Source organism: Salmonella sp. SAL04214, assembly GCF_046550615.1.
GTDB lineage: Bacteria > Pseudomonadota > Gammaproteobacteria > Enterobacterales > Enterobacteriaceae > Salmonella > Salmonella enterica.
In genome coordinates this window covers 1-57671 of sequence record NZ_JBGDXT010000015.1, presented here as the reverse complement: position 1 = coordinate 57671, position 57671 = coordinate 1, and the positions used below count along the sequence as shown (strand labels likewise).

Sequence of the window (57671 nt, the reverse complement as noted above, 5' to 3'; positions counted from 1 at the left end):
CTATCACCGCCGCTATCGATGATGCCGCTCCCCTCACCGGCACGCTGAGCAATAATCAGTTTACGAACGACAATACCCCCACGCTGGAGGGAACCGGCAGCGCAGGCACAGTCATCCATATTTACGCCAATGGTCAGGAAATAGGCTCCACAACGGTTGATAGCAGCGGAAGCTGGCGTTTTGCCATTACCAGCGCGCTAGCGGATGGGGAAAATCATTTCACCGCCATTGCGACTAACGTTAAAGGCGAAAGTAGCGAATCAGCCCGCTTTACGCTGACTATCGACACACTCAGCCCCGATGCCCCACGCGTTGAACTGATTGCCGATAACACCGGTTTGCTCACCGGGCCGCTACAGAATAATGACCGGACTGACGAGGCAAAACCGCTCTTTTCCGGGCAGGGAGAGGCAGGCAATACCATCACGATTAAAGAGGGATCAACCGTTATCGGCAGCGCTACCGTAGACGAAAATGGACGCTGGACCTTTACGCCAACTACGCCGTTAAGCGATGGCGAACATACCTTTACCGTCGAACAAAGCGACAAAGCCGGAAACACGAGCCGCGTGACGACAACGCCTACTATCATTGTGGACACCACGCCACCGGACGCCGCTATCATTGATAATGTTGCGAAAGACGGCACAACCGTTAGCGGCACCGCTGAAACTGGTAGTACCGTGTCGATCTATGACCCGGCGGGAAATTACCTGGGCTCCACGATTACCGGAGAAAATAACCACTTCAGCATCACGCTGAATCCGGCCCAGACCCACGGCGAGCGTCTGGAAGCGCGTATTCAGGACGCCGTCGGTAACATCGGCCCCGCCACGGAGTTTACCGCTTCTGACTCACAGTATCCTGCCCAGCCGACTATCCTTACCGTGACGGATGACGCTGGCGCCGTTACCGGGCTACTGAAAAATGGCGATGCCACAGATGATAACCGCCCAACCCTCAGCGGTATTGCTGAACCAGGCAGTACGATATCGATTAACGATAATGGCTTTCCTGTACCGACCTTTCCGCCCATTGTCGCTGACGCTGACGGCAAATGGAGCTTTACCCCCTCGCTGGCACTTGCCGATGGCGACCATGTTTTTACCGCTACCGCGACCAACGATCGCGGCACCAGCGGGCAGTCCGTCTCCTTTACCATTGATATCGACACGCAGCCGCCGGTGCTGGAAGGCCTGGCGGTTAGCGACGTCGGCGACAGACTCACCGGCACTACGGAAGCTGGCAGTACTGTGGTTATCAAAGACAGCCAGGGAAATACGCTTGGTAGTGGAACGGCAGGCGACGACGGTACCTTCTCAATAGGTATTAGCCCGGCGAAAATTAACGGCGAAACATTAAGCATTAGCGTTACCGATAAAGCCACGAATAGCGGTCCGGTAGAAACGCTGAACGCGCCGGATAAAACTGCGCCAGCGGCACCGGACGGCCTTATCGTGGCGACCGACGGTCTGTCCGTAAGCGGTCAGGCGGAAGCCGGGGCAACGGTCACTTTCCGCGACAGTAGCAACACCGTACTTGGCAGCGCCGTCGCTAACGGCAACGGACAATTTATCGTTCCGCTGAATACGGCGCAGACTAACGGCCAGGCGCTTATCGCTACCGCCACCGATGTCGCGAAAAACGAAAGCGCCGCCGCGACGGTTATCGCGCCGGACAGTACTGCGCCGGAAATGCCGAAAAACGTGGTAATTAGTGAGGATGGCGCCAGTATCAGCGGCACCGCCGAACCGGGTAGCGCCATCACGATCGCCACGCCGGACGGCACGCCGCTTGGCAGCGGCAAAGCAGATGGCGAAGGTCATTTTACCCTTCCCCTCGTCCCCGCACAGACCAACGGCGAACAGGTTACCGTCACCGCCACCGACAGCGCCAACAACGTCAGCCCGCCAACTACAGCGCAAGCGCCCGATATCACCGCCCCGGATAAGCCCATTATCACTCAGGTGCTGGACGATGTTGAAAGCTTCACCGGGCCACTGGTTAACGGACAAACCACCAATGACAACCGCCCCACCCTTAGCGGTACGGCGGAGGCTGGCGCGCGTGTCGAAATTTTTGATAACGGCGTTTCGCTGGGACTCGCCACGCTACAGCCCAACGGCGGCTGGACGTTTACGCCGTCGCAAAATTTAGGTGAAGGCGCGCATCGACTGACCGTAATCGCAACCGACGCTAAAGGCAATGCCAGTCCGGCCGCGTCATTCGACCTGGTGGTCGATACGCAATCGCCGCAGCAACCGGTAATCACCTTCATTACAGATGATGCGCCGGGTATTCTCGGTAGCGTCGCGCATCTGGGGCTCACTAACGACAGCACGCCAACGATTAATGGTACAGGTGAACCGGGTTCCACAGTACACCTGTATCAGAATGGCGCCCGGATAGCAGATATTATCGTCGGTAATTCCGGCGTCTGGAGCTACGCCTACACCACGACCTCGCCACTGGCGGACGATACCTACACCTTTACCGTGACGGCCAGCGACAGTAACGGCAACACCACGCCTTTTTCGACCGATTTTACGATTACCATTGATACCCAGGCCCCTGCCGCTCCCGGCGTTATCGGCGTAGCTGACGGCGACGGAAATACGATTGATACCAATCAGATTACCCAGGAATCCCAGCCCCGGTTGAGCGGTAGCGGCACCGCAGGCGACACAATCATCCTTTACGATAATGGCAATGCCATAGGTCAGGCGCTGGTCGGCACGGACGGGCGCTGGCAGTTTACGCCGCCTGCCGCGCTGGGCGACGGCGACCACCTTCTGACCGCTCGCGCCAACGATCCGGCGGGGAACGAAAGTCCCGAATCCATCAGCTTTACCCTACGCATCGATACCCAGGCGCCGGATGCGCCGCAGATCGTGTCAGCCGCCATCACAGGCGGAGAAGGCGAGGTGCTACTGGCAAACGGCAGTATTACCAATCAGCGTATGCCGACCCTCAGCGGCACCGGCGAACCCGGCGCCATCATCACCCTGTACAATAACGGCGTAGAACTGACTACCGTCCAGGTCAATCCACAGGGTAGCTGGACCTATCCGCTAACCCGTAATCTGAGCGAAGGGTTAAACATCCTGACGGCCACCGCCACGGATGCCGCAGGCAATAGTAGCCCCACCTCCGGCGTTTTCTCCGTTACCCTTGATACCCAGCCTCCAGCGCAGCCTGACGCGCCGCTAATCAGCGATAACGTCGCGCCGGTTATCGGCAACATCGGCAATAATGGCGCAACGAACGATACCACGCCGACCTTCAGCGGCACGGGAGAGATCGGCAGCACGATTATTCTCTACAATAATGGCAGTGAAATTGGTCGCACAACGGTAGGCGATAACGGTAGCTGGAACTTTACGCCTGCGGCACTGACGCCAGAAACCTATACCATTACCGTCACGGAAACCGATATAGCGGGCAATATCAGTCCACCTTCCGCCTCAGTCACTTTTACGCTAGACACCACTGCGCCCGCCAATCCGGTTATCACTTTTGCCGAAGATAACGTCGGCGAAGTCCAGGATACTATTGTCAGCGGCGCAACCACTGACGACAATACGCCGGTCATTCACGGCACTGGCGACATCGGTAGCGTGATCACGCTCTATAACGGCAGTAGTATCGTGGGCGTAGTCACCGTCGATGAGACCGGCACATGGACGCTAGCGGTGACCAGCGCGTTGCCGGATGGCGTCTACACCCTGACCGCCATTGCCGCCGATGCCGCCGGAAACAGCAGCGGCGTATCGAACAGCTTTACCTTCACCGTCGATACCGTTCCGTTGCAACCGCCCGTCGTCAATGAGATCCTTGACGATATTGCGCCAGTGACCGGGCCATTAACCGATGGCGCCTTTACTAACGATCGGACGCTGACTATTAACGGCAGCGGCGAAAACGGCAGCACCGTCACGATTTACGACAATGGCGTGGCAATCGGGACGGCGCTCGTCACCGACGGGACCTGGACATTCAATACGCCCGAATTATCAGAAGCCAGCCATGCGCTAACCTTCAGCGCGACTGACGATGCTGGAAATACCACGGCGCAAACCCAACCGATCACCATTACTGTGGATATCACCGCCCCGCCCGCGCCAACGATCCAGACGGTGGACGACGATGGCACGCGCGTCGCCGGACTTGCCGATCCTTACGCTACCGTTGAAATTCATCATGCCGATGGCACCCTGGTCGGCAGCGCTGTCGCTAATGGCACCGGTGAATTCGTCGTTACGCTCAGTCCGGCGCAAACCGATGGCGGTACGCTGACGGCAATTGCTATCGATCGCGCGGGGAATAACGGCCCGGCTACGAATTTTCCTGCTTCCGACAGCGGTCTGCCCGCCGTCCCGGCCATCACGGCGATTGAAGATGATGTCGGGAGCGTACAGGGGAATATTGCGGCGGGCGGCGCCACGGACGACACCACGCCGACGCTGCGCGGCACCACGGATATCGGCTCTACCGTTGAAGTTTTCATTGATGGCGATTCGGCAGGCTTTGCCACCGTTGACGCCAGCGGGAACTGGATCTTTGAGATCGCGACGCCATTAAGCGAAAGCACACATTACTTCACCGTCCAGGCAACCAATGCGAATGGCCCGGGCGGCCTGTCCGCACCGGTCGGGATCACTGTCGATCTTAGCGCGCCGGCGCAACCGGTTATTACCAGCGCAACGGATGATGTCCCCGGCATGACCGGTACGCTGGATAACGGCGCGCTCACCAATGATTCACGCCCGACGCTCAACGGAACGGGAGAAGCAGGCGCCACCATCCGCATTCTGGATAACGGCGTAGAAATCGGTTCCGCCACGGTAGATCAAAGCGGCAACTGGCGCTTCACCCCGAACGCGCCGCTGGAGAGCATCGCACACATCTTTACCGCCGTGGCGACCGATCCCGCCGGCAATAGCGGCCAGCCTTCGGACGGCTTTACGCTGAACATTGACGCGCAGGCGCCAGATGTGCCGGTTATCACGTCCGTGATTGACGATAACAATCAACCGACCGTTCCGGTGTTACCGGGGCAATCCACCGACGATCGGCAGCCAATACTGAACGGAACTGGCGAACCTGGCGCGACAATCACCATTTTTGATAACGGTACGCCGCTTGGCACGGCTCAGGTAGGCGAAAACGGTAGCTGGACCTTCCCGGTGCCCCGCAATTTGTCAGAGGGAAGCCATAATCTGACGGTTAGCGCTACCGATCCGGCGGGCAATACCAGCGCGGTCTCCGCGCCGTGGACGATCGTGGTCGATATTACGCCTCCTGCGATCCCGGTTCTCACCTCCGTTGTGGATGACCAGCCCGGTATTACCGGCAACCTGGTTAGCGGGCAGCTAACGAACGATGCGACGCCCACCCTGAACGGGCGCGGAGAGGCAGGCGCGACGATTAATGTCTATCTTGACGGTAATCCCGCGTCCATCGGTACCACGACGGTGAATAGCGACGGCACGTGGAGTTTCACGCCGCAGACGCCGCTTGCAAACGGTAGCCACACGTTCACCCTTAGCGCCACCGATCCGGCGGGTAATAGCAGCGCGGTGTCCAGCGGATTTGTGCTGACGATTGACGCCACACCGCCCGCCGCGCCGGTTATCGCCAGCGTGGCAGACAATACGGCGCCGGTGACGGGCATCGTCCCCAACGGCGGCTCGACGAACGAAACCCAACCAACACTTTCGGGTACCGGTGAGGCGGGTGCAACTATCTCGATTTATAATGGCAGCGCGCTGGTCGGCACGGCGCAAGTTCAGGCCAACGGTAGCTGGAGCTTTACGCCGTCTACCTCGCTGGGCGCGGGCGTCTGGAACCTGACGGCGACAGCAACCGATGCGGCAGGCAATACCAGCGCCGCGTCCGAAATACGCTCGTTTACTATTGATACCACGGCTCCCGCCGCGCCTGTTATTGATACGGTCTACGACGGTACGGGCCCCATTACCGGCAATCTGAGTTCAGGGCAGATCACAGACGAGGCGCGCCCTGTCATTAGCGGCACCCGTGAAGCCAACACAGCTATTCGTCTCTACGATAACGGCACGCTGCTGGCTGAAATTCCCGCCGACAATAGCAATAGCTGGCGCTACACGCCCGATGCCTCTCTGGCGACGGGCAACCATGTAATTACCGTCATTGCCGTTGATGCCGCAGGCAACGCCAGTCCCGTTTCAGACAGCGTTAATTTCGTCGTCGATACCACGCCGCCGCTGACGCCGGTAATCACATCAGTCAGTGACGATCAGGCGCCAGGCCTCGGCACGATTGCGAACGGCCAAAATACCAACGATCCTACGCCAACCTTCAGCGGCACCGCAGAAGCCGGCGCCACGATCACGCTCTATGAAAATGGTACGGTCATTGGCACGACAACGGCTCAGCCTGACGGCGCGTGGAGCGTCTCCACCTCAACGCTGGCAAGCGGAACGCACGTCATCACCGCCGTCGCCACCGATGCCGCAGGAAACAGCAGCCCGAACAGTACGGCTTTCACCCTGACGGTCGATACCACCGCGCCGCAAACGCCAATCCTGACGTCCGTGGTGGATGACGTCGCGGGCGGGGTCACAGGAAATCTCGCTAATGGTCAGATAACCAATGATAACCGCCCCACGCTGAACGGCACTGCCGAAGCGGGCAGCGTGGTCAGTATCTATGATGGCGACACTCTGCTTGGCGTCACCTCGGCTAACGCGAGCGGCGCGTGGAGCTTCACGCCGACGACAGGGTTAAACGACGGCACGCGCACATTAACAGTGACCGCCACCGACCCGGCAGGCAACGTTAGCCCGGCCACCAGCGGGTTTACTATCGTGGTCGATACCCTTGCGCCAACGGTTCCGCTTATAACCAGCATCGTTGATGATGTCCCGAACAATACCGGCGCCATTGGCAATGGACAATCGACCAACGACACACAGCCGACGCTCAACGGTACCGCGGAAGCCAACAGCGCGGTAAGCATCTTCGATAATGGCGTGCTGGTCGCGACCGTGAACGCCAATACCAGCGGCAACTGGAGCTGGACGCCAACCGCCGCGCTCGGCCAGGGAAGTCACGCCTATAGCGTTAGCGCCGCCGATGCGGCTGGCAACGTTAGCGCCGCTTCGCCATCGATAACGATTATCGTGGATACCATTGCGCCCGGCGCGCCCGGCAACCTGGTCATCAATGCTACCGGTAATCGCGTGACGGGCACCGCGGAAGCAGGCAGTACAGTGACGATTACCTCTGAGACTGGTGTGGTACTGGGAACCGCCACCGCCGACGGTACAGGCAGCTTCACCGCCACACTCACGCCCGCGCAGACCAATGGTCAGCCGCTACTGGCATTTGCCCAGGATAAAGCAGGCAACACAGGCATTGCCGCCGGATTTACCGCGCCCGATACGCGTGTGCCGGAAGCACCGATCATCACCAACGTAGTGGATGATGTGGGTATTTATACCGGCGCTATCGCCAACGGTCAGGTCACTAATGACGCACAACCCACATTGAATGGTACCGCTCAGGCGGGCGCCACGGTGAGCATTTATAACAACGGGGCGCTGCTCGGCACCACCACGGCGAACGCCAGCGGAAACTGGAGCTTTACCCCGACAGGCAATTTGACCGAAGGCAGCCACGCCTTCACCGCCACCGCGACTAACGCCAACGGTACAGGCAGCGTCTCCACCGCCGCGACGGTGATTGTCGATACGCTGGCGCCCGGTACGCCGTCAGGTACGCTCAGCGCCGATGGCGGTTCACTTTCCGGACAGGCAGAGGCAAACAGCACCGTAACCGTCACGCTGGCGGGCGGCGTGACGCTCACCACCACCGCCGGCAGCAACGGCGCATGGTCTCTCACCTTGCCGACCAAACAAATTGAAGGTCAGCTCATTAACGTGACGGCCACTGACGCTGCGGGTAATGCCTCCGGCGCGTTAGGCATTACCGCGCCGGTTCTGCCGCTGGCGGCAAGGGATAACATCACCAGTCTTGATCTGACCTCGACCGCCGTCACCAGCACGCAAAACTATTCGGATTACGGCCTGCTGCTGGTTGGCGCGCTTGGCAATGTCGCCTCGGTTTTGGGTAACGATACCGCTCAGGTTGAGTTCACCATTGCTGAAGGTGGTACGGGCGACGTCACCATCGATGCCGCCGCAACGGGAATCGTGCTTTCGCTGCTCAGTACTCAGGAGATTGTGGTACAGCGTTATGACACCAGCCTCGGCGCCTGGACGACGATCGTCAACACCGCCGTTGGCGACTTCGCGAATTTGCTTACCCTGACCGGGAGCGGCGTTACCCTGAACCTGAGCGGCCTGGGCGAAGGCCAGTACCGGGTACTCACTTATAACACCAGTCTGCTCGCCACCGGGTCATATACCAGCCTGGATGTCGATGTACACCAGACCAGCGCAGGTATTATTAGCGGGCCAACCATCAGTACCGGCAACGTCATGGCTGATGATACCGCGCCGACGGGCACCACGGTCACCGCCATCACCAACGCCAACGGCGTCAGTACGCCGGTCGGCGCGGGCGGCGTGGATATCCAGGGACAATACGGCACGCTGCACATTAATCAGGATGGCAGTTACACCTACACGCTGACTAAGCCCACGGCAGGATACGGACATAAAGAGAGCTTCACCTACACCATCACCCAGAATGGCGTCAGTAGCAGCGCCGCGCAACTGGTTATTAATTTGGGTCCCGCGCCGGTACCGGGCAGCGTGATAGCGACAGACAATAACGCCTCGCTGGTCTTTGATACTCACGTTAGCTACGTCAACAACGGTCCCTCGACACAAAGCGGCGTCACGGTATTAAGCGTCGGACTTGGTAATGTACTGAACGCGAATCTGCTTGATGATATGACTAATCCGATCATCTTTAACGTTGAAGAAGGCGCTACGCGAACCATGACGTTACAGGGAACCGTCGGCGGCGTCTCACTGGTTTCCACGTTCGATCTGTACGTTTATCGCTTCAACGATGCCATTCAGCAATATGAGCAGTTCCGGGTGCAAAAGGGCTGGATTAACACCCTGCTGTTAGCCGGACAGTCTCAGCCGCTGACCCTGACGTTGCCTGGCGGCGAATACCTGTTCGTGCTGAATACCGCCAGCGGCATTAGCGTCCTCACTGGCTATACGCTGGCGATTTCCCAGGACCACACCTATGCCGTTGACAGTATCACCGCCAACACCACCGGCAACGTACTGACCAATGATGTCGCCCCTACGGACGCCCTCCTCACTGAAGTAAACGGCGTGGCGATTGCGACGACCGGCACGACGGAGGTAAACGGGCTGTATGGCTCGCTCATCATTGACGCAAGAGGCAACTATACCTACACGCTGAAGAACGGCGTCGGCGCCGACAGCATTAAAACGCCGGACAGCTTTATCTATACGGTCAAAGCGCCAAACGGCGATACCGATACGGCCTCGCTCAATATCACGCCAACCGCCAGGGCGCTGGATGCGATTAATGATGTCAGCGATACCCTTAGCGTCGCCACGCTTCAGGATACCGCTGCCTGGCTGGACTCCAGCGTCGGCAGCGCCAGTTGGGGGCTACTCGGCAAATCGGGCAGCGGGAGCGGCACCTTTGACGTTGCAACGGGCACCGTACTTAAAGGCGCGTCACTGGTCTTTGATGTCTCCACGCTCATTACGTTGGGCAATCTGAATATTAGCTGGGCCATTCAGGAGAACGGGACCGTCATACGCAACGGAACCGTTCCGGTGGCGAATATCACGCTGGGCAGCGCGACGGTGACCGTCAACCTGAGCGGCCTGGAGCTGGATGCCGGAACGTACACGCTTAACTTTACCGGCACCAATACCCTGGCCGGGGCGGCGACGATCACGCCACGCGTCATCGGCACCACTGTCGATCTGGATAATTTTGAAACGTCCGGAACGCATACCGTTCTCGGCAATATTTTTGACGGCAGCGACGCGGCGGGGGCGATGGATCAGCTTAATACGGTGAATACCCGCCTGAGCATTAGCGGGTATAACGGCAGCGCCGCCACGCTGGACGCCGCGGCGAATACCACCAGCGCCACGATTCAGGGACATTACGGCACATTGCAAATTAACCTCGATGGCGCTTACACCTACACCCTGAATAATGGCGTCGCGATGTCGTCCATCACCAGTAAAGAGGTCTTTACCTATCAACTGGATGACAAGATGGGTCATACGGATAGCGCCACATTGACCATTGATATGGCGCCGCAAATCGTCAGTACCAACCAAAACGATGTTCTCATCGGCTCCGCCTATGGCGATACGCTGATTTACCACCTGTTAAACGGCGCGGACGCGACCGGCGGCAACGGCGCCGATCGCTGGCAAAACTTCTCTACCGCGCAGGGCGACAAGATCGATATCCACGAACTGCTGACGGGATGGGATCACCAGGCGGCGACGCTGGGTAACTTTGTTCAGGTTCATACCAGCGGCGCCAATACGGTGATATCCGTCGATCGCGACGGCGCCGGCAGCGCGTTTAAATCAACCGACCTTGTCACTCTGGAGAATGTGCAGCTCACGCTAAATGATCTGTTGCAGAACAACCACCTGATAACCGGTGGTTGATAAAAAAGCCCCGAACGCCACGACGTTCGGGGCAACAAGCGGTGATATTTAAAAGGGATAAACTATGGGAAGAGTCGCGCCTGTCGCCATCGTACTGGCATTTGCTTTGTTTCATCACCAGCCCCGGGGCGCAGAAGCGCCGCCAATGATTACATCCGAAGGATTAGCAACGGACCAGATGCTTCCTTCGCTGGATGGCTCCGCCGCTGAGTTGCCGCTCAGCGCCGCCGCGCCGGGCAACCTGACGCTCAATGACGCGGTCAATCGCGCCGTTAGCTGGCATCCTTCTATTCGCGAAGCCGTCGGCAAACTGCTCGCACAGAATGAACAAATAGAGGTCGCCAAATCGAAATATTATCCGCAAATCAGCGCTGGCGTGAACAATGGGTACAGCAATACCTACACCGATCACGGGTATAGCCCCTCGCTGGTGCTGTCGGTATCGCAAATGCTTTATGACTTCGGCAAAGTGGCAAGCCAGGTTCGCGCCGAAACCGCAGGCGCAGCGCAGCAACAGGCCAATGTGTTGCTCAGTATTGATACCGTCGCGCACGAAACCGCCAACGCTATTGTACAAACGCAGAGCTGGCAGCAAATGGTAGAAGCGGCGGAAGAACAGCTCGTCGCGCTGGACGGCATCGGTAAACTTATCCGGCAGCGCAGCGATGAAGGCGCTACGTCGCTCTCTGACGTGGTGCAAACCGAAGCCAGAATCGAATCCGCCCGCTCGCAACTGGCGCAGTATCAGGCCAATCTCGACAGTGCGAAAGCCTCACTGATGAGCTGGCTGGGCTGGAATTCGCTTAACGGCATCAATAATGACTTCCCGGCGAAACTTGCTCGCAGCTGTGAGACGGCGACTCCCGACGATCGACTGGTGCCCGCAGTACTGGCCGCCTGGGCGCAGGCCAACGTTGCGCGGGCGAATCTGGACTATGCCAGCGCGCAAATGACGCCGACGATTTCGCTCGAACCTTCTGTACAACATTATCTTAATGATAAATATCCCAGTCATGAAGTGCTGGATAAAACCCAGTATTCCACCTGGGTAAAAGTTGAGATGCCGCTTTATCAGGGCGGAGGGCTGACTGCCCGACGCAACGCCGCCAGCCATGCGGTAGACGCGGCTCAGTCGACCATTCAGCGCACCCGGCTTGATGTCCGCCAGAAACTGATGGAGGCGCGCAGCCAGGCAATGAGTCTTGCCAGCGCGTTACAAATCCTTCGTCGGCAACAGCAGCTTAGCGAACGCACGCGCGAACTGTATCAGCAGCAATACCTTGACCTCGGTTCCCGCCCGCTGCTCGACGTGCTTAATGCGGAGCAGGAAGTTTACCAGGCGCGTTTTGCCGAACTGCAAACGGAAAGCCAGTTGCATCAGTTGCAACTGAACTGTCTGTATAACACCGGCGCGCTTCGTCAGGCGTTCGCGTTAAATCATCGCAGCATTCAATCCGTGGAGATCCAGCCATGACCCGCGCCGCCCCCGATGTAGAAGAGGTACTCAGTGAGCGCGCGCTGAGCCAATGGGCGCAGGCCATCAGCCATGTCGCCGGTCATTATCGCGTTGCCTGTTCTCCCGGTTCAATTCAGGCCAACGCCCCGTGGTTTAGGGGTAAAAGCAGAACGACCGCCTTAACGCAGCTCGCGCGGCAGGCGGGTTTATCCTTTCATGCGCCGGACATAGACAAAACGGCATTTAGTCAGTGGCGATTGCCGTTGGTTGTCGAGCTCCGGGACGGGCAGTTATTGGTCATCGAACATGTTAATGGCGAAGATGCGGCAGACGTTTTTGTGATTGAAGAAGAGAGTCAGCGTAACCGCCTGACGCTCAGCGAGTTATTGCCGGAGATCCTCTATGTTGCCGCGCTACGCCCGCTATCGGCGCTCAAGGATAGCCGCGTCGATCGCTATATCTCCCGCTTTAAACCCGACTGGATGCGCGAGCTGGTTCTGCAGGATATTCGCCCTTATTTACCGGTAATGGTCGCCGCCTTTCTGATTAACGTGCTGTCGCTGGCCGGGATTGTGTTCTCTATGCAGGTTTACGATCGGGTGATCCCCGCTCAGTCATATCCTACCCTGTACGTGCTCTCCTTCGGCGTGCTGGTAGCGGTGCTGTTCGGTTTTCTGCTGCGTGAAGCGCGTACGCACATTATGGACGTGCTCGGTAAACGCGCCGATATGCGCATTTCCGATCGGGTATTCGGTCATGCGTTAAGGCTGCGCAACAGCGCTATCCCCCGTTCCACCGGCAGTTTTATCTCGCAGTTACGCGAACTGGAGCAGATCCGCGAGATGATTACCTCTTCAACGCTGGCGACCATTGTCGATCTGCCTTTCTTTTTCCTGTTTATGGTAGTCCTGGCGATTATTGCCCCACCGCTGGCATGGATAGCGCCCGTGGCGGCTCTGCTGATGATCCTGCCGGGCGTCGCACTGCAAAAAAAACTGGCTGTCCTCGCCAACCAGGCCGCCCACGAAGCGACGCTACGCAATGCAGTCTTGGTCGAAAGCGTTCAGGGGCTGGAAGATATTAAACTGATGCAGGCGGAGAACCGCTTTCTTCAGCAGTGGAATAGCTATATCCGTATTACCGGCGAGTCGGGTCTACGCACCCGCAAACTCACGCAAGGGCTTATCAGTTGGGGGATGTCGGTACAAAGTCTGGTGTATGCCGCGGTGATTATGTTCGGCGCGCCGATGGTCATTGAAGGCAGTATGACTACCGGCGCCGTGGTCGCCGCGTCGATGCTCGGCTCGCGGATGATCGCGCCAATGGCTAACCTGTGCGGCGTGCTGGCGCGCTGGCAGCAGGTGAAAGCGGCGAAGATGGGTCTCGACAACATTATGCAACTGCCCACCGAGACACAGCATGACGATAGTCTGATACACCGCGACATCCTCCACGGGCATTACCTCTTTGAAAACGCTCAGTTTCGTTACCATAACGACGATCAACGCATACCGCTGCGCCTCGTGCGTCTGGAGATCATGCCAGGCGAGCGGATTGCGATACTGGGGCGTAACGGCGCGGGTAAATCCACACTTTTACAGGCGATGGCGGGCGGCCTGGAGATGATTCAGGGAGATGCCCGGCTTGATAATCTCAGCTTGTCGCACATCGATATGGCGGATTTACGCCGCAACATCGGCTTTCTTAGCCAGAACGCGCGGCTTTTCTTCGGCACCCTACGAGAGAACCTGACGCTCGGCGCGCCGCACGCCAACGATGAACAGATTTTTGACGCGCTCGAAGTCAGCGGCGGCGCCGTCTTCGTCAGGCGGCTGGCAAAAGGGTTGGATCATCCCATTATGGAGGGTGGTAACGGCCTGTCCGGCGGGCAGCGCCAGTCCCTGTTGCTGGCGAGAATGCTGCTGCGCTCCCCCAATATTGTGCTACTTGACGAACCCAGCGCCTCGCTGGACGAGCACACGGAGCGAGAGTTTATTCAGCGGTTACATCAGTGGCTTGGCAATCGTACCCTGGTCGTCGCGACGCACCGGGTACCAATACTGGAGCTGGTTGAGCGTGTCGTTGTCCTGAAAGAAGGACAACTGGTGATGGATGCGCCAAAAGCGCAGGCGCTTAACGCGGATCGGATGCAAAGTCACCGTCGGGAGTGGAAAAATGAAAATCAATCAGCATGATGCCGCGATGGACGATTTCGATATTCAGCGTGAACGGGCGTTTTCCGGCGCGGGTCGTATTGTTCTGATCTGCTCACTGTTATTTCTCATTCTCGGCATCTGGGCGTGGTTTGGCCGACTGGATGAGGTTTCCACCGGCAACGGGAAAGTGATCCCCAGTTCACGCGAACAGGTTCTGCAGTCGCTGGATGGCGGCATTCTGGCGCAGTTGACGGTGCGGGAAGGCGACAGAGTTCAGGCTAACCAGATTGTCGCCCGGCTTGATCCGACGCGTCTGGCGTCCAATGTGGGTGAAAGTGCGGCAAAATATCGCGCTTCACTCGCCTCCAGCGCACGGTTAACTGCGGAAGTCAGCGACTTACCTCTCGCCTTCCCCGCTGAGCTGAACGGCTGGCCGGATCTGATTGCCGCAGAGACGCGTCTCTATAAAAGCCGCCGCGCGCAGCTGGCCGATACCGAAGCCGAGCTACGGGATGCGCTGGCGTCGGTTAATAAAGAGCTGACCATTACCCAGCGGCTGGAGAAAAGCGGCGCGGCCAGTCATGTTGAAGTGCTACGCCTGCAACGACAAAAAAGCGATTTAGGCTTAAAAATTACCGATCTGCGCTCACAATATTATGTGCAGGCACGCGAAGCGTTATCGAAAGCGAACGCTGAGGTCGATATGCTCTCCGCCATTTTAAAAGGACGCGAGGATTCCGTCACCCGCCTTACCGTGCGTTCGCCGGTACGCGGCATTGTTAAAAATATCCAGGTCACGACGATTGGCGGCGTGATCCCGCCTAACGGCGAGATGATGGAGATAGTGCCGGTAGACGATCGTCTGCTGATTGAAACCCGCCTTTCGCCGCGTGATATCGCCTTTATTCATCCCGGCCAACGCGCATTGGTTAAAATTACTGCTTACGATTACGCCATTTACGGCGGGCTTGACGGCGTGGTGGAGACCATTTCACCGGACACCATTCAGGATAAAGTGAAACCGGAAATTTTCTACTATCGCGTGTTTATCCGCACCCACCAGGACTATCTACAAAATAAATCAGGACGCCGTTTTTCGATTGTTCCAGGCATGATCGCCACGGTGGATATCAAAACCGGTGAAAAAACCATTGTCGACTATTTAATCAAACCGTTTAATCGCGCGAAAGAAGCGCTACGCGAGCGGTAAATCGTTGAAGATAAGAAGATACGGGGGCTGGTCACGCATGTCACAAGTCTGTTATACTTACCTTACACATTGGGGCTGATTCTGGATTCGACGGGATTTGCGAAACCCAAGGTGCATGCCGAGGGGCGGTTGGCCTCGTAAAAAGCCGCAAAAAAATAGTCGCAAACGACGAAAACTACGCTTTAGCAGCTTAATAACCTGCTTAGAGCCCTCTCTCCCTAGCCTCCGCTCTTAGGACGGGGATCAAGAGAGGTCAAACCCAAAAGAGATCGCGCGGATGCCCTGCCTGGGGTTGAAGCGTTAAAACGAATCAGGCTAGTCTGGTAGTGGCGTGTCCGTCCGCAGGTGCCAGGCGAATGTAAAGACTGACTAAGCATGTAGTACCGAGGATGTAGGAATTTCGGACGCGGGTTCAACTCCCGCCAGCTCCACCAAATAAAACAAGGGGTTACGTGAAAACGTAGCCCCTTTTTCTTTGGTAGTGGCGGCAAAATGGCGACAGCGTGTCGGACTGGCGGCAACAAAAAACCCGCCATTAAAGCGGGTTCTGTTCAGAAACTCATGTGGCCTTGACCACTTTTTCCCGGATGTGGTGGCGCAGAAGAAATTAGATTCGGTTTTATAATGTGCCGTACAAACGTTTCATGAGTAACGAACGTACAGCCACAATTTATATTTTGGCACTGGTTGTAACGTTCTTTTGTCGTAGCTGATACCTGAAAGCTGCTTCTGGTATGTGCTGCATGACCGCACTCTGGACAGTTCATCATTGCTGTTATCCCACCACTTTTGCCATAATCGCAATAATGATACATCATTATTCAATATTGAGAACCAATCATTCAATTTCAAGACCATCAATCTTTACTTCAAGCTCCATGCTGGTCGTAAATCCATTATCCGGGCTGACAGAATGCGTCAGGGTGGTAATGGTCCATTCTGCATCATCAATCGGCTGCTTAAATCCCGTCACCTTCACCGGCATTTCCGTATAGAGATCAGCCCGCCCCTCAGCGAGCTGTAGGGAAAATGAAGCAACCCCGCGCTGCAGGCGTTCCCACTGCATTTTTGCTGCGCGCTCTGCATTGCTCCGGTTGGCGTAGGTACGATTAAGAACCAACACGTTTTCATCCGTTCCCACCAGATAATCACCCTGTTTTGCTTCCGGCTCTTTGGGTGTGGTGGCTTTCTTTCGACGACGCTTAACACTGGTTGTCTCTTTTTTCCTGGGTTCACGCGTATGCAACCAGCTGGCAATAACACCGGTATAGGCACCACGATCAGCAAGGGTGAACCGATGACCGTCACCGGCTTTGCGCGTGATGGTGATAACCGGCAGCGGCTTGCCGCTTGCCGTTCTTCCCTGTCCCTGCCGGATAAACAGCAGGTTCCCGTCTTTAACGGAAGCAATCGCCCCATACTGTCTCGCCAGTTTCATCAGAAAACTTGCATCGCTTTCATTGGTCTGGTCCATATGATCCAGCGCCTTATCCGTCAGGTCTTGACCCAGCGCCACTTTGAGGTTATGCCGGGCGGCGATTTCCTTTACCACCTCCCCCACCGTTGTCTGATGCCATGATTTTTCGCGCCGTGTATTGAGGGTTTCACGGAAATCTGCGCTACGCGCCCTGATGGTCAGCCGGTCAGGGGCTCCGCTGTGTTCAATTTCATCTACGGTAAAAGCCCCTTTAGGGAAAAGCGGCTGGCCTTTCCAGCCCAGCGCCAGATGAATAACAGCACCACGGCGCGGCAGAACGATCTGCCCGTCAGCGTCGTCCAGCTCCAGATCAAGCTGGTCTGCTTCAAAGCCCCGGTTATCCGTCAGTGTCAGACTCATCAGGCGCGCGTCCATCACCGTCGTCACGTCTTTGCCTTCGATGGTGATACTGAAAGCCGGGCTTTTGCTGTTCAGATTCAGGAGATCAGAATTAAAGTTCACTGCAGCAACCCTCCAACCGTGTTTTTAATCCCCCCAATAGCAGATGCTGCAGAGTCCTGCAGGTTGCTGAGCTGGTCACTCAGGCTCCCGAACATGTCAGAGAGCGACTCATCAACCCGTTTGAGGGTGATCGTAAACTCAATGCGCCTGGGCATTCCGCTGGCAAAAAACTCCGTCTTTGTCTGGCTCAGACTCTCAATAACAAACATGCCGTAAATGGTTCCACTGCCTTCAATCAAAGGCCATGCCTTGCCCAGTTCAGCCATTTGTTCAAGCGCCAGTAATGACAGCCTGCCTCCGGTCACTTCCGGCAGCAGAACCCCGGACAGTGTCAGTGAATCATTATCCGGGCCAAGAAACTGCGTTGACGGGCGGCGGTTCACCCGGCTGTTGGCGGTGTGTCGCCAGCTGCGCTGATACTGCAGTTCCTGATAAGGGACAGTGCGCAGCATAAATACATATAAACCCAGCACCATCATCATGATTCATACCCCCCCTGATCGCTGAAATTGCTGCGCGCTTTTGCCCTGGCCCTGCGTTCCCGCTCGTCAAGCTGGCGTGCCACTTCACGGGCAATATCCTGCGCACTCTGTCCCGGCTGCGCGACGATATGAATGGGCGCATTTATCTCATAACGAATAACTGACGGCGGGCTGTCAGCCTTAACTGGCTGCGTCTGGTATGTCCTCGCAGGCAGACTGAACGGATGAAGCGGAGCCACTTCTGCAGGTGTCGCAGCTACCCCCATCACGCCAGCAACGACAGAGGCCAGCGCAGCAGTACGCCGCCTGCTGGTAACATTTGCCGGTCCGTTCACAATTTCAGGGCCATTTTCTCCGACAATGCCAAACTGCCCGCGTGGAATGATCCCGCCCGTGTCGTACATCCCCGCGTAAGCCGGGAACCCGCCTGGCGGCAGCACCACTTTGCCGTCACTGTTCACTGTGGCGGACTGCTGCTGCGTAACCTGCGCAGGTAGTTTCGCCTTTGCCGCCTCCTTACTGACAATACCGAGCTTTTCCAGCAGCCATGACACACCGGATTTAAGTGACTCAAGTGGGTGCATCACCATATTCAGACCTTCCGCCAGTGCCTCACCAAACCGACGCCCCATTGCAGCTGCGCTGTTCAGTTCTTCGGAAGTGGATTTAACCGGGGTAAGTAAATCATTGAACCAGCCCCACAAGGCCTGCACCCTGTCACCAATCCACTGAAACACGGGTCTGAGCGGCTCAAAGGCAGCGCTGATGGGCGCAGCAGCGGCTTTGAACCCTTCCACCACGCCCCCCAGAAACGCACTGATGGGCTGCCAGTATTTCCAGATAACCAGCGCCACGCCTGCCAGTGCAGCCACAACCAGCCCTACAGGACTGAGCAGCGCACCCAGCAGGCTACCAACAGCAAATAATGCCACGCGCAGCAAAGCCAGCGGACCAGAGATCAACAAACGCAGCACGCTACCTGTACGTGTGGCAGCGGCGGCTGCAGAAGGTAACGCTTTAACTGACAGCATGGACAGGCCAAACCGGATAACCGCCAGCGGTCCCAGCACAGCAGCCACCGCCACTGCCAGCGCCCCCAATCCAACAGTGATGGCTGCCGTAGCTGCCGCCACTTTCATCAGCGTGCCAGCCAGCACGGGATTCTGCTCAACCCAGCGACGCAACGCCCCGGTCACGCGCTTAACCATGCCCATAATATCCATCAGCGGCTGGCGCAGCGTTTCCCCCAGGCTGCTGAAAGCGTTCTGCGCGCCCGTCTTAACCAGCAACCACTGTGCAGACAATGAATCCTTGTTAATGTCGGATTCTTTCTGCATGGAGCCATTAGCACCACTACCTGATGTGAGTTTCAGCTGGCGCTGCAGCTCCGGCAGGTTGTTAGCCAGCTTTGCCGCATCATCGCCAAACTCTTTGCCAAAAATCATTGTCATGGCTGACAGGCGTTTATCCTGCGGCAGATTGTTGACCTTCTCCAGAACCCGCTGAATTGTGCCCATGGCATCGGTGGTCATCTGCTTTTCAATCTCCGCCGGATTGAGTTGCAACAGATTCATGCCTTCAAAAAATCGTTTACTTTGCATGGTGGCAATGGACAGTTCACGCACCATGGCATTAGAGGCGCTGGCGGCGATTTCCGGGGCAGCCCCAAGAGAAAGGAATGTTGAACCCAGCGCCGCGGCCTTTCGGAAGTCAAGGCGGTCAGCCACGCCCCCCATACGCTGCAGGACGTTGATAATGTCCCCACCCTTTGACATGGCGTTATCGTCCAGGTAGTTCAGCGCATCGCCCAGTTGTTCAATATTGCGCGTCGGAACTTTATAGAGCTGCGCGATTTTCCCCAGCCCTTCTGCCAGTTCATCTGCGGGCAGCTCAAAGGCCGTTGCCGCTTTTGCCGCCGTGGATGCAAAAGCCAGCAGGTCACGTTTCTGCTCTTCGTAAGGATCGTCCTGATTGGTCACACCCATGCGAGCACCACCTTCAACCAGCGCGGCATAGTCTATAGCGCCGTTCTCCATCGGCAGCTGTTCGCTGGCGGCCTTGATGGCATCCTGCATGTCATAAAACTGTTTTGTGCGGTTGCCATTATCGTCCCGCAGCCCGTTTACCTGCTTTGCCACGCCTTTCATGGCATCTTCCATGCTAGCGTAGCTCTTAACTGCCGCCACAACAGGTGCGCCCATTGCCACCCCTGCAGCCGTAGTGGTAGCCCCTGCCCCGGCGATGCGATCCCGCACCTCAAGACGGCGCGAATACTGATCGCGGACGGCGTTCATTCGCGCCTGCTGTTCGCCCAGACGTTTAAGGGATTTCTGCTGCCGGTCCAGGGCCTGCCGGGTTTCGTCGGCATTCTGCCGCAGTTCCCGCTGCGCACTACTGAGCTTTTTCGTGTCCAGTCCGGCTTCATTGAGCGCAAGACGCTGGCGCTGCACTGACTGACGTAGACCGTTATATTTGCTCTGTAACTCCGTAACGCGGTTCTTTGCCTGCTCAAGCAGCCGTGCCTGCGCCGCCGTCGGGCGGTTGGTGGCAGAGAATTGCGTGGCAAGTTTCGCAGCTTCTTCGCGTGCGGCTTTCAGGCTGTTACCTGTGACTGCCAGCTGCGCGCTGGCCTTGCGGAAACCGTCAATGCGGCCCGCCTGAGCATCTAATTCTTTTAAACGGGCGCGGCTTTGCTGAATGGCTGCAGCCAGCTCTTTTGAGCTGGCCTGCGCGGATCGAAATGGGCGGGTGAGCTTGTCAACCGCATTAAGAATCACCTGCAGACGCAGGTTATTGTCACTCATCGCTGGCCCCGCTTCGCTGAATTGCCTTATACCGCCACGCCAGCACCTCAGTCAGCGGCATAACGTCAGTGATGGATGGCGACCAGTGAAAGATGGTGGCGATATCCGCCACAAGATCATCAATCGTCAGGCTGTCGGTAAACCGGCAAGCACCGACTTCTTCAACAAAAAAGTCACCACCTCTACCGACAGCGCGGTGAGATCTGCGGGGTCCAGCTCTGCCATTTCCTGCGCGGTCAGCGTCGGGGTGGAGATTCGTGGGATCACAGTCATCATTGCGCCCACGTCCATATCCATAATGGCCTGCAGACGGGTGCCACGCAGTGCGCCGGACTGAGGCTTGCGCAGCACAATTTCGGTAATTTCAGCTTTACCGCGCATGATGGGAGTATCCAGTTTTACGGTCTTTTCAGTCAGCTTGTCGCTCATGTTCGTATCCTGTTAATGAAATACTGGCGCGGCTGCCCGCGCCGTTAAGGTTAATCAGAGGCCGAGGGCATTACGGTGTTCTTCCATCAGGTCCACGCCGCCAACGATTTCTACCATGTTGACCAGATCGACCTCATAGAGCACCTCACCATTAATGGTCAGCTTCGCGTAGCTGTTGGTACTGCTGACTTTGGTGCTGCTGCTCTCGCCGGTTTTCCACTCGCCGGAATCCACTTCTTTATGGCGCCCGCGCACAACCAGCTCAACGGTCTGCACTTCGCCGGTATCGTCACGCTGAATGGAACCGGTGAAACGCAACTGGATGCCGTCAACGGTTGCCTTGCCCATCTGCTTGAATAACAGCAGCTCGGTACCGCCGATTGAAAATTCCGTGTCCAGTGCACCGTCATCCAGCCCCATGTCCACATCCACTGCGCCCGGCATACCGCCGCCGCGATACTTCTCAAACTTGCGGGTAAATTTCGGCAGGGTCAGAGACTCAACGATCCCCTGCCAGTTGTTCCCGTCGTTGAACAGGTTCAGGTGTTTTAACTTGCGTGGTAAAGCCATGATTCCCCCTTATGTAGCGACACGGCTGGCAAAATCGACCAGGTAACGATCGGTGATGCGCTGGCGCAGCATCAGGTTTTCAAGTGGAGGCACCGGCGTGTAGTCATAATCGATGGTCAGTTTCCCGTCTTTAAGGGTGTCTTTATCGTTAACAGACTCATCCAGCCAGCAGTCACCACCAATCAGGTATCCCTGGTTGACCAGACTGCGCATCTTGGCGCGTAGTCCTTCAATAATGTCGCGGGCCAGCGACGGATTAAGCACGCCATCTACCGCCCACATGTGCGCCTCCGCCATAGTGTCAGCCAGCACCTGCGCCGTGCGGGTGTAGTTCTCAAAGGCAAACAGCGGATCGTCACTGAGACAACGGGAACCCCAGAAGCGGAAGCCGTCTTGGCGGATCAATGTGGTGACGTCATTTTTGTTCAGCAGTCCCGCATCGGTTGCCGAGTCCTGCAGATCCCAGAACACATCAGCGGAAATGCCGGTGACACCGTTCACACCCACATTGGACAGGGTTTTATGCCAGCCGATCTGCTCGTCGATTTTGGCACGCAGGCCGAGCGCACGGGCGGAGGCGTAAGCCGTCGCGTCTGCTTTCAGCACGGTGTCAAAGTTGATGAAGTCAGGCCAGATCAGCATTCCCTCGCGCTGACTGAAATTCTCGCGATAGGCAATAGCTTCCTCCACCGTTTTGCAGCCATTAGCAGCAAGGTAGGCAAACCCGCGCAAGCTTTGCGCCACGCCCAGCAGTTCAGTAGCAACGGCCTGAGTGTCATGTCCCGGCACCCCAAGAATGCGTGGCTTGATACCGAGCTGCGACTGCGCCGACAGTAGCGCTTTCATGCCCGTTTTCTTACCGTCGGAAGTTACGCCGCCGATAATATTGGAGGTGGTTTCCGCTTCGGTTTCGCCCTGCGCCACACGCACAACGACAGTCACGGGTTTTGCCTGATCTGCAATCGCGTCCAGCGAGCGGGCCAGCGTGCCGGACTCCCCCGCTTTACCGCTGGCGGTAAGCACATCAGTCAGCAGGACCGGCTTATTGAGGGGGAACACGGACGCATCAGCATCATCGCCGGTGCAGACCATGCCCACGATGGCAGTGCTCACCGTGGTAATAGGTCGGGTGCCCTCGTTGATTTCAACAACGCGCACCCCGTGGTGGTAATCCTGAGCCATAAGGCAGTCTCTCCGGTTGACAGGGATACCTTATGTTCTGGTTGCCAGGCGTGCGGCGCACGTATTTCACGATGTGTCAGTGCTGGTACAATATCGCCACTTTCAACGCGACTGATTTACAGGGAATTTCTTGTAAAGAGTGGAAATGCTAACATCAAAAAGCAATCCAACACGATGACGAGTTTCACCGGCGGCAAGCAACCGTCCGGCCTGCTCCCATTGCTCCGGAGTGAGCTTTGGACGCCTGCCACCGACTCGCCCTTGCGCCCTCGCAGCGGCAAGTCCGGCGCGGGTTCTTTCCACAATTAATTCCCTCTCCATTTCAGCGAGTGCGCCCATGATATGGAAAAAGAAACGCCCCATTGGTGTGGAAGTATCTATGCTATCCGTAAGACTGCGGAAATTAATGCCACGCTCCCGTAGCTCCTCTACCAGAACGACCAGATGACGCATACTGCGCCCCAGACGATCGAGCTTCCATACAACCAGCGTGTCCCCTTCTGATAACGTCCTGAGTAACTTTTTTAACCCTGGTCTTTCTGCTTTGGTCCCGCTTATTTTGTCTTCAAAAATCAGTTCACATCCTGCGCAATTCAGCGCGTTTCGCTGTAAATCAGTGTTCTGGTCATTTGTTGACACCCGTACATAGCCAATTTGCACAACAGGCCCCCTCGCAAAAGGCTGGGATCATGCCATTTACGACCGTTTTCTGCATTTTCATAAACCTCGGTTTAGGCGAAACAGCAAAGCAAGCTGCGGGCGCAGTCCAGAAAACTGGCGATGAGATGAGCGGGAAGTTAACCCTGCCACAGACATCTTCCTTCGGCGTGAATACTAACAACACACTGGGCGGTAGTTCCATCGCTATCGGTGATAACGATACCGGGCTCAAAGGGAACGGCGACGGTAATCTGGCATTTATGGCTAACAACGTGCTGGCAGGATATTTTAATGAAAATGAATTGCAGCACAGTAAAAAGATGCTGACTAAAAATTTTCAGGCTCTTGTTGATAATAACTGGCCGGAGGGGGCGGGGGGATTTTCTGGTCAGTTAAGCAGTGAAGCACCGTTTAGTGTACCAATGGTTCACCGTCAGAATAATGATAATAATTTTTTCCCGCTCCTGAAAGGAAAGGTCTCACTGGAGTCTGGCTATCCTGTAGCCGCCTCTTTCGGAATATTAACTAGTGGGAATACTAATTTCCCACAAATTGCAATTCATGCAAAAACAGACTTTGATGTTAACGATAAAATATGGGTATTTGATGTTGCAACCGGAGAATTTCGCGCACCGGGCAGGATTACTGCTACAGAAATTTTATTGAGCGGTAAAAGCCGTGTTGGTCCTGATGGTAATTTATATGGTGATGTGTGGGGTGGCTGGCTGAATGACTTCCTTATTAATAATTACAACCGTAAAAATACTGCCAGCCTCGGTGATTATGGCTGGGTTCGTGACGAAAGCACCGGGTTTATAATGCAATGGGGGACACTTGGTAGCTCAAACGGAACCTACAATTTCCCGCGAGAGTTTCCGACATCCTGTTTTGCTGTATTTGTCACCAACACTAATCAGCAGGGAGGTTCAGTGGATAATGCGTTTGGATACCCGGTGAGTAAAAGCCAGTTTTTTGCCGCAACTAAAGCATCAACAGACGGAAATGTCGTAAATGGCTATCCTGTAGCCTGGTTTGCGATCGGGAGATAATTATCAATGAGCGATTATTATTACAGCTTTAAAGAGAAAGGTTTTTTCTACAAGCCGGATACCGAATCGGGCGATTTCCCGACTGATCTAATTCCTCTGACTGATGAACATTACCATGGACTTATGCAGGGTCAGGTGGACGGAAAATATATTGAGCACAGGAAAGGAGGCCCGGTACTGGTTGAGCATCGCGAATATACGCCTGAAGAACTGGTTGCACAGGCTGAATCCAGAAAAGCGGAACTTCTTGCTGAGGCAGAGTCAGTCATTGCGCCACTGGCGCGAGCGGTAAAATTAAAAATGGCTACAGATGAGGAAATCAAGCGGCTGGAGGCATGGGAACTCTACAGCGTACTGGTAAACCGGGTGGATACCTCAAACCCTGACTGGCCGGATAAGCCAGTCAGCCAGTAGTCGTTATTGTGGTAATGCAGGCCACCTGATTGCGGTGAAGGTGGCCTCATCTGAAACGTCTGTTAAGTCAAGCGATTTAAGAACATTGATATAGTTCATCCACAAAATCAAAGCCGCTTTATTTTCATCACTGATAATTCCCAACGTTAATTCTGTGCGCCAGTCCTTAATGGCATTATCTGCATCGTTAAGTAATTTCTGTCGGGTGGTTTCGGCCTTAGCCTGATAATCCACCGGAACGGGTAAAACCTTACCATCTCTGTACAACCATGAGCCATCACCACGACAATCATCAGGACAGTCAGCAGCGTCTATTTCCGCAACAGACATATTAACCGGCCACAACATTGATACAGCATATGTGTTTCCACGTTGCGGGACTGGCTGATTAACAACACCCCAGATAACCCCTTCAGGATCGTACATAATTTTTGCAGTATCATCAGAAAATAATGACTGACATTCATACCAGTCCTGCCCGTCTTCCGATTCCAGGAAATATGCACCTATATTTATTTCGGCCTGAGTTTTACCCCTGCTTACGGGGTCGTCAATAAGTCTGAAATTTTTGATATTCTGATATTTTTTCATTATGCCGTTCCCCCTTGTACGGTATACCACTGATTCCCGACTCGTTTTTGCAAAGGCGCATAATTAATACCATCAATATTTTCGCCTTGTGCATCTTTCCAGACGGAGGTAACTACATATCCGGGAGTGTTAGGCCAGGAACCTGCATTGTTCCAGGTAGTCACTGATGTGCCAGCCCCTAACTGAACATCTGCGACGAAATTATTATTAATCCACAGACTCAGCCAGCTATTCCCCCAGACAGAACCAAAGATGTCGCCGTTATTCTGATAGATGGCCCCGCCTGCACGAAGCGTGTTAGCGGTGATATCGCCATTGACCGTAAAGACAATCGAACCATCAGGATTTCGCTGGCTGTATAAATGCCATCCCTGGTCGTCGTCCAGTTCAATCACTGTAGGCCTGTTTGCGTCGCCCCATAAATTAAACGTGGCTGTCATTGTCGAATTATTATTACTCGTCAGTGACAGTTTTTTTTCTTTGCCTGCGCGAATAGCTCCCAGAACCATCATTTCACCGGGAGCGACACGAACGGTGTGCTGGCTATTCGCAAACGTATCCAGTATCCCGTCACCATTCTGTTTAAAGCCGGTATCGTTATCACCAATAGCGATGGAACTACCGCCCAGTGTGTTATTAGTATTCACGCCGAAGGAAGATGTCTGTGGCAGGGTTAACTTCCCGCTTATCTCATCGCCAGTTTTCTGGACTGCGCCCGCAGCTTGCTTTGCTGTTTCGCCTAAACCGAGGTATGTGAGAAGGCCGGCGATATCTTTTCCGCTTAAATTCGTCAGTGTATTGTCCAGCGGTTGCTTTCCAGCCAGAGCGTTTATCATCGTCGTGGCAAAGTTCGGGTCATTCCCCAGAGCCGCTGCCAGCTCGTTCAGCGTATCCAGTGCTGCAGGCGCAGAATCCACCATTGCCGCAATAGACGATGCCACAAATTCCGTGTTCGCAATCTGTTTAGTGCTGTTACCCGCCGCTGGCGTCGGTACCTTTGGAATCCCTGTGAGTGTCGGGCTGTCCTTCTGCGCATACTGTGAATGCGGGTCCGGCGCAGCAAGATGCTTTGCCATCAGGTCGTCTACATATACCTTCAGCTCCAGCGCCTTATCATCCACATATTTACGGGTTGCCAGCACTACTGCAGGGTCAATTTTCAGGGTGATGTTATCGGTGCTGCTGGTAATCAGTACCATGCGCACGGTCTGCGTACGTCCGCTCCCTTCTGTCAGCTGCGGCTTGTAGCTCTCAGGGCAGTTACCCACAGCGATCAGCGCACCGGTTTCATCAAACAGGCCAACTTCACGAATCCACCACCCGCCCTCAGTTTCTGGGATTACCTGCTCAGCAATAATCTGGCTGTTGTTCTGCGGGTCGATATACAACATATTCAGCGCTGCGCGGCGCCTCTCAGCAACTAACGCGGTCTGTTGTGCGCTGGGTGTGGGCAGCACACCGCCACCGTCTCCCACCGCCATATGGGTAATTTTCAGCGGGACACCGAGCGCGGCGGCGCTTGCCAGTTTCGCCGCGCCGATCTCCGTCAGCAGGGTATAAAATTTTGCGCTCATGGATTCACTCTCATTGTGTCAATAACATGGACTGCCCCGCCTTCATGTGCGGTGCCGCCGGAAACAATCGTTTCATTGATATACGGATATACCGTGATTTCTTCGCCAAGGTAGCTGGCTGCGCCAACCCAGTAAGGGCCGCTGGTCTGCATATTAATGGACATACCTGTCATGTGGCGGCTGCATGGTTTGGCATCGCTTATCAGGCGCTCAAGCTCCAGATAGGTGTCTTCGGTGATACCATGATCCTGTACGCCAATATCCAGACGGAACGTCCCCGGCGTTTCGCCGGTCTGCCACCACTCAATGATGCGGATCAGGAAGCCGAACGGCTCAACCACACGCCGCACGGCGCTGATTGTTCCTTTATGCTGATGGATATAGAAAGCATCCTGCACCACACGGCGTTTGACGTTTTCTGTCCAGCTTTCATCCCAGCGGTCAACGGAAAACGCCCAGGCCAGATAAGGAAGGAATCTGATCGGGCAGGTTGCCGGGTTCCACAAATCACGCAGCGATACCTGCAGATCAGAAATCCCGCTGCAGGTCTGCGCCAGTCGGCGCTCAAGCGGCGACGAACCCGGCGGCAACAGACTATTCATCCGTGCCCCCGTTGGTAACGCGCCATTCGATACAGAATGCCGCCTGTGTCTTATCCAGCACCACATCCTCCAGAGGGGACGTAAGCTCCACACGCTGGACGCCCTCCACGTGCAACGCGGCATAAATGGCGCTGCGGCGGATATCACGTCCCAGCCTCGTCTGACTGGCGATGTACTTCTGCAGGCTGGCTTTTGCCGCCGCCATAACAGGCTCCGCTTCCGGCCCCGGATAAAGAAAAATGGTAGCCTCCACCCGGTACGGTATGATCTCCGCACTACGAACCGTCAGACGGTCAGCCACCGGGCGTACACTCTCACTGTTCAGGGCTTTTTCAACCACATCCAGCAGGTCTTTTACTGCTGTACCGTCACCCTCCCGGCTCAGTACGGTAAGTACCACCTCAGCAGGGGCCGGACTGGTTGCGCTGGCATCTGCCACACGTCCGTCCGCACTTCTGGCGTGAAATTCATAGGCTCCCGTCGGGCCAGCAACGGACAGTCCCTCAAATGCTGCAGGGATGCGCTGGCGCAGCGCCTCATCATCTTCCATCACTGCTGCGACCGGCGGTACTGCATCATTATCAGCAGGCACTACCGTCAGACGTTTCACGTTGCAGTTGGCTGCCAGCTGCTCAAGATCATTTCCTATCGAATAGGCCACCATGACCGCCTGCGCAGCCTCGTTAATACGCTGGCGCAGCAGGATTTCGCGGTATGTGCTTTCCTGCAGCAGCTTGGTGACGGGTTCAGATTCCAGCGCCAGTGTGCGTCGCACCGCGTCCTGTTCATCCGCCGGATAAAGGAGCACAAAAGCGGCCTTGCGCTCAGCCAGCAGCGTCTCAAAATCCGGCACGTCCACTATCTGCGGCGCAGGCAACTGGGAAAGGTCAATCACTGCCATTGTCTGCTCCTGTTGATACGGAAAGGGAAACCGGCGCGCCGTTGTTGCGCTGCCCGGTAAGCTCAACCACCATGGAGCCATCAAAATTGCTGCTGATGATGATGGAGTCCAGCGTGAGGCGCGGCTCCCAGCGGTTCAGCGCCACATAGACCGCAGACATAATCTGCAGGCGCAGTGCCGGGTTCTGCGGCTGGTCAATCAGGGCTGACAGTAGGGAGCCATATTCCCGGCGAGCAAGACGACTGCCCTGCGGCGTCAGCAGAATATCCCGCACCGACTGGCGCAGATGGTCGGTATCTGCAATGACCTGCCCGTCATTCCTGCTCATACCGATATACAACGTCATACCGGACCTCCCGATGTATCCCCGCCTGACTTAACGCCAGTGTGACCGTGTTTATCCATCACGACCCCGTTAGAACTCATTGCGCCGCCGCCCTGGGTGACGCCGCCGTTGATCACCACCTCGCTGTTAATGCGTGTTGTGTCAGCCTCCACCACAAACTCACCGGTTTTTAGGGTGATATTGTCCGCCGCCTCGATCACCATGGATTTGATACCCCGGACATGCCACCGCCCGGTGGCGGGTTCGTACTCAAACCAGCCCCCGTCCGGGTACTCCGTCACGCAGCCGTCCACAGAATCCGACGGCGGCGCAAACTGATTGGAGTAGATGGCGGGCAGCACAAAAGCGGTTTCCAGATTGCCGCCCATGCTCAGCACCACCACCTGCTCATCCGGCGACGGGCACCACCATGTACGGGCACCACCGGCACGCAACGTCAGCCAGTTAATCCAGTTAGTTTCAAGCGAGCCCACTTTCACCCGGCACAACCAGTTTTCCCGGTCCACTTCGGTCACGGTGCCGGTGCGGATCAGGTTGGTGATAAGGCGCATGATTTCGGTCAGTTGTGCATTCATAACGAAAGGTTGCCATCAGAGGGAAAAGGGAGGCAGCGCGGGCGCTTGTGCCAGCAGTGGCACAAAGATCACCCCGCCAGCCAGCGCAGCAGAGTGTCACGGGTGATGGTTTCCACCTCATCATTCACGCCCAAAAGGCGGCGCTCTGCGTAGCGGACCTCCGGGCCTTTTCGGCTGACGCGATCACGCAGGCCGTAATGGTGAACACGGGCAATGCGCTGCACCTTGCCATCAAACTGCACGCTGGCGGAGTCCGCACTGGCGGCGGTTTTCAGGTATTTTGTGGTGCGAAGCTTTGTAAACATCTGGCGTTTGATACGTCCCTTCTTGCTGCGGGCTGTCACCCTGCGCGGCTCATAGCCGCTGCCGTCAGGATTACGCTGCAGCCTGATGTTCTGCTGCTGCGTCCGGCGCAGCTGTTGCGCCAGTTGCCGCAACATACGGTTGCGTGCGGCAGGCTCCAGATTCGCCAGCAGCGCCGTCAGCCAGTCATCCACCTTCTGCAGCTCATCCACGTTTCACCGTCCACATTTCTTCGGGTTCGTCCGGCTCCGGCACCGCTTCAACGCTTGACACGCTGCCGTTAGTGCTGACCAGCACGCGCTCCGTCAGTTGCAGGTTCAGGCTGATATCGCACACATCGTTGCGCAGAATATCCACTTCAAAGGTGAACAGTTTTTCGCGCAGCTCCGGGTTATTGATAGCATCCGGCTGGTTGTCACTTAGCCACAGCAGCACAGGAGCCATCAGCAGATTCTGGTCGCCGCTGAAATCCTCGATCACCACGTTCAGGGTGTAGCGGTATTCCCATGACATGGAGCTGGCACCGGTTGCCACCATTGAGCCGTTATCAACGAAAAGGTGCAGCTTGTCCGGGTTGTCGCGGACATAAGCAACCGCTTTATTCAGGGCGCTGCGTAAGGACTGCGGTTTGTTCACTGTCTCGCTCCTGACACGCAATAATCGTGTCCACTTTGTCAGCACAGACCGCCCAGGCGGCCTCGGTTTCATCTAGCACCGCGTTCAGATCGCCGTTACTGCGCGGCGCTGACCTTTCCAGACGGCACTGCGTCACTCTGGGACAGCCACTCACGGTAAGCTGCACCTCCGGCGAGGGCCGGACGCTCCCGCAGCCGGATAATGTCAGCAGGCAAAGGAGTATCAGCCCAGCGGCGCAAATCCTCATTTTCACGTTTCAGTTCCTCGATCCGGTGCTGGCGGCTGCGCAGAAGTGCGGTGGTCTGTTCCGCTGCCGCATAAAGCCGCGCCTGCTCCCGGCTGTTGGTTTCGGTCAGAATGGACAGGCCGATCAGCTGGCTGTTTTTCTTCGTCAGCTCCTGCGTTTTGCTTTTCAGCACCGCGCCCTGCGTCTCGATGGTGTGGCTGGCATTGTTAAGCCGCCACGACTGCCAGCCCAGCGCCGCAAGTACCAGCGCCAGAACCACTGCCAGTAAACGATTCATTCCCGCAGTGCCTTTAGCTCATCTTTTATTGCTAAGCTCATGGCTACTGTAAAAACACACACCATCCCCGTGAGCTTCCATCCGGCAAGCAACATGACAAAGGCAAGAGCGAGACGCTGATACCAGGTGAGAGGTACTTTATCCATTAGCCCCAGCACCCTGCTGAGCAACTGACGGACGCGTAGCCGATCACTCCCCGTCAGGGTGCAGGAGTACAAACCAGCAAAACAAACCAGTGAAAAAGCGGCATACTCAAACCACATAACCAGCGCCAGTGGGAAAAGCGCATGAGATGCCGGGAAATTCACATCAACCATCACAAGGAGCGCCAGAACCGAGAGCGGCAGCCAGTAACTTTTTAACCATTTCATTTCGCTATACTCCTTTTAAGCACCAGGCCATTTCCCGCGCGCGGCGGTTGTCCAGCCCCTGATTAAACACACCTTTGACATATACCCAGCGCGGCAGCTGATGGCAGGCATCCGCCCAGCGCCGCTGATTCAGCAACTTAACCAGCGTGGAGCTACAGGCGTTGCCGGTGCCCACGTTGAAAGCAAACGACACCACCGCGTCATAGACCTTTTGCGGCACCGGCTGCACCACACATTTTTCCAGCGCCCGCTCCACGCGCAGCACGTTGGTGATAAGTCCCTGCGCCGCCTGCCGCTCCGTTATGGTTTTTCCCGGCACCACACCGGACGTATTACCGATCCCGTCAGTCCAGACACCTGCGCTGCACTGATAAGGCTGCAGGCGGCATCCCTCGTAATCGGCAATCAGTTTCAGCCCCTCAACGGAGGTATGAAGCGACTGGAAACCGGGCAGCGTGGCGGCGATAGCCAGCACCGCCCCAACAATGCAGCGCTTAACGATTGAAGGATTCATATTCCCCCCGCGAAATTTTGCCGCCACGTAACAATTTGAAAGACTGGTGTTTGTAGTACCAGTTGATAGCCAGCATCAGCACACCAATCAGTACGCCGCCAACCGTTGACGCGTCCTTGAGCGACAGATCGCCCAGCCATGCCAGCAGCACGGCGATGCAGTAAGTGATAAAGGCGCTGATTCGTTCAAGCGTCATAATTCAGTCCCATAGCTGGACGGTCTGCGCCGTGGTTGACGCCGTAATGTCCGGCAGCTCCACCTGCAGCCCGTGCGGTAAAAATGGGCCGTACTCAGCCAGCCCCGGATTTGCCTGCAGAACCTGCTCAGTGACACCCTGCGTGCGCCCGTAATGACGCCAGCAAAGCGCGTCCACCGTGTCATACTGATGCGCACGCACTTTCATCAGATAAGCTCCACCGTACAGTGCGGCGCATCCTGCACCCGGCTGATAGCCCAGCGGGCATCACGCCACAGATCGCCGCTGGCCTCCGCCAGCTCCTCCCCTCGCTTCACGCCTGACGCCGTGGCGTCATAGTCCTGATAACGCTCATTGAGCACAGCACGCGCCCAGCAAAAAACGGCGTTGTGGTAGTGCCGGATACGCTCGCTTTTGCCGTCCAGCATATCCGCCGGAACCTCAGCCAGTGCCCGGTAGCCCAGCAATTGCTGGCGGTTGCGGAAGTCGTACAGCTCAGCGTTAACCTCAGAAATAGCCGTCAGCACAACCTGCTTTAAACGCGGCTGCGTCACCGTGCCGTCAGTTCGCATCACACTGCGAAATTCCGACAGGTCCACATCAGGCCAGAACGGCGTATTTTTGATGACCTCCGCCTGTTCCGGCACCTGTTCGGGCGCAACAAACTTCATGCGGCTTTCTCCTGAATAAGTGGGCGGTGGACGGAATTTTGATGTGGCAGTGCCTTTCGCCATCCCGTGCCGCCCGTGCGCGGGGCACGTTCTTTAGCGGCTGTCATTGCGCAGTCTGCGCTCCAGCTGCTGCTTTTCTTTTTTCACACCGCAGCGGGGATCAAGCTGCAGCGCATGGGTAAGGTGATTCAGGGCAGACGCCGGGTTGCTTTCGCTCAGTACAGCGCCGATGGCTTTATGCAGTCGCGCCCGCGACTGGTCCGGCATATCCAGATCGGTTGTCAGGTCCAGCGTCTGCAGAAGCAGATCGGCATCAAAACCGGCAGCAGCAAGCAGAGCGCTTTGCGCCGCGTCTGCCATTTCTTCTGCCAGCACGGTCTGCACGTTACGGTTGCCCAGCGGCATAACCCAGCCATGGCGCAGCGCATGACGCCCGATTTCCAGCGCACCGGCATAATCACCGGCGTCGATACGCCACAGCATCACGTACATCAGCACGTCATCCTGCTGCGCGCCTTCGGCAGCCAGCACGCCCTCTGCCCAGGCAGAATATTTCGGCAGCAGCTCCACCTTGATTTCCGCCTTTTTCACCGTGGACTGGACGCCCTTGAGGCGGCGGCGGTCTTCTGCCAGCTGCAGCAGCATCAGGTCATAGCCCGACGCATGGCGAACACTGCCGCCCTCACGGGCGGCCTGTTCGGCCTGAATGCGCAGGCGGTGCTGCCGTGCGGGACTCAGGCTCATGCGTTACTCCCCACCTTCCGGTGCGGCAGGCGCGCTGAAATCACCGATTTCGATGTTTTCTACCAGCGCCGCGCAGCGGTAGTCCTCGACCACATACGCCTCGTTGACGGATTCAAAGTTTTCAATCCGGTCGCGTTTCGGGTTGTCGATAACTGAACGGCGGCGGGTGTCTTCCTGCCAGTAGATGGACAGGTTATCCAGACGGGTGATCAGCAGGGCATTTGCTGGGAAGAAAGGCGCGCGCACAGCCTGCAGGCCGCCCATGCGTTTCTGGCTGATGATCAGATCGGCGGCGATTTTCTCGCTGTTGTCCTGCTCTTTGTTGACCAGCGGGAAATACTTGTCAGACAGCAGTTCACGTCCGCAGACAACAACCAGTTCGTCATCATCCTGATACTCCACATCGATCAGCTCGTTGACGGTATCCATCACCACCGCGTCAAGATTTACATACTTACCACCCGGACCTACTTTTACCGGTTCTGCAGTAGTGGTGCCGTCTTCTGCGGTTTTGCTGCCCATGACGTGATCCGGCGCGTCTTCGCGGATTTTCTGCAGCCAGCCTTTATTGACGTCCTGCAGCAGCGGGTTTTCAGCACGGTTGGAGGTTTTGGCGCGCTTCACGCCGTTAAAGCCGATCATGATGCGGTCCAGCGCCTGACGCTTGACGATGGCGTTGCGAATACGCACCTGGAAGTCCTGGAATTTCGCCCACAGGTCCAGTTTTGCGTAGGTCAGCACCGTATCAAAGTTGGTCTGCTCGCATTTGTATTCCACGTCTTCCATCAGCGTCGGATCGGTAGGCTCACGCTCTTTGGTGGTGGTATCGGTGGTTCCGGCAATGGTGCTGCCCACGCCCAGCCCCAGCAACTGTCCTGACTGCTCAGTGACCGGCGTGATGTTAATCAGCGTCAGGAAAGCGGCGGACTGCTGGATCTGGTCTTCCAGCGTCTGCTGCACGGACGGCTCCACGGTAAACTTGCTGGACAGTTCTTCAACTTCCACACCGTTCAGGCGCGCCAGTTGCTGCAGGTAAGCGTTAAAGGCAAAGCGGGTTTTCTTTTTCATCGGGTTTTATGCTCCATCAGCAATTGGTCAGGGTGCCTGCCGGTGCGTCACCGCCCGGCGCGCGCTGGCGGTAATCTTTGCGGCTGTCTTCACGGCTCAGCTGCTGCTGTAACTCGGCAAAGGCGGTCTGCTGCTCCTGCAGGGAGGACTCCAGCTCAGAAAGGCGCTGGTCCTGATCGGACAGGGATTTATCAGTGCGCTCGCTCAGGATCTGCTGCTCAGTAGCGACCAGCTCCACGGCTTTATGCACATCAGAGAATCGCGCATCGTCGGTCTGCTCTTTTTTGGTGAACAGCGCGGTGACGCGGGCAAAGAGGGATGGCTTTTCGTCCTGGGCTTCTTCAAGTTCGATCAGCGTTTCAACCGCTTCCGAAAACAGGTTTTCAGGGTTCTGCTTACGGTTTGCCAGCGGGTTATGTGCGGCGCTGGCGCTGAAAGCCAGCATTTCGGTGCCAAGGCTCGCAGGATCGTCTGTCGCCCCCAGCCCCACAAGGTAGGCTTTGCCGGTGTCGGCAAACTTAGTGCTGACCTCCATGGAGGTGAAAAGCTTCTGGCCTTTTTTCACCAGATCCACCAGGGCGTCAGTGGGTTCGATATCGGCATAAAGTGCCATCTTGCCCGCCAGCGGGCCGTCCTGGATTTCTTCTGCAACCAGCCCCGTCACCCTGCCATAGCGGTTAAACGTGCTCTCCGGCAGATAAGACTTGATGTGCTCAAGGTTAATCAGCGCGGTATAGACCGTCGGGTTGTAGCTGGCAGCCATCTGTACCAGCCATTCACGCTGGATCTCGCGCCCGTCAGTGGTGGCACCTTCCACCCCGATACGGAAACGCTTTGCTTTCACTGTCATGAGCCGTGCTCCGTTAGAAATAACTTACTGGAGCCTTATGTTTGCGGTGATGGGGGGAGTGAGACAACGCGCTGTATTTGTACGGTAAACCACACAAAACGCAGCCGGGGAAAGCCGCCATACAAGGCCGTATGTTTGGGCCATGAACACGACACTGACCCCCGCAGACCTCGATCCCCGTCGGCAGGCCATGCTGCTGTACTTTCAGGGATACCGCGTAGCCCGCATTGCTGAAATGCTGGGCGAAAAAGTTGCAACCGTTCACAGCTGGAAAAAACGCGACAAGTGGGGCGACTATGGGCCGCTGGATCAGATGCAGCTCACCACCGCCGCACGTTACTGCCAGCTCATCATGAAGGAGCAGAAAGAAGGGAAAGACTTCAAGGAAATTGACCTGCTGGCGCGCCAGTCAGAGCGCCACGCCCGGATCGGCAAATTTAACGACGGCGGGAACGAAGCTGATTTAAACCCGAAAGTAGCCAACCGTAACAAAGGTCCGCGCAGGCAGCCGGAAAAGAACGTTTTCACCGACGAACAGATCGAAAAGCTGGAAGAAGTCTTCCACGCCTCTATGTTCGACTATCAACGCCACTGGTTTGAAGCCGGGAAAACAAACCGCATCCGCAATCTGCTCAAGTCGCGCCAGATTGGTGCCACGTTTTATTTTGCCCGTGAAGCATTGATTGACGCCCTGCTGACCGGACGCAACCAGATTTTCCTTTCTGCCAGTAAGGCCCAGGCACACGTCTTTAAGCAGTACATCATCGACTTTGCAAAAGAGGTTGATGTGGAGCTGAAAGGCGATCCGATGGTGCTGCCCAATGGCGCAGCCTTGTACTTTCTCGGCACCAACGCCCGCACGGCGCAGAGTTACCACGGCAACCTGTACCTTGATGAGTATTTCTGGATACCGAAATTCCAGGAGCTGCGCAAGGTTGCCTCCGGGATGGCCATTCACAAGAAATGGCGACAAACCTACTTTTCCACGCCGTCCAGCCTGACGCACAGCGCGTATCCGTTCTGGTCCGGCGCGCTGTTTAACCGGGGCCGTGCCAAAGCGGACAAGGTGGATATTGACCTGACCCACAGCAACCTTGCGCGCGGCCTGCTCTGCCCTGACGGACAGTACCGCCAGATCGTCACCGTGGAAGATGCGGTGCGCGGCGGCTGTAACCTGTTCGACCTCGACCAGCTGCGCATGGAGTACAGCCCGGACGAATACCAGAACCTGCTGATGTGCGAATTTATTGACGATCTGGCGTCAGTATTCCCGCTCAGCGAGCTGCAGGCGTGCATGGTGGACAGCTGGGAAGTCTGGACTGATTTTCAGGCGCTGGCGCTGCGCCCGTTTGGCTGGCGGGAAGTTTGGATCGGTTACGACCCGGCGAAAGGTACGCAGAACGGTGACAGCGCAGGCTGCGTGGTAATGGCACCGCCCACTGTACCGGGCGGGAAGTTCCGTATTCTGGAGCGTCATCAGTGGCGCGGGATGGACTTCCGCGCCCAGGCGGACGCGATCAAAAAGCTGACGCAGCAGTACAACGTGACCTATATCGGCATCGACTCGACCGGCGTCGGGCACGGTGTTTATGAGAACGTAAAAGCGTTCTTTCCCGCGGTCCGGGAGTTTGTCTACAACCCCAACGTCAAAAACGCCCTGGTGCTCAAGGCCTACGACATTATCAGCCACCGCCGTCTGGAGTTTGACGCCGGACACACCGACATTGCGCAGTCTTTCATGGCAATCCGCCGCGCCACCACCGCCAGCGGCAACCGCCCCACCTACGAAGCCAGCCGCAGCGAAGAAGCCAGCCACGCAGATTTGGCCTGGGCAACAATGCACGCACTGTTTAACGAACCGCTGCAGGGCGAATCCGCCAATACCAGCAATATTGTGGAGATTTTTTGATGGGTAAGAATAAGAAAAACCGCACTCCAGTTAAGAACAACAGCGGCACCTCTGCAGAAGCATTCAGCTTTGGCGACCCGATCCCGGTTCTGGACCGCCGCGAACTATTGGACTATGTGGAATGTGTGCAGATGGACAGATGGTATGAACCGCCGGTCAGCTTTGACGGGCTGGCTCGCACCTACCGTGCCGCCGTGCACCACAGCTCACCGATTGCCGTTAAACGCAATATTTTGACCAGCACCTTTATCCCGCATCCACTCCTGAGCCAGCAGGCTTTCAGCCGCTTTGTGCAGGATTATCTGGTGTTTGGCAATGCTTATCTGGAAAAGCGCACCAACCGCCTTGGCGGCATTCTGTCTCTGGAGCCGTCGCTGGCGAAATACACCCGCCGGGGCGTGGATCTCGATACCTACTGGTTTGTGCAGTATGGCATGACCACGCAGCCCTACGAGTTCACCAAAGGCAGCATCTTTCACCTGATGGAACCGGACATTAACCAGGAGATCTATGGACTACCGGGTTACCTTTCTGCCATTCCATCAGCCCTGCTAAACGAGTCTGCCACGCTGTTCCGCCGGAAGTACTACATCAACGGCAGCCATGCGGGATTTATCATGTACATGACCGACGCAGCGCAGAACCAGGAGGACGTGAACAACATCCGCCAGGCTATGAAAAGCGCCAAAGGACCGGGCAACTTCCGCAACCTGTTTATGTACTCGCCCAACGGCAAAAAGGACGGGATTCAGATAATCCCTCTGTCAGAGGTGGCGGCAAAGGATGAGTTTCTGAACATCAAGAACGTGAGCCGCGATGACATGATGGCAGCGCATCGCGTGCCGCCGCAGATGATGGGGATTATGCCTAGCAATGTTGGTGGGTTTGGGGATGTGGAGAAGGCGGCAAATGTGTTTGTGCGGAATGAACTTTTACCTTTGCAAAAAAGGATGCAAGAGTTTAATTGTTGGATAGGAGAAAACATAATCACATTTGATAATTATATTTTATAGATTCCAGTTTATAACTAACGCCTGCCTAGGCAGGCGCCTTTTTATTTAAAACGCGTTGCAATATCTGCTGCTTCGATGACTGTTGCTTTTTTTGTATTATCGCCAGAACGATAATAAATATCTCCATTATAACTAGAATAAGATGCTAGAAGTGGGATTGTGATAACTATAACTCCATAACCATAAAAGTCGTTATAGTCAATCAAACTTACAACTTGTGATTTAAGAGGCTCGCTCAAATCAGATTTTTTTAACTCATCACAAAAGCGCCTATAATACTCCTCCATTGATATACCGAGTTTAACAGCCTCTCTTTTAACGCCAACCACGCTTCTCTCACCAACAATATGTGCATCTATATCATCAAGCTCTTTTACTCTACTTGTATCACTTGGTTTATCTGTTACACCAATCAATAACTTACCAACCACACCGTTTTTGTTACCTTTCCCGATGTTAGCAATAGCGCAAATTGTGGAGAATATTTTCTCATGAATGCCATTATCAACAGTTCGCTCCCCCCCCAACATCAACAAACCCTGTTTCAGTTCATAGTTTGCAAGTTCTATTTCAGATCTTCGCAAAATATCCTCGATATCAACCGTATTGTGAGAATTATATATATGACTACTATCTGCGCTATCAATAAAATTATCTTTAATCAAACCAATGATAGAATTAATATTCTTTCTTCTTTCTTCCCCGCCTGTAGCTGATCTTTTAGTATCCAGTCGAGTAACTATATTATTAAGATTATCTTTTATACCTTTATAATTATTAATCTTCTTGTTTTCTTTAATAAGTAATTCGTGAAATGCAATAAATAACACAGCAAATATCGCTGGAAATGCATTTGTAGTACGTTTAGTAAAGATTAAATCCCTGAGTTTAATATCTCCATCACTATTACATACCTTTGTTATCTCTTGTATACAGAACTTAAACTCTTCTGAAAATTTCCCTTCACCATAAACATTAATAGCAGAGCTAATACGGCTATACTCATCATCTTCATTATTATAAATCTGATCAAGCGCATCTTTGGAACGATCTATTAACTTACCACCAACAATACAAGCTGCTATATCTGCAATGCATTGCTCATCCATACTGTCACGAAGATCTGTTGAACGTAAAATCCCATGTTTTACCCAAAATACTTCTTCCGATTGAATTTGATACCCATGTTTAGTTAGCGGCAAATCAATACTAATAGATGGCATTTGCTCTAAAAGCAATATGTCGTCAGATACATCCCCCCTAATGGAACAGGCAATATCTCTAACCATATTTGAAAATTTATTTTGTATACCAGCCTGACGCCTTTCTTGATCACTAAGTCTATGTCCGTATGTATTAATTCTATCAAAAACATCATTTATTTCGTTCTCAGTTGCATTACGCATAATGGACATGGCAAGAGAATAATCCAATAACTGAGTAACCTCGCGCTGACTTAAAAGATCATCAGCTTTGACCGCAGTAAACTTACCTTCATCTGCTCGATTTTTCGCGGTTGGAAAAGCATCCAGATTAAAACGCTTTCCATCAAGTGATTCATATCCTGTTTCGATGAAAGACATTATTGCATGTAATCTTTGCAGACCATCTATTATTTCATATGTACCAGGATCATTTTCCCTTTCCGCAAGAAGAACTGCAGGAATTGGATATTTTTTTTGTATAGACTCAATTAATTTTTGTTTCTCTATTGCAGTCCAAACTAATTTTCTTTGATAACGTCTATTAACAAATATCTTACCTTCAGTAAACCATGAATAAATGGTTTGTATAGAAGTTGTTTGTGGTAATAGTTCAGCCATGAAACAAAATCCTTCTTTTTGGGTAGTATTTAATAATATAAAAACTTAAAAAGTTTAAGTTACCATCAAAAATGATGGTAGCAACAAAAAGATACCACTTTTGTAAAATTTTGTTCAGATTTTCATATCAGCGCGCGCTCGTATCCCCGCCACGCCTGCCCGCTTTATGTAGTGGTTTTCATGCACCTGCATGATCTACGCAAAAGCCCGCCAGAACTGGCGGGCCTTAACACAAAAGATCCTCAAACGATCATGCGATCTCATGCAGCATAGACATGCGCGTTTATGCAGAATGTGCAAAATCGTAACATAGTCCGTAAGCGTGAAACCTAGAACGTGACAGCCTTGTCAAAGCCAGAAATAATTGTATAAGAAATAGACGAGTTATCAGCCTTGTTCACTTTGAACTTGGCACCTTTGTAAGCGATAACATCACTTCCCTTAGAATCTACAGAAAAATCTGTTGTAAATGCTGCACGAGCCATATCGTTTGCAAATTCACGATAGGTGAACTTCATTACACCGCCTGCATTTCCATTGTATTCGATAGTCTTAACCAATGAGTTACTCACTCGACACAGTCCATCAGGAACACGTTTGATAGAAATTTCTGATGCAGTATAAGAAGTGCCATTTGGCGGTGATATCTCATTTTTTGCAGCATCGTAACTAACATAATCAACATAGTTACCGATTTGCCCATAGAGATTTTTTAACGCAACAGCTTGAGGGTTATGATAATTGCGGTAAATTCCATTCCCCTCACTGCAATATGTACCAGCAGCGATAGAAGACAATGCACCATTAGCCGCACCAAGTTCTAGTACGTCCGTTTTAAATCCAGTAGCAGATGTGATAATGGGATCGCCCATGTAGGCGGTAGCACTTTGCCCAATAGCAGGCTTCACCACTTCAATAGCAGTGATATTTCGGTTAGAAGCATGTGGCACGCAACCAGTTAGGATTACAGCAAGAGATATTGTTAACGCTACATTATTAATTTTCATTTTTAGCCTATTATTCTTTTCTTGACGAAAAACAAGGCGATATCTGATTGACATCGCCTCTCACTCATATGTAACCCTTTTTGATTAGTAAAAACAAGCGTCTATTGACAAAATCAATGTAGCCAGCTGTCGTCTTCCCACACCTTCTGCATAATTTTCATCACTTGTTTTCTTTCTTCATCCAGTTGCAATCCGGTCAGTTCCACACCGTTAGAGCTACCTTTGCGGATACGAATTACCGTTTTGGGATACAGGGGGCGCAGATTGCGGTAAAGCTCGGATTCAAGGGCGTCCAGGGTAGACTGGCTAATCTTCTGCTCTTTATCGATCATTATTTCAATGCGCATAAAAGTCACCTCAATTGATGACATCCATTGAGCGGTTGTATTCGTGGGTTCTGATTTTTGCCATGAGTTCATCTGTCAGTTCAGAAACCCACTGCAGGGCCAGCCCCTTCTCTTCATCACTACACTCACTAGCCGCTACAAGCTTAAGAAAAAAATCAATGCGCTGGAGCTTCAAAGACTCCAAAAAATAGTCCTGCATCTTTCCTCCTATGACACCACAAGCAATACTGTACACATAACCACTGTTTATATTTACAGTATATAATAATCTTACTGATGTAAAACGTTTTTTACGTTCATCAGCCTGATATGCCTGGTATTATTAAGAGCACGAATTGTTAACCCGCGTAATTAATACTGGTTCCGCCACTTATCATCTTCCTTCAGACGCTGGTTCCGATAGAAGATACGCAGGCCTGCTCCTGATGGAATACTGCCACCGCGAAGGAGCAAATCGACTTCTTTCTCGCTGCCATCAAATCCTCTGGACTTCAGTTCATAGACGAGCTGCTGATGCTGATGATCTGTAATTCGCTGTTTGTAGTCTTTACGCCTTTTCGGTTTAACCAGGCGCAACCTTGCTGCCAGCTCCCGGCGATCTTTTTTGCTCATACTGTACAGGTAATCGTGCAATTCCTTGTCATCCATGCGGGTAATGTCCGTTCTGGTGCCCCCATCAGCTGATTTATCTTTCTCCTGTTGGTTCAAATTTTCAGCAAGGGGACAGTTATTGCCACGAGTCCAAGGGGCGCAAGCGCCCTGGTCGGCTGCCGCCTCCTGAACGTCAACGGCCTTACGAACCTTTTTCCACTTCATCGCGTGCGTGCAAATCTTGCCCTCTGCAATCGGGGACCAGATGCCATAGATACGGATACCGTGATCGCCGTAGGCGCTCGGCTCGTCGTTATGCTCATATGCCGTGCGGACAAGGTGATGTTTGCGGGGAACCAGCACACCGCCCTGCTTTATGATGTAGGTGGCAAAGCAGCCCGCATCAGCCGCCGCCAGTACTGCATCCAGACGCGGGTTATCCAGTACCGGCGCGCCCGCTTTGCGTTCACCCTGCACTCTCGCCGCCTGACCAGCCAGCAGGCGCAGTTCGCGGTATGCCTGACGCCCCGGAATACCAAAGAAACGGAACTGCTGGACACGATGCAGTGACGCCCAGGCGCTGACATGCTCGGCGCTGTCACGCAGTGATCTGCCGGTTTCTTTGCTGATTTCTTTAGCCAGCCCGCGCCCGTCGATATTCTTGCTGATGTACTTGGCGATGTAGCTTGTCGGCGTACCCTTGCGCGGGTTGATTAGCTCGGACTTAAAGCGCGGCCCGGTATTGGCGCCCAGCTCCTCGCGGTCTGCACGGATGGCAAACTTACGCAGCAGCGCGGTGATGGAACGGCGGTCTTTTTTGCGCATGAAGCACAGAAGATGCCAGTGTACGGTGCCGTCATGGTGCGGCTCTGCAACGCGGACGCCATACCAGCGCAGCCCGGCCTTGTGCATTGCCTTGCGAAAAGCAGCGAACGTATCAACCAGATAGTCACTGCTCTGCCGGACCGTGGCACTGGTCCACTTCGGATTAGGTCTGCCGTTGTTGAGGGTTGCATGGAAGCGTGACGGGCAGGTGATGGTATAAAACACCGCGCAGTCTCCGCGCATTTCCGCTATCAGCTCCAGCCCCTTAACACAGGCCATCATTTCATTACGGCGGTGTGCCGGGTTACTGTTGCTGGCGTTCACCACGTCTTCCATGTCCAGCGTGTCGCCATCTTCGTTGACCAGCTCATGCGAGCGGAAGAACTCCAGCGATTTGCGGCGCTGCTCGCGTTTGTGGATCATGGCTTCATAGCTGACATACGGGGACGCTTTCTTGTTGACCAGGCAGACGGCGCGCAGCTGTTCCTCCCGCCACTCGCAGCGCATCTGCCACAATTTGCGATACCACCAGTCCGCACACAGCATACGCGCCAGCGACGGTGGGATCAGTTCATAAGGCACCGGCTTGCGGCGGCGCTTTTTGCGGCGTAACTGCTCAAACGCAGGCGGGATGACCTCAAGGCGCATGGCCTCTGCAGCAACCCTTTCCCATGCCTGACGAATTTCTTCTGGTTTAACATCATCACTGACAAACAGATCACCGCAGGCTGCATCAAGACACATGCTCATATGTGCCGCAACCAGCGTGGATAGGCGTTTGACCTGCTCCTGATTCATTTCAGGGAGTACCAGCAGCCCCTCCAGCCCGTCGTGGCTCGCCATGAACCGGAAAGACGCAGACACCTGGCTGTCACGCACGCGCTCCAGCCGCTCAAGACACGGCCTGATTGTTTCGCGCAGGTAGCGGGAATAAGCTTTTGCTCTGCCCAGGCTATGGAAATATTTAATCCGTTCAAGTAGCGGCTTGCTGATATGCGCCGGTTGGGCGCCCACGTCGGCAATAATGACCAGATCGGGATTAAAACGCTGCTGCTCACGCGCCGTTTTGGCATGGCTAATCAGCCGCTCCTGCTCCATTTCACGCTGGACAGGATCACGGGATTCATTGAAGAAATAGCGTTCCCAGACCTCATCGCTCAGCGTCTCACGGCGCAACTGCTCCTGCTCGTTATCCGCAGCGTAAAGAGCGATCAGGTTTGAAAGCGCAGACTCCGGCGCAACTTCCGCCGGGTCCAGATACGGGTTAACCGCTTTTTTTGGGGTATTCCATGGAAAGGCTGCGGCGGCCTCATTCGAGCCGCCGGTGGTTTGTACATAATGTAATGTGATTTTACTCACTGCCACGCCCGCACCTCAGTTTCCACCGAGACATCAGGACCAGACGCCAAATCAACACCGAACCAGCATACTGATTTCGTAGCGATGATTTCTGATGCAGATTTACCATCACCTGCAGCCACACCCATGCTGCGCTTTGCGGTGATGCGGCGGAGGGTGAAATTACGATATAAGGAACGTGTCAGAGAGGTGTCGCTGTTGGACACAATAACCGGATGACCTTCTGATGAACGGCGTTCAAGAATAGACGCCAGATGGTACTGATAGTCCCCGGTAAAACCGGCAGTGTGATAACCGCTAAATGTGCCGTCATATGGCGGATCACAATAAACCACATCCCCCGCCCGCAGCATTGCCAGCGTCTCATCATAACTGGCGCAGATAAACGTTGCGCGTTGTGCCTTTTCTGCAAAAGTACGTATTTCATTTTCAGGGAAGTACGGATTTTTATAATTACCGTAAGGGACATTAAAATGACCGCTCAGGTTATAGCGGCACAGCCCACGATAACCATGGCGATTGAGATAAAGGAAATATACTGCTTTCATGAAATCAGTTATTTCAGATGAATGATTAAATTCATGTCTAATGTTGTAATAAGCAACTTCTCTATTCGCAATCGCAAAAATATTTTTTGCTCGTGATATGAAAGCTTCACAATCAAGGGCGATTTTTTTATAGAGATTGATAAGGTCGGGGTTAATATCCGCGACAAGATAATGAGGATAGTCTGTTGTCATCATCACAGCACAGGAACCGGCGAACGGCTCCACCAGTCGCTGACCTGCAGGCAGATGCTTAATCAGTTCCGGCATGATGGCGGTTTTATTTCCCGCCCATTTCAGGATGGTGCTCATTTAGCACCACCTTTAGCCAGAGCACGGACAAGCCCTAACGTCATTTTGCAATCAGCTAAAGCACGGTGCGCCTTATCTTCAACCACAACACCTTCATGCGCAGCAGCATCAACCAGCTTATGCCATTTATAGCCATTAAATCGTCCCGGCTCGCCTCGATACTCTGCATAAAGCTTCATCGCGCAAACAGAATGAGCAGCAAGCATCCATGGCGCACCTTCAGAAGGTCTTTCATTCAATGCGTAGGTCTGACGAATTAACCGGAGATCAAAATCGGCGTTATAGATAACAAACCCAAAGCGACGAAATATTTCCTCCACTGCCCCGCATATATCAGTCCAGGCAGGGGCAAAAGCAACCATTTCATTAGTAATTCCATGAATGGCTATTGCTTCATCAGGGATAGGCTTAGTTGGCTTAATAAGCGTATTAAGCATAATAAACCCATGACTATCAATAATGCATATTTCAACTATTTCCGCATCATCACCCAACCCGGTCGTTTCGGTATCAATAAATAAGTAGTCATTATCAAGCCATTGATTTGCACGTTGGCTAATTGTCATCTTATCGGTATTCATACAGCACCTCCGTTGTAGTGTTTGCCTTTCAGCTCTGCGATTTCCTGACAGGTGACGCAGCACTGCACACCCGGAATGGCGCGGCGGCGTGCTGGCGGGATCGGTGCATCGCAATCAATGCAAAGAACACGTGAAACGCCCGGCGTTCTGTTGCGGGCGGTGTGGATATGGCGCTGGCGTTCTTCTTCAACGCGCTGCTGTACAAGGTCCATTGAATCAGCCATCAGTGGATCTCCTGCGCTTCGTTCTGAATGTTTTCAGCCGCAATACGCAGCAGCTCCGCCGCTTCAACGTGGTTAAGCTGGCGTGACGTGATATGGCAGGCCAGGCTATCAAGACGGGCTGCCATTGCCGCAGCACGTGCCCGGCGCTCTTCCATCCGTGCATCAGTCAGCATCTGGTTAAGGCCAGCATCATCTGGTCCTGTTTTGGTGATACGGGTTTCAATATTTCGCATTGTTGTTTCTCCTGAATTTGGACAATAAGAAGCCCGGCGGATTTACGCCTTTAATTTCGGTTGTGGGTTAATTCGGCATGGCTAGCCGATTTGGAAATAAACTCACCACTGTACGGAAATGGTTCATTGCTTTAATCAGCTCCCGCTTTTCGTCAGTCGTCAGCTCACTAACATTGACGCTATGACGTTCCGCCGGAATCTTTGCCATAAAGAATATTGCGGCTAGTGCGCGTTTATTCTGCTCATGGTTAATATCCCGTTGGTCCCGCATATCGCTAATAAAGCGCTCCAGTTCTGAATCAATATTTAAGCCAAACACTTTCGCCCTTAATTCCGCGATGTGGTTTAACCCATTAAGGCGGAGGCCAGCGCTTAGCGGAACAGTCGCAGCATCGCCTTCAATAGCCATGGTTTCCCCTGCTTTTTAGTGGACAGCTCAGCCAGCAACGCATCCTGAGAGCGGCACGGATGCCAGCGCTTGCCATCCTTCCCCATAATCCAGCCATGACCGCAGTGCATTGCAGGACTTTTCTTAACAAGCAGTGATGCAAAAGATGGTTCTTTAGTCAGCATAACCACCTCAGATCAGACCGAACGAAGCGCCGAGGCCCGTCACGGTATCTACTGCGCTTGCCATCGCCGGATTCGCCTGCAAACGCGCATGTAATGAAACTGCGGTGAGTGCCATCAGGCGCGTGACAGAGTTGATGCTGTTGATAACATCGCGGCGGCCCGCACTGGTTTTTACATCACCGGATACTGCGCCTGCAGCTACTCGCCCAATTTCCGCAGTTGCACTCATGACGTAATGCGGCAGGTTCTCTTTTGCCACTTCATTCAATGGCACACACGGCAGGCAATGGATTTGAGCCAGAAAACCATCAACCAGCGTTGAGTCTTCTGTGATATCAGTCAGCAGCCAGATCTCCGGCGGCGTAAGTTGATGCGGTTGCTCCGGGTTCAGCTTATTGCGCAGCGTCTGGACATTCATTCCTGCGCGTTCTGCCAGCTTCGACATATTGTGACGCAGCGCGAAAGCCCGGCAGGCTTCGTCAAAGTGTGGATGTTTGGAAATCTTATAATCAAACATGTAAGCCCCTTAGAAAGTTCTCATAATCGAACTTACTGACCAACAATGACGCGGAAGTTGGAATGACCAAGAGACTCACGAACCTGGTCGGTTTTGTACATCAGGTACCGCAGGCTTACACGTCCTTTATTTTTTTCTTTCTTCACCATGTACTTAGCAAGCTTACCATGGTGAATTTTTTGATACACGGAGCCACGGGAGATACCTTCCCACTCCGCGAACTCAGCAGGCGTTGCCATCTCTTTTGGTACACGAATTGAAATATCAGTGCTCATAGTGCAATATCTCTCGGTTAAGGTTTGGTTTACGTCGTTTTATCTTGTTTTATTTGATTCAATAATTGATACACCGAGATACTACGATCCAATTTTTGATACGTCAATAGGATTGAAAAATGATACAGGTGAAAGCTGGCGAGAATACCGGGGGAAGAGAGGCTATACATAGGTTAATGGCTGCCTACGATTTTAAGTCCAGACAACAACTGTGTGATCACCTAGGTGCATCCAAAAGTACCATGGCAAACAGATACTTAAGAGATAGTTTTCCGGCGGAATGGGTGATTCAGTGTGCTTTAGAAACGGGAGTTTCGTTACTGTGGCTCACTACCGGACAGGGAGAGCCAGGTTCAAATATTGACCATAAAAAAGATATCAATTTCGTGAACTCCGCCAAAGTTAAACCTCTTTCGGAACTTGTTTCCCCTGAAATTGACAAGGCAACTCTCAACGGTGGTTTATTGGTTGAGGCAGGAAAAGCAATCATTGATACCAGCCTGCTTCCCTCAGACTCAGGCGACCTATTGTTAGTTAATACTGCTGGAGATTCTTATTTAGTAGACCGCAGCCAGACTCCACCAGTTAATGGCATATGGTTGGTAGATATCGACGGAATAAAAAGTATCGTTAAGTTAACACGTCTACCAGGAAACAGATTGGTGGTGCATCAAGACGAATCATCCTTTGAGTGCAGCCTAGACGACATTGAGGTAGTGGGCCGCGCTTTAAAAATAATCAAGAGCCTCTAACTTATGAGCATCAGAAAACAGCCTAACGGAAAATGGTTGTGTGAATGCTACCCGAACGGACGGGATGGCAAGCGTGTACGCAAGCAATTTGCGACTAAAGGCGAGGCCATAGCATTCGAAAACCACACCATGGATGAGGTGAACAAAAAACCGTGGCTGGGGGAGAAGGAAGATCGGCGGCATTTGTCAGAAGTGATTGATCAGTGGCATTCACTTTATGGGCAGACGCTGGCAGACCCCAAACGCCTGATGGCAAAACTCAGCATTATTTGTAATGGCTTGGGCGATCCCATTGCCTCAGAGTTAACCGCAGGCGATTTTACGAAATACAGGGAAGCACGGTTAAAAGGTGAAGTAAAAAATGAAGATGGCGTGCTTATGTCGCCAGTTAAGCCCCGTACGGTAAACCTTGAACAACGTAACCTATCATCTGTTTTTGGCACACTGAAAAAGCTGGGCCACTGGTCAGCACCCAACCCGCTCGCTGGGCTGCCAACATTCAAAATCGCAGAGGGCGAACTGGCGTTCCTGGCACCGGAAGAAATTAAACGTCTACTGGATGCCTGTGCTGATTCTCAGAGTCCCAGTTTGCTGATGATTGCAAAAGTATGCCTGGCAACTGGCGCCCGATGGAGTGAAGCTGAAAACCTGCAGGGCCATCAGCTATCAAAATACCGCATCACTTATACCAAGACGAAGGGCAAGAAAAACCGTACCGTGCCAATATCTCAGGATCTGTATGACGAACTCCCCAAAAACAGAGGGAAGCTATTCACGCCATGCAGAAAAGCTTTTGAGCGTGCAGTAAAAAGAGTTGGTATTGAGCTACCAGAAGGCCAATGCACCCACGTGCTGCGCCATACCTTCGCCAGCCACTTTATGATGAACGGCGGAAACATACTGGTACTGCGCGATATTCTGGGCCACGCAGATATAAAAATGACGATGGTTTACGCTCACTTTGCCCCTGACCACCTCGAAGACGCAGTGACGAAAAATCCGCTTCACAACCTCAATTGGAAACGCTAATTTATGGCGGCATTTTGGCGGCAGGGCATTAAAAACGCGTAAAACGGACGAACACTGAATAATATTAACCCGCTGTTTTTAAACGCAATACACTGTTTTTACTATACTAAAAATGGTATGTAGGAATTTCGGACGCGGGTTCAACTCCCGCCAGCTCCACCACTTTTTAGTTGTTTGAAGTACAATGAAGTCTACTAAGCCCGCATGGAACCAGCCTTGCGGGCTTTTTTACGTCTATAGTAGTCTAGTGAGAATTGCTGAGAACTATCACTTATGGCACCCTGAATGGGACCCACAACGAAGGGTCCTAAAATCGAGGGTCCCAAAATGGCAAAAATCGCTAAGAAGCTCACTGACACTGAAATCAAAAGCACCAAGCCAGCCGACAAAGAAATCAACTTGTTTGACGGAGATGGTTTGATACTACGAATCGCTCCCCTCTCGAAAGGAGGGAAGAAGAATTGGTATTTCAGGTATGCAGTGCCAGTGACCAAAAAGCGAACTAAAGTAAGCTTAGGAACCTATCCTCATCTTACACTTGCCAAGGCACGAGCTTTACGTGAAGAATACCTTTCCTTGCTTGCCAATGGCATTGATCCTCAAGTCCATAACAACGATAAAGCTAATGCCTTAAAGAACGCCACTGAACATACTCTCCAAGCCGTGGCAAGGAAATGGTTGGAGGAGAAGGTAAAGACCTCAGGTATCTCACAAGACCATGCAGAAGACATCTGGCGAAGCCTGGAGAGAAATATCTTTCCCGGCTTGGGTAATGTTCCTGTCAATGAGATTCGACCCAAACTCTTAAAGCAACATCTTGACCCTATTGAGCAACGAGGAGTCCTCGAAACTTTACGGCGAATCATTTCCCGCCTGAATGAAATTTTCCGCTATGCAGCAACAGAAGAACTCATAGAGTTCAATCCGGCTGACAACCTGGGGCAACGGTTCAGTAAGCCTAAAAAACAGAATATGCCAGCATTACCCCCTTCCGAATTACCCCGCTTTCTATTGGTGTTAAACAATGCCTCTGTCCGTTTGGAGACTCGATTGCTGATTGAATGGCAGTTACTGACCTGGGTTCGTCCTGGTGAAGCTGTACGCACAAGATGGGCTGATATAGATATCGATAATTCAGTGTGGAACATCCCAGCTGAGTTTATGAAAATGAAGAAGCCTCACAAAGTTCCACTAAGCAAAGAAGCTTTGAGAGTCCTGGAGTCAATGAAAGCGATAAGTGGGCATCGTGAATGGGTGTTTCCAAGCATAAAGGCTCCTCTTAACCATATGCATGAACAAACAGCTAATGCGGCCATAATCCGTATGGGCTTTGGGGGAGAGCTTGTAGCCCATGGAATGAGATCAATAGCACGTACGGCCGCAGAGGAGTCTGGTAAATTCAGAACAGATGTCTTAGAAGCGGCCCTTGCCCACTCGAAGAAAGATGAAATAATTGCAGCTTACAATCGTGCTGAGTATCTCGCTGAACGAGTTGGTCTCATGCAGTGGTGGAGTGATTATTTGCGGTCTCAAAGACACAAAAGTATTGCGGCCTGAATAAAAAAATTTTTAAAGAAAACAATAGAATACTCAAAAATAAACTCTCTGTATATTGTACCTATTATACTTCTTTAAAAATCAAAGGATATCAATGTATATGCAGAGATGCACCCTTAATAAATGTTTCAACTAAAGATCCAATATATGAAACCAATATACACAACATGTAAAGATGATGCCTATGCTTAGTAAGCATCTTTACACAATGAATTCACTGCCATTCATTTTTTAGCAATCCGATCAAACCTTGATTTTGTCAAATTTCAGTTTAGATAAAACACTAATCTTATACAAAACTTCATTGAAGGAACAATTCCCCCCCTGAAAATTAACCATGAAACCTTCTACTTCAAATCAGCCAGTTCTTTTTCTTTTATAAATTTTGTTTTCACCCCCAACAAACTATATATATAACCACCACGTTCAATTAACCTATCATCGTTTGTTAGGAAGTAATCAGCTTTCCAAGCATGTGCTAAATGCTGAACATCCTGGTAGCTCGATAGTATTTTTTTCTTATCACGAACCCTTTCAGTTTTATAATTAATAATATCTAAAAATTCGCTAACTCTCTCTATAATTTCAACATAATCGAAGTCTTTATCAACACTAATTCTCCCTGCTTTCATGTCCTCTAGATCGAATTGGTTTGTTATATTCAACAAAACACTTTGTAAAAAATCGAAAAAACTGGCATTGATATCATTTATCATGATATTTTTTGTAGAATCAATAGCCATGAAAAAATCAGATATATCATCATTGATTTTTGAAACTATTCTGCTATCTTTTCGTACAAATGGATATGCGAAATAGTTTAATTTAGCTTTATAATACTTTATATTTTCAGCAACCGAAGTCGCAGGTAACCATTCAATAACTCTATTAACCAAAGTATAAAACTCTTCTTTCACATAGCGTATTTCATTATTAACCTTGGAAATAAAAACACCATTTGTAAGTTTTAATACTTGTGCCAAGTATAAATTAAAATATACATAATCCATTTTAATCCCATCTTCAACCAAATAAGGACTAAACACAAACACATACTCACCACTTTCTTTTAAAGAATTCAAAAGCGACCGGAGTTTTTTATTTTTCTCAGAACAATATGCACTAATAATATTTTGATCTATATATACAACTTTTTTATTGTGAAGTAAATTCTCTGCATCAACTTGCTCATACTCTATTAGCTGATCAACAGCTAATGAAGCGTAATTTGATATGTCATCACATGATTGAATTTTTTTATAAGAAAAATACTCCACCATAAAAGCATTATAATTAGCATCAATGGAAGAGTAAAACTTTGTTAGTTCATTCCTCATATCATCATCTTTTAAAACAAAATGCATGAAACTATAGTTCTTATATAAACTACAAATAACAATCTCCATAGGGACATTACTATTAAAACCAAAAATGCGTAAAATTTCGCTATAAAAAATGTCATTATCCTTTATAAGAGTTTCGCAATTCATTTTGAAATCACTTAGCTTACTACTAATCATACAAAGATCATAATAATGCACAGAAAAATCATTATTTATTGGGAGGCTTATTTCCTTTATTTTATCAATGTTATTTTTAGTGAAATCTGAAATTACTTGTGATAAATCGCAGTATGTTTTGTATTTATCCGTATAAGTATAATCGATTAGATGATATAAATCACTACTAATTAGATCAATATACTCAGTCAATATAACCAATGCAGATTTTGATAAAATTTTAATATGGTCAATTTCCATTTGAAGTTCCTTTAAGATTAATTATTAAAATTTAGAATAAAAACCATTAAACCATTGAAGCTAATACTGATAATTTACTTATAATAACTAGAAATACAATTTCTCACATAGTTTCTAAAGGAAATCAAACTAAAATGTCTAGCACAAGTGCCTTTTGCATTTTCTGATATCCATTTTTCTTTATCATCTAACCATCTATCAACAAAATAATCTCTTAGATTTTCATCACTTATTCTTAAGCAAAAAATACAATCGCTAACTAATGCTGATGTCCCTTTAAACACAACGGTTTTTCCTAACACCCGTGTCCCGACCCGCGCAACTAAAATGTCATTTTTTAATGCAATGCCATCATAAGAATTAAAATTTGTTTCTTTTTCTGTTAGAATGCTATCAAATGATGTAGTGTGGAAATAAGGTAATCCTGAATTTCGGCATTCCTTTCCTGATTTTTTTCCTCGAAATAAAAGAAACTTATCATCAAACTCTTCGGAAGCATCAGGAAATTGGTTTTTAAAAATAAAATCCATATTAGATAAATATATCTCGCAACCATTCTTTTCAAATGCAATTTGAGATTGTTTTCTGGAAAAAACATTCCTAATATGATAGATATGGGTTTTAGCCTCTGTTTTCTTAAATGCTTTATGCTCGCATTCTATAATTTTACTTACAGAAAAGTTGTTAATCAAATACTCACGCAACCATGAATAACTTAATGAAGAAAAAAATATATCGGGTAGTATAATTGCAAGCTCACCGGAAGATTTAAGTTTTTTAAGATTTAAAAGCAAAAAAACTATCTCAGCTCTTACTTTATCACCTTTGAATTTCTTACCAGTCATATCAAAAACCAGTGAAGATATATAAGAGTTGATAACTATACTTTTGAATGGTGGGTTACATAAAGCGATATCAAAAGATGAATCGTTGATTAAATCACACAGTTCTGGCAATGTAGAATCACCGCATAAAACATTAACATCTGGATATTTACCCCTAAGATAGGAAGCATTTTTATAATCTATATCCACTGCAGTAACATGCACTTTTGGGTATTTTTTGAGCACAGCATCAATTAAAGCGCCCTCTCCGGCACTCAATTCCAAACAATTTGAAGGTCGAGCTATCTGGATTAACGCAGCAAGTTTATCACTCACTTCTCGCTCGGTATAAAACTGTTTAAATTCAACCACTTATTTTCAATCTATCGTTTGAGAAACTCTTATGCTATATTACTTTAAATACCTTTTAAAATCAAAGAGATTAAAGGATGAACAAACAAATTTCTACAGACCTTTTGGAAGGGCTTGACGGGTTTGAGTTTGAAGAACGTGCTGATTACCTTCCACCGTCTATACTTGCTAAATGGTCACCTAACAATAAACATTTTAGAGCAATACAAAAAAAACTAACACAAGTTGGAGCAAAACTCTTAGTAGGTCCTCGTGGTGCAGGCAAAACTCACTACATGAGACACGCTTATCTTGATTGCAAAGAAAACAAAAATCTTCCACTCCCTCTCTATGTTTCCTTCAATCATTATCTCCGACTTGAAACTTATATTCACGAAACATCAAATGCAATTGAAATATTTCATGCATGGGTTCTCGCAAAGATAGTATTAGCTTGTTATGATGATTATAACATTTTTCCTTTTGAGGAAATCACTATTGATGATATCAAAAACTTTATTTTGGACATTGAAAAACAAAATTATAAAACCGAGCATAATAAAGTTATAACATCGCTTAGTATTGAATCGACACAAGATATTATTGATACCTGTGCTAATAAACAAGGTCGTAAAAGAACCGTCCTTTTTTTTGACGATGCAGCCTTAACACTTACAAAAGAATATATGGTTGAATTTTTCGATATATTTCGAAGCATAAAGACATCCAGAATATCTCCAAAAGCATCTGTTTATCCAGGGACAACACAATATGGCCCAAGATTTCATGTTGGTCAGGATGCTGAACCAGTTATGATTTGGCAAGAGGTAGATCAAAGCGATTATATCAATTTCATGCTGGAACTTGTCAAAGAGAGGTTTAACAACATCCCTCAAATTGATACTGAAATAAACCAACTACTTATTTATGCTTCTTTCGGTATACCGAGGGCTTATATAAACTTAGTTAGAGCTTATAGTGAGTCGAATGCAAAAACAAAGCAATCGAAATTTAATATGGTTATTGAAGAGAGATGCAAATATTTATATGATGAGTATATATCCATAATAGACAAACTTCCCCAATATGGTGTTTATGTAAAATCCGGTTGGGATTTCTTTTATAAAATAGTTTCAGATTTAAAGGAAATCAATCACATTAACATCCGAAAAGATGGTGTTAATTATAAAAAAATTGTCTCTATTGGTATTGAAGATCTTAATACTGATAAAATTGAAAGAGTTATTAGTTTTCTCATAGAAGCTGGACTTTTGTACGATTTATCCAGTACATCACACGGAGTAGGTAGAACCTTACGAAGATTCACACCTCATTATGCTTTTTTAATTAAAGAAAAAATCTTCTCAGTAAGCAGAGGTTTTAACGCTACGAATTTAGTTACTATTTTAGATGCTCCCTCAGAAAAGCATCCTTTGAGAAGATCAATGTATTCTTTAATTACAAAACAAAACTATGAAGCAATTTCACTAACACTTCCTAACTGTTCTAATTGCGGTGCAAAAAGATTAGCAGACAATCAAAAATTTTGTCATCAATGTGGTAAGCAACTTGTGGATGAATCTGCATTTCGCTTGTGCATGAAAAAGAACTTAGTAGAACTTCCTTTGACGGATTTCCAGAAATCAGTCATAAAGCAAACAAATTTCAAAACTGTTGAAGATGTTATATCTTCCAAAAACACTGCAACTGAGTTTATGAAAGTTAAACAAGTTGCTCAAAAAAGAGCGGCAACTCTGGAATTTAAAGTAAGAACTTGGGTTAACGAATTTTTAGCATAAAAGGCTTTCACATGGCTAACAAAAAATTCACATACAGTATATCAGGAACAAAGGTAACACCAAATATTAATACTATTGATTTCTTTGACAAAGAATATCAAGAACCTGATATCGCCCCTATTGACATTTACAATAAAAAGAAAGACATACATATAAAATTATTAGGTGAGCCCAGTGAATCTTCAGAATGGAAATTGCTGGTTAATTTAGTAATGCTTGGATTTGTCTCCCTTGTTGAAAGCTATTGTCGTTGCATTATTCGTAGGATACTAATTACAGATAAGCAAGCAAGATCCTGTAGCTATAAAAATAATGTTAGCTATGCTGCTGCTGTTTATCATAGCAAAGATATATTACCGGAGGCATTGCTCGAAGATGCTTCTTTTATTTCAGAAGCAAACATTCTAGAAACTATAAAAACTTTTACTGGTTTAAAAATTGATCGCCAGAAAGCTGCCTCAGTTATCTCAGCCTTACAAAAATATGATCAAATTTGCCAACTGAGACATTGTATTGTCCATAGATCGGGATTATTTGGCACTAAAAATGCTATTAAGTTGGGCTTGGAAAAACATCATTTATTTCTTGAAAAACCAATAATCATAGGCTATGAGGCTATACAGTCTATTGCATCTGTTTGTGATAACGTTGTTAAGGAGTTAAACGATGAGCTATTTAATTTACTTTTGGATGGTATTGCCGAACAATATGATTGGACAGGTGACTTAAGGAAAGACAAGAAAATGTTCTCACCATATTTTGAGATATTTTATTCATCAATAGCAAATCCAAACAAAACAGAGGAACTTAAAAAATGTTATCACGCATTCTGTCAACATTTCGGTTTTAAATAAATAATTGAAGCTTTAACTTTAAGTTAAAGTGTGAAATGTGAGCAAGAAACACATGATTTTATATGAGGCCTTATGAAAAAGAATAGCACTGATAACTTAATTGAATTTAGATACATGGGTTATTTCTTACTTGCTGTGATATTACTTCCTTTATTGTCTATGCTTGTGTACATTTCATTCAACTCTGAATGGATGACCAACAATCCAAAATCTTACCTTTTAGGATACATTTTATTTTCTTCTTTTTGTCTGATTCGTTTGTTTATATTGAGAGGCTCTTATAAATATGCTAATGATTTAATTCTAGCGATTTCTGCCGGTTGGATAGGAACAAGTTATTTAACAACAGGCCAAAAAACATTTGATGAACTACCATCTTTGGATTTATTAAAGGATAACCCTTTTTTATTCTATGCAATAGCATTTAAATTTATTTTAGTTTGTAGTAGTTTAATATCAAAAATCGTTATAACTTTAATTGAATTCATTCGCGCATGGATACAAGAGGAGAAAGATTTCAACGGCATCAATGCTTAGGTCAGAATAAAATCACTCTTTAAGAAATCCACTGCCAAAAAATAGACAAAAAGCTAAAACTACAGCCAATGGCGTTAGCATTATATCTAACGTCATTACAGTGACATTATATAATGCTAAAAATTTATTTTGGCTGTCCCACCAAAGTGAAAGACCTACGTTTAATAATACAAAAATTAAAAAAAGAACAATCCAACTTTTAATATTTTCCATAATAACCTCCCATATATATATCATTCACTATTTATCAGGTTGTGCTCAACTAGTCAATGGTATAATACAATTAAGCAAGGGCTAACTCATCGAAGCTCCGCTTCTTTGAGTTCCCTTGTTTTTCGCCCTTCGGTTGAAAAAGAAAGTCAAAGTCGTTCCTAATTCATTGACATGAATTGTATTTCCACTATAAATATATAATGTGTTGCAAAGGAATTGCTCACTTTAAAGAAAATACACATATGAAAAGGAGTTTATATGAGTAAAACAATAACATTGTCGTATACGAATAATTTTAAACCTGTCAGCGAACTTAGATCTCAGTCATTGTGTAAGTATCCCGCATAATCGTGCCATTCACATTTAGAGATCATCCGGCATAATCAATCTGCCAACGAAGGAGATCG

At 51.2% G+C, this 57671-nt stretch carries 57 protein-coding genes and 1 other RNA gene (1 of these 58 running past the window's edge); 15 read left to right on the top strand and 43 right to left on the bottom strand.

Annotated elements, in window-relative coordinates; all coding sequences use genetic code 11:
* The 5 genes from bapA to ssrA all read left to right on the top strand — a co-directional run.
* Positions 1-10637, top strand: the 3' portion of a protein-coding gene (gene bapA, locus ACLJQD_RS20900) for a biofilm-associated protein BapA (RefSeq protein WP_017442218.1). The gene continues 838 nt to the left of window position 1, outside the view; 10637 of the gene's 11475 nt are visible here — the last part of the coding sequence; its start codon lies off the left edge, out of view; its stop codon occupies positions 10635-10637.
* A 64-nt stretch (positions 10638-10701) separates the two neighbouring features.
* A complete protein-coding gene (locus ACLJQD_RS20895; protein ID WP_017442217.1) occupies positions 10702-12111 on the top strand; it encodes a TolC family outer membrane protein in 1410 nt (469 codons plus the stop codon).
* Entirely contained in the window at positions 12108-14288 is a 2181-nt protein-coding gene (locus tag ACLJQD_RS20890) for a type I secretion system permease/ATPase (RefSeq protein ID WP_017442216.1), read from the top strand. Before ACLJQD_RS20895 ends, ACLJQD_RS20890 begins: the two co-directional genes overlap by 4 nt.
* Positions 14289-14295: 7 nt before the next feature.
* Complete coding sequence (locus tag ACLJQD_RS20885; RefSeq protein ID WP_072101449.1) at positions 14296-15459, top strand: HlyD family type I secretion periplasmic adaptor subunit; 1164 nt, start codon at positions 14296-14298, stop codon at positions 15457-15459.
* A 71-nt stretch (positions 15460-15530) separates the two neighbouring features.
* Positions 15531-15893: a transfer-messenger RNA gene (ssrA, locus tag ACLJQD_RS20880) on the top strand.
* Between the two features lie 117 nt (positions 15894-16010).
* Here the strand turns inward: ssrA and ACLJQD_RS20875 are convergent.
* The 9 genes from ACLJQD_RS20875 to fin form a co-directional block, all read right to left on the bottom strand.
* Complete coding sequence (locus ACLJQD_RS20875) at positions 16011-16229, bottom strand: ogr/Delta-like zinc finger family protein (protein ID WP_000980499.1); 219 nt, start codon at positions 16227-16229, stop codon at positions 16011-16013.
* Positions 16230-16297: 68 nt separating this feature from the next.
* Complete coding sequence (locus ACLJQD_RS20870; protein WP_001010544.1) at positions 16298-17398, bottom strand: phage late control D family protein; 1101 nt, start codon at positions 17396-17398, stop codon at positions 16298-16300.
* Positions 17395-17880 (bottom strand): phage tail protein, encoded by a 486-nt coding sequence (locus ACLJQD_RS20865; RefSeq protein WP_000980418.1) that lies wholly within the window; start codon positions 17878-17880, stop codon positions 17395-17397. The genes ACLJQD_RS20870 and ACLJQD_RS20865 overlap by 4 nt, the downstream gene beginning before the upstream one ends.
* Positions 17877-20684, bottom strand: a complete 2808-nt coding sequence (locus ACLJQD_RS20860; protein WP_001282765.1) for a phage tail tape measure protein — start codon at positions 20682-20684, stop codon at positions 17877-17879. Before ACLJQD_RS20860 ends, ACLJQD_RS20865 begins: the two co-directional genes overlap by 4 nt.
* Positions 20677-20796, bottom strand: a complete 120-nt coding sequence (locus tag ACLJQD_RS20855) for a GpE family phage tail protein (RefSeq protein ID WP_000763317.1) — start codon at positions 20794-20796, stop codon at positions 20677-20679. The genes ACLJQD_RS20860 and ACLJQD_RS20855 overlap by 8 nt, the downstream gene beginning before the upstream one ends.
* Before the next feature lie 14 nt (positions 20797-20810).
* On the bottom strand, positions 20811-21113 hold the full coding sequence (locus ACLJQD_RS20850; RefSeq protein WP_001280962.1) for a phage tail assembly protein: 303 nt from the start codon (positions 21111-21113) through the stop codon (positions 20811-20813).
* A 54-nt stretch (positions 21114-21167) separates the two neighbouring features.
* Positions 21168-21683 carry a phage major tail tube protein gene (locus ACLJQD_RS20845; RefSeq protein WP_001207654.1) on the bottom strand — a complete coding sequence of 172 codons (516 nt, stop codon included), beginning with the start codon at positions 21681-21683 and terminating at the stop codon, positions 21168-21170.
* Between the two features lie 9 nt (positions 21684-21692).
* Complete coding sequence (locus ACLJQD_RS20840; RefSeq protein ID WP_000046106.1) at positions 21693-22865, bottom strand: phage tail sheath protein; 1173 nt, start codon at positions 22863-22865, stop codon at positions 21693-21695.
* A gap of 102 nt (positions 22866-22967) precedes the next feature.
* Entirely contained in the window at positions 22968-23525 is a 558-nt protein-coding gene (gene fin, locus ACLJQD_RS20835) for a serine-type DNA invertase Fin (RefSeq protein ID WP_001165556.1), read from the bottom strand.
* On the opposite strand from fin, the gene ACLJQD_RS20830 reads away from it, so the two are divergent.
* Together ACLJQD_RS20830 and ACLJQD_RS20825 are read left to right on the top strand one after the other, a co-directional pair.
* A complete protein-coding gene (locus ACLJQD_RS20830; protein ID WP_010989058.1) occupies positions 23495-24574 on the top strand; it encodes a gp53-like domain-containing protein in 1080 nt (359 codons plus the stop codon). The two genes, fin and ACLJQD_RS20830, sit on opposite strands and share 31 nt — an antisense overlap.
* Positions 24575-24580: 6 nt before the next feature.
* Positions 24581-24988, top strand: coding sequence for a tail fiber assembly protein (locus ACLJQD_RS20825; protein WP_001287105.1), 408 nt, complete (start codon positions 24581-24583; stop codon positions 24986-24988).
* A 3-nt stretch (positions 24989-24991) separates the two neighbouring features.
* Here the strand turns inward: ACLJQD_RS20825 and ACLJQD_RS20820 are convergent, their stop codons facing one another.
* From ACLJQD_RS20820 to ACLJQD_RS20735, 18 genes are all read right to left on the bottom strand, one after another.
* Positions 24992-25609, bottom strand: coding sequence for a tail fiber assembly protein (locus tag ACLJQD_RS20820; protein ID WP_077906433.1), 618 nt, complete (start codon positions 25607-25609; stop codon positions 24992-24994).
* Positions 25579-27153: a phage tail protein gene (locus tag ACLJQD_RS20815; RefSeq protein ID WP_076184968.1), complete on the bottom strand. Its 1575-nt coding sequence runs from the start codon at positions 27151-27153 to the stop codon at positions 25579-25581. Before ACLJQD_RS20815 ends, ACLJQD_RS20820 begins: the two co-directional genes overlap by 31 nt.
* Positions 27150-27755 carry a phage tail protein I gene (locus tag ACLJQD_RS20810; protein WP_001086802.1) on the bottom strand — a complete coding sequence of 202 codons (606 nt, stop codon included), beginning with the start codon at positions 27753-27755 and terminating at the stop codon, positions 27150-27152. Before ACLJQD_RS20810 ends, ACLJQD_RS20815 begins: the two co-directional genes overlap by 4 nt.
* Positions 27748-28656: a baseplate assembly protein gene (locus ACLJQD_RS20805; protein ID WP_000268274.1), complete on the bottom strand. Its 909-nt coding sequence runs from the start codon at positions 28654-28656 to the stop codon at positions 27748-27750. The genes ACLJQD_RS20810 and ACLJQD_RS20805 overlap by 8 nt, the downstream gene beginning before the upstream one ends.
* On the bottom strand, positions 28643-29002 hold the full coding sequence (locus ACLJQD_RS20800; protein ID WP_000177405.1) for a GPW/gp25 family protein: 360 nt from the start codon (positions 29000-29002) through the stop codon (positions 28643-28645). The genes ACLJQD_RS20805 and ACLJQD_RS20800 overlap by 14 nt, the downstream gene beginning before the upstream one ends.
* A complete protein-coding gene (locus tag ACLJQD_RS20795) occupies positions 28999-29577 on the bottom strand; it encodes a phage baseplate assembly protein V (RefSeq protein ID WP_000993750.1) in 579 nt (192 codons plus the stop codon). The genes ACLJQD_RS20800 and ACLJQD_RS20795 overlap by 4 nt, the downstream gene beginning before the upstream one ends.
* Before the next feature lie 68 nt (positions 29578-29645).
* The gene (locus ACLJQD_RS20790) at positions 29646-30092 is read right to left on the bottom strand and encodes a phage virion morphogenesis protein (protein WP_000343939.1); all 447 of its coding nucleotides are present in this window, start codon (positions 30090-30092) and stop codon (positions 29646-29648) included.
* Positions 30085-30516 carry a phage tail protein gene (locus ACLJQD_RS20785; protein WP_001039964.1) on the bottom strand — a complete coding sequence of 144 codons (432 nt, stop codon included), beginning with the start codon at positions 30514-30516 and terminating at the stop codon, positions 30085-30087. The genes ACLJQD_RS20790 and ACLJQD_RS20785 overlap by 8 nt, the downstream gene beginning before the upstream one ends.
* Positions 30479-30724, bottom strand: a complete 246-nt coding sequence (gene lysC / locus ACLJQD_RS20780; RefSeq protein WP_072600794.1) for an Rz1-like lysis system protein LysC — start codon at positions 30722-30724, stop codon at positions 30479-30481. The genes ACLJQD_RS20785 and lysC overlap by 38 nt, the downstream gene beginning before the upstream one ends.
* Positions 30612-31040, bottom strand: coding sequence for an Rz-like lysis system protein LysB (gene lysB, locus ACLJQD_RS20775; RefSeq protein WP_001648763.1), 429 nt, complete (start codon positions 31038-31040; stop codon positions 30612-30614). Before lysB ends, lysC begins: the two co-directional genes overlap by 113 nt.
* Entirely contained in the window at positions 31037-31411 is a 375-nt protein-coding gene (locus ACLJQD_RS20770; protein ID WP_000871620.1) for a DNZ54_00345 family protein, read from the bottom strand. Before ACLJQD_RS20770 ends, lysB begins: the two co-directional genes overlap by 4 nt.
* A 4-nt stretch (positions 31412-31415) precedes the next feature.
* Positions 31416-31925 (bottom strand): lysozyme, encoded by a 510-nt coding sequence (locus ACLJQD_RS20765; protein WP_001069891.1) that lies wholly within the window; start codon positions 31923-31925, stop codon positions 31416-31418.
* Positions 31906-32121 carry an HP1 family phage holin gene (locus tag ACLJQD_RS20760; protein WP_000171565.1) on the bottom strand — a complete coding sequence of 72 codons (216 nt, stop codon included), beginning with the start codon at positions 32119-32121 and terminating at the stop codon, positions 31906-31908. Before ACLJQD_RS20760 ends, ACLJQD_RS20765 begins: the two co-directional genes overlap by 20 nt.
* Before the next feature lie 3 nt (positions 32122-32124).
* Positions 32125-32328 (bottom strand): tail protein X, encoded by a 204-nt coding sequence (locus tag ACLJQD_RS20755; RefSeq protein WP_000868184.1) that lies wholly within the window; start codon positions 32326-32328, stop codon positions 32125-32127.
* On the bottom strand, positions 32328-32792 hold the full coding sequence (locus tag ACLJQD_RS20750; protein WP_000673541.1) for a head completion/stabilization protein: 465 nt from the start codon (positions 32790-32792) through the stop codon (positions 32328-32330). Before ACLJQD_RS20750 ends, ACLJQD_RS20755 begins: the two co-directional genes overlap by 1 nt.
* Before the next feature lie 93 nt (positions 32793-32885).
* A complete protein-coding gene (gene gpM / locus ACLJQD_RS20745; protein ID WP_000059171.1) occupies positions 32886-33536 on the bottom strand; it encodes a phage terminase small subunit in 651 nt (216 codons plus the stop codon).
* A 3-nt stretch (positions 33537-33539) separates the two neighbouring features.
* The gene (locus ACLJQD_RS20740) at positions 33540-34604 is read right to left on the bottom strand and encodes a phage major capsid protein, P2 family (protein ID WP_000730753.1); all 1065 of its coding nucleotides are present in this window, start codon (positions 34602-34604) and stop codon (positions 33540-33542) included.
* Between the two features lie 16 nt (positions 34605-34620).
* A complete protein-coding gene (locus ACLJQD_RS20735) occupies positions 34621-35454 on the bottom strand; it encodes a GPO family capsid scaffolding protein (RefSeq protein WP_000216269.1) in 834 nt (277 codons plus the stop codon).
* Between the two features lie 142 nt (positions 35455-35596).
* Between ACLJQD_RS20735 and ACLJQD_RS20730 the strand changes: the two genes are divergently transcribed.
* Both ACLJQD_RS20730 and ACLJQD_RS20725 read left to right on the top strand, forming a co-directional pair.
* The gene (locus ACLJQD_RS20730; RefSeq protein WP_001098459.1) at positions 35597-37363 is read left to right on the top strand and encodes a terminase ATPase subunit family protein; all 1767 of its coding nucleotides are present in this window, start codon (positions 35597-35599) and stop codon (positions 37361-37363) included.
* Positions 37363-38376 carry a phage portal protein gene (locus tag ACLJQD_RS20725; RefSeq protein WP_000517631.1) on the top strand — a complete coding sequence of 338 codons (1014 nt, stop codon included), beginning with the start codon at positions 37363-37365 and terminating at the stop codon, positions 38374-38376. Before ACLJQD_RS20730 ends, ACLJQD_RS20725 begins: the two co-directional genes overlap by 1 nt.
* A gap of 41 nt (positions 38377-38417) precedes the next feature.
* Here the strand turns inward: ACLJQD_RS20725 and ACLJQD_RS20720 are convergent, their stop codons facing one another.
* From ACLJQD_RS20720 to ACLJQD_RS20660, 13 genes are all read right to left on the bottom strand, one after another.
* Positions 38418-40199, bottom strand: a complete 1782-nt coding sequence (locus ACLJQD_RS20720; RefSeq protein WP_000818975.1) for a DUF262 domain-containing protein — start codon at positions 40197-40199, stop codon at positions 38418-38420.
* Between the two features lie 329 nt (positions 40200-40528).
* On the bottom strand, positions 40529-41260 hold the full coding sequence (locus tag ACLJQD_RS20715) for a hypothetical protein (RefSeq protein ID WP_000027935.1): 732 nt from the start codon (positions 41258-41260) through the stop codon (positions 40529-40531).
* A gap of 59 nt (positions 41261-41319) precedes the next feature.
* A complete protein-coding gene (locus tag ACLJQD_RS20710; RefSeq protein ID WP_001217575.1) occupies positions 41320-41553 on the bottom strand; it encodes a DinI-like family protein in 234 nt (77 codons plus the stop codon).
* Positions 41554-41563: 10 nt separating this feature from the next.
* Positions 41564-41752 carry a hypothetical protein gene (locus tag ACLJQD_RS20705; RefSeq protein ID WP_001154433.1) on the bottom strand — a complete coding sequence of 63 codons (189 nt, stop codon included), beginning with the start codon at positions 41750-41752 and terminating at the stop codon, positions 41564-41566.
* Between the two features lie 152 nt (positions 41753-41904).
* A complete protein-coding gene (locus ACLJQD_RS20700; RefSeq protein ID WP_000301198.1) occupies positions 41905-44334 on the bottom strand; it encodes a replication endonuclease in 2430 nt (809 codons plus the stop codon).
* Positions 44325-45185, bottom strand: a complete 861-nt coding sequence (locus ACLJQD_RS20695; protein ID WP_079957208.1) for a DNA adenine methylase — start codon at positions 45183-45185, stop codon at positions 44325-44327. Before ACLJQD_RS20695 ends, ACLJQD_RS20700 begins: the two co-directional genes overlap by 10 nt.
* On the bottom strand, positions 45182-45766 hold the full coding sequence (locus ACLJQD_RS20690) for a 3'-5' exonuclease (protein ID WP_001090715.1): 585 nt from the start codon (positions 45764-45766) through the stop codon (positions 45182-45184). Before ACLJQD_RS20690 ends, ACLJQD_RS20695 begins: the two co-directional genes overlap by 4 nt.
* Positions 45763-45990, bottom strand: a complete 228-nt coding sequence (locus ACLJQD_RS20685) for a TraR/DksA family transcriptional regulator (RefSeq protein ID WP_000785513.1) — start codon at positions 45988-45990, stop codon at positions 45763-45765. The genes ACLJQD_RS20690 and ACLJQD_RS20685 overlap by 4 nt, the downstream gene beginning before the upstream one ends.
* Positions 45990-46223, bottom strand: coding sequence for a DUF2732 family protein (locus ACLJQD_RS20680; protein ID WP_001244238.1), 234 nt, complete (start codon positions 46221-46223; stop codon positions 45990-45992). The genes ACLJQD_RS20685 and ACLJQD_RS20680 overlap by 1 nt, the downstream gene beginning before the upstream one ends.
* A 67-nt stretch (positions 46224-46290) precedes the next feature.
* Positions 46291-46632 carry a DUF5347 family protein gene (locus ACLJQD_RS20675; RefSeq protein ID WP_000963480.1) on the bottom strand — a complete coding sequence of 114 codons (342 nt, stop codon included), beginning with the start codon at positions 46630-46632 and terminating at the stop codon, positions 46291-46293.
* Positions 46596-46796: a phage filamentation protein Fil family protein gene (locus ACLJQD_RS20670; protein WP_000956166.1), complete on the bottom strand. Its 201-nt coding sequence runs from the start codon at positions 46794-46796 to the stop codon at positions 46596-46598. The genes ACLJQD_RS20675 and ACLJQD_RS20670 overlap by 37 nt, the downstream gene beginning before the upstream one ends.
* Before the next feature lie 7 nt (positions 46797-46803).
* Entirely contained in the window at positions 46804-47313 is a 510-nt protein-coding gene (locus tag ACLJQD_RS20665) for a phage regulatory CII family protein (protein ID WP_000460861.1), read from the bottom strand.
* 32 nt (positions 47314-47345) lie between these two features.
* Positions 47346-47588 carry a Rha family transcriptional regulator gene (locus ACLJQD_RS20660; protein ID WP_000102102.1) on the bottom strand — a complete coding sequence of 81 codons (243 nt, stop codon included), beginning with the start codon at positions 47586-47588 and terminating at the stop codon, positions 47346-47348.
* A 119-nt stretch (positions 47589-47707) separates the two neighbouring features.
* Here ACLJQD_RS20660 and ACLJQD_RS20655 point away from each other — a divergent pair, with 119 nt between their 5' ends.
* The 3 genes from ACLJQD_RS20655 to ACLJQD_RS20645 all read left to right on the top strand — a co-directional run bounded on the left by ACLJQD_RS20655 (position 47708) and on the right by ACLJQD_RS20645 (position 50926).
* Positions 47708-48340 (top strand): phage repressor protein CI, encoded by a 633-nt coding sequence (locus ACLJQD_RS20655; RefSeq protein WP_000616878.1) that lies wholly within the window; start codon positions 47708-47710, stop codon positions 48338-48340.
* A gap of 3 nt (positions 48341-48343) precedes the next feature.
* Positions 48344-49369, top strand: coding sequence for a site-specific integrase (locus ACLJQD_RS20650; RefSeq protein WP_001650426.1), 1026 nt, complete (start codon positions 48344-48346; stop codon positions 49367-49369).
* A 327-nt stretch (positions 49370-49696) separates the two neighbouring features.
* The gene (locus ACLJQD_RS20645) at positions 49697-50926 is read left to right on the top strand and encodes an integrase domain-containing protein (RefSeq protein ID WP_023242842.1); all 1230 of its coding nucleotides are present in this window, start codon (positions 49697-49699) and stop codon (positions 50924-50926) included.
* A 347-nt stretch (positions 50927-51273) separates the two neighbouring features.
* Here ACLJQD_RS20645 and ACLJQD_RS20640 read toward each other — a convergent pair whose 3' ends face one another.
* Both ACLJQD_RS20640 and ACLJQD_RS20635 read right to left on the bottom strand, forming a co-directional pair.
* Positions 51274-52686: a hypothetical protein gene (locus ACLJQD_RS20640; protein WP_023242843.1), complete on the bottom strand. Its 1413-nt coding sequence runs from the start codon at positions 52684-52686 to the stop codon at positions 51274-51276.
* A gap of 74 nt (positions 52687-52760) precedes the next feature.
* Positions 52761-53882, bottom strand: a complete 1122-nt coding sequence (locus tag ACLJQD_RS20635) for an N-6 DNA methylase (protein ID WP_017442269.1) — start codon at positions 53880-53882, stop codon at positions 52761-52763.
* Positions 53883-53959: 77 nt separating this feature from the next.
* Here ACLJQD_RS20635 and ACLJQD_RS20630 point away from each other — a divergent pair, with 77 nt between their 5' ends.
* The 3 genes from ACLJQD_RS20630 (at position 53960) to ACLJQD_RS20620 (ending at position 57051) form a co-directional block, all read left to right on the top strand.
* Entirely contained in the window at positions 53960-55660 is a 1701-nt protein-coding gene (locus tag ACLJQD_RS20630) for a zinc ribbon domain-containing protein (protein WP_024156456.1), read from the top strand.
* 11 nt (positions 55661-55671) lie between these two features.
* On the top strand, positions 55672-56514 hold the full coding sequence (locus tag ACLJQD_RS20625; RefSeq protein WP_023242845.1) for a hypothetical protein: 843 nt from the start codon (positions 55672-55674) through the stop codon (positions 56512-56514).
* 72 nt (positions 56515-56586) lie between these two features.
* On the top strand, positions 56587-57051 hold the full coding sequence (locus ACLJQD_RS20620) for a hypothetical protein (RefSeq protein WP_023242846.1): 465 nt from the start codon (positions 56587-56589) through the stop codon (positions 57049-57051).
* A gap of 12 nt (positions 57052-57063) precedes the next feature.
* On the opposite strand, the gene ACLJQD_RS20615 is transcribed toward ACLJQD_RS20620, so the two are convergent.
* The gene (locus ACLJQD_RS20615) at positions 57064-57264 is read right to left on the bottom strand and encodes a hypothetical protein (RefSeq protein ID WP_129369178.1); all 201 of its coding nucleotides are present in this window, start codon (positions 57262-57264) and stop codon (positions 57064-57066) included.
* Positions 57265-57671: the final 407 nt, after the last annotated feature.

What these genes read in the sequence shown, in the direction of transcription:
- ACLJQD_RS20895 (WP_017442217.1), top strand. Translation starts at nt 10,702, where the DNA reads ATGGGAAGAGTCGCGCCTGTCGCCATCGTACTGGCATTTGCTTTGTTT.
- ACLJQD_RS20890 (WP_017442216.1), top strand. Translation starts at nt 12,108, where the DNA reads ATGACCCGCGCCGCCCCCGATGTAGAAGAGGTACTCAGTGAGCGCGCG.
- ACLJQD_RS20885 (WP_072101449.1), top strand. Translation starts at nt 14,296, where the DNA reads ATGGACGATTTCGATATTCAGCGTGAACGGGCGTTTTCCGGCGCGGGT.
- ACLJQD_RS20875 (WP_000980499.1), bottom strand. Translation starts at nt 16,229, where the DNA reads ATGATGAACTGTCCAGAGTGCGGTCATGCAGCACATACCAGAAGCAGC.
- ACLJQD_RS20865 (WP_000980418.1), bottom strand. Translation starts at nt 17,880, where the DNA reads ATGATGATGGTGCTGGGTTTATATGTATTTATGCTGCGCACTGTCCCT.
- ACLJQD_RS20860 (WP_001282765.1), bottom strand. Translation starts at nt 20,684, where the DNA reads ATGAGTGACAATAACCTGCGTCTGCAGGTGATTCTTAATGCGGTTGAC.
- ACLJQD_RS20850 (WP_001280962.1), bottom strand. Translation starts at nt 21,113, where the DNA reads ATGAGCGACAAGCTGACTGAAAAGACCGTAAAACTGGATACTCCCATC.
- ACLJQD_RS20845 (WP_001207654.1), bottom strand. Translation starts at nt 21,683, where the DNA reads ATGGCTTTACCACGCAAGTTAAAACACCTGAACCTGTTCAACGACGGG.
- ACLJQD_RS20840 (WP_000046106.1), bottom strand. Translation starts at nt 22,865, where the DNA reads ATGGCTCAGGATTACCACCACGGGGTGCGCGTTGTTGAAATCAACGAG.
- ACLJQD_RS20825 (WP_001287105.1), top strand. Translation starts at nt 24,581, where the DNA reads ATGAGCGATTATTATTACAGCTTTAAAGAGAAAGGTTTTTTCTACAAG.
- ACLJQD_RS20815 (WP_076184968.1), bottom strand. Translation starts at nt 27,153, where the DNA reads ATGAGCGCAAAATTTTATACCCTGCTGACGGAGATCGGCGCGGCGAAA.
- ACLJQD_RS20810 (WP_001086802.1), bottom strand. Translation starts at nt 27,755, where the DNA reads ATGAATAGTCTGTTGCCGCCGGGTTCGTCGCCGCTTGAGCGCCGACTG.
- ACLJQD_RS20805 (WP_000268274.1), bottom strand. Translation starts at nt 28,656, where the DNA reads ATGGCAGTGATTGACCTTTCCCAGTTGCCTGCGCCGCAGATAGTGGAC.
- ACLJQD_RS20800 (WP_000177405.1), bottom strand. Translation starts at nt 29,002, where the DNA reads ATGACGTTGTATATCGGTATGAGCAGGAATGACGGGCAGGTCATTGCA.
- ACLJQD_RS20795 (WP_000993750.1), bottom strand. Translation starts at nt 29,577, where the DNA reads ATGAATGCACAACTGACCGAAATCATGCGCCTTATCACCAACCTGATC.
- lysB (WP_001648763.1), bottom strand. Translation starts at nt 31,040, where the DNA reads ATGAATCGTTTACTGGCAGTGGTTCTGGCGCTGGTACTTGCGGCGCTG.
- ACLJQD_RS20770 (WP_000871620.1), bottom strand. Translation starts at nt 31,411, where the DNA reads ATGAAATGGTTAAAAAGTTACTGGCTGCCGCTCTCGGTTCTGGCGCTC.
- ACLJQD_RS20765 (WP_001069891.1), bottom strand. Translation starts at nt 31,925, where the DNA reads ATGAATCCTTCAATCGTTAAGCGCTGCATTGTTGGGGCGGTGCTGGCT.
- ACLJQD_RS20760 (WP_000171565.1), bottom strand. Translation starts at nt 32,121, where the DNA reads ATGACGCTTGAACGAATCAGCGCCTTTATCACTTACTGCATCGCCGTG.
- ACLJQD_RS20755 (WP_000868184.1), bottom strand. Translation starts at nt 32,328, where the DNA reads ATGAAAGTGCGTGCGCATCAGTATGACACGGTGGACGCGCTTTGCTGG.
- ACLJQD_RS20750 (WP_000673541.1), bottom strand. Translation starts at nt 32,792, where the DNA reads ATGAAGTTTGTTGCGCCCGAACAGGTGCCGGAACAGGCGGAGGTCATC.
- gpM (WP_000059171.1), bottom strand. Translation starts at nt 33,536, where the DNA reads ATGAGCCTGAGTCCCGCACGGCAGCACCGCCTGCGCATTCAGGCCGAA.
- ACLJQD_RS20740 (WP_000730753.1), bottom strand. Translation starts at nt 34,604, where the DNA reads ATGAAAAAGAAAACCCGCTTTGCCTTTAACGCTTACCTGCAGCAACTG.
- ACLJQD_RS20735 (WP_000216269.1), bottom strand. Translation starts at nt 35,454, where the DNA reads ATGACAGTGAAAGCAAAGCGTTTCCGTATCGGGGTGGAAGGTGCCACC.
- ACLJQD_RS20730 (WP_001098459.1), top strand. Translation starts at nt 35,597, where the DNA reads ATGAACACGACACTGACCCCCGCAGACCTCGATCCCCGTCGGCAGGCC.
- ACLJQD_RS20725 (WP_000517631.1), top strand. Translation starts at nt 37,363, where the DNA reads ATGGGTAAGAATAAGAAAAACCGCACTCCAGTTAAGAACAACAGCGGC.
- ACLJQD_RS20720 (WP_000818975.1), bottom strand. Translation starts at nt 40,199, where the DNA reads ATGGCTGAACTATTACCACAAACAACTTCTATACAAACCATTTATTCA.
- ACLJQD_RS20715 (WP_000027935.1), bottom strand. Translation starts at nt 41,260, where the DNA reads ATGTCAATCAGATATCGCCTTGTTTTTCGTCAAGAAAAGAATAATAGG.
- ACLJQD_RS20710 (WP_001217575.1), bottom strand. Translation starts at nt 41,553, where the DNA reads ATGCGCATTGAAATAATGATCGATAAAGAGCAGAAGATTAGCCAGTCT.
- ACLJQD_RS20705 (WP_001154433.1), bottom strand. Translation starts at nt 41,752, where the DNA reads ATGCAGGACTATTTTTTGGAGTCTTTGAAGCTCCAGCGCATTGATTTT.
- ACLJQD_RS20695 (WP_079957208.1), bottom strand. Translation starts at nt 45,185, where the DNA reads ATGAGCACCATCCTGAAATGGGCGGGAAATAAAACCGCCATCATGCCG.
- ACLJQD_RS20690 (WP_001090715.1), bottom strand. Translation starts at nt 45,766, where the DNA reads ATGAATACCGATAAGATGACAATTAGCCAACGTGCAAATCAATGGCTT.
- ACLJQD_RS20685 (WP_000785513.1), bottom strand. Translation starts at nt 45,990, where the DNA reads ATGGCTGATTCAATGGACCTTGTACAGCAGCGCGTTGAAGAAGAACGC.
- ACLJQD_RS20680 (WP_001244238.1), bottom strand. Translation starts at nt 46,223, where the DNA reads ATGCGAAATATTGAAACCCGTATCACCAAAACAGGACCAGATGATGCT.
- ACLJQD_RS20675 (WP_000963480.1), bottom strand. Translation starts at nt 46,632, where the DNA reads ATGGCTATTGAAGGCGATGCTGCGACTGTTCCGCTAAGCGCTGGCCTC.
- ACLJQD_RS20670 (WP_000956166.1), bottom strand. Translation starts at nt 46,796, where the DNA reads ATGCTGACTAAAGAACCATCTTTTGCATCACTGCTTGTTAAGAAAAGT.
- ACLJQD_RS20665 (WP_000460861.1), bottom strand. Translation starts at nt 47,313, where the DNA reads ATGTTTGATTATAAGATTTCCAAACATCCACACTTTGACGAAGCCTGC.
- ACLJQD_RS20660 (WP_000102102.1), bottom strand. Translation starts at nt 47,588, where the DNA reads ATGAGCACTGATATTTCAATTCGTGTACCAAAAGAGATGGCAACGCCT.
- ACLJQD_RS20655 (WP_000616878.1), top strand. Translation starts at nt 47,708, where the DNA reads ATGATACAGGTGAAAGCTGGCGAGAATACCGGGGGAAGAGAGGCTATA.
- ACLJQD_RS20650 (WP_001650426.1), top strand. Translation starts at nt 48,344, where the DNA reads ATGAGCATCAGAAAACAGCCTAACGGAAAATGGTTGTGTGAATGCTAC.
- ACLJQD_RS20645 (WP_023242842.1), top strand. Translation starts at nt 49,697, where the DNA reads ATGGCAAAAATCGCTAAGAAGCTCACTGACACTGAAATCAAAAGCACC.
- ACLJQD_RS20640 (WP_023242843.1), bottom strand. Translation starts at nt 52,686, where the DNA reads ATGGAAATTGACCATATTAAAATTTTATCAAAATCTGCATTGGTTATA.
- ACLJQD_RS20630 (WP_024156456.1), top strand. Translation starts at nt 53,960, where the DNA reads ATGAACAAACAAATTTCTACAGACCTTTTGGAAGGGCTTGACGGGTTT.
- ACLJQD_RS20625 (WP_023242845.1), top strand. Translation starts at nt 55,672, where the DNA reads ATGGCTAACAAAAAATTCACATACAGTATATCAGGAACAAAGGTAACA.
- ACLJQD_RS20620 (WP_023242846.1), top strand. Translation starts at nt 56,587, where the DNA reads ATGAAAAAGAATAGCACTGATAACTTAATTGAATTTAGATACATGGGT.
- ACLJQD_RS20615 (WP_129369178.1), bottom strand. Translation starts at nt 57,264, where the DNA reads ATGGAAAATATTAAAAGTTGGATTGTTCTTTTTTTAATTTTTGTATTA.